Source organism: Streptomyces luteosporeus (genome assembly GCF_039532865.1).
Classification (GTDB): Bacteria; Actinomycetota; Actinomycetes; order Streptomycetales; family Streptomycetaceae; genus Streptomyces; species Streptomyces luteosporeus.
Window position 1 is genome coordinate 55,589 of the sequence record NZ_BAAASL010000028.1, and the last position, 42,649, is coordinate 98,237.

Here is a 42,649-nt window from a genome sequence, read left to right on the forward strand (position 1 = left end):
CGCCTTCTTCACCGTCTGCCTCGCCGCGGACGCGGCCATCATGGGCATGCTGCTGTACGCGGCCCGCGGCGGCCGGCGCAGCCCGCTGGGCGTGTGGGTGTGGGTCGCCGGAGTGCCGCTGCTGGGGCCCATCGTCTACGCCCGCTACGACGTGATGGTCACCGCCGTGGCGGTGGCGGCCCTGCTCGCCTCCCGCCGCCGCACCCGGCTGTCGGGGGCGCTCACCGGGTTCGGGGCGCTGCTGAAGGTCTGGCCCGTACTGCTGCTCATCGGCACCCCGCGCGGCCGCCGCACCCGCTCCACGTGGGGCGCGGCCCTGCTGACGGTCGCGGTGCTCACCATGCTGTTCACCGCCGCGATGCCCGGGGCCCTGGCGTTCCTCACCTTCCAGCGCGACCGCGGCACGGAGGTCGAGTCGCTGGGCTCGCTGGTCTTCCACCTGGCCCGGCACTTCGGCTGGCACGGCAAGGCCCGGCTGAACTACGGCTCGGTGGAGTTCCTGGGCCGCCACGTGCACGCGGTGAGCGCGCTGGCCCTGCTGCTGAGCGTGCTGGCGTTCGCCTGGCTGCTGGTGTGGCGGGTACGGGCCCGCCGCTTCACCGCGACGACGCCGTACGACGCGGCGTTCGCGGCGGTGCTGCTGTTCACGACGACAAGCCGGGTGATCAGCCCCCAGTACATGGTGTGGCTCATCGGCCTGGCCGCGGTGTGCGTGACGATGCGCACGCCGCGGCAGCAGCTGCCGGTGCTGCTGGTGCTCATTGCGGCACCGCTGACGCAACTGGAGTTCCCCATCTGGTTCTCGCACGTCGTCGCCAGCGACAAGCTGGGGGTGGCGACGCTGACCCTGCGGAACGCGCTGCTGGTGACGGCGACGGTGATCTCCTGCCGGCGTCTGTGGCGCGAAACGGTGCCGTCACGGCGGGCCTCCGCCACGGAGGAGACGGACCCGCCGCGGGAATCGGCGCTGGTACGGGGCTGACCCTGCGGGGCTTTTCCCCCACCCCGCCCCTTCCCGCAGTATCGATATGCGGCTCCGCCGCGGGCGGGGGCAAGCCCCCGGACCCCCGGCCGGGGTCCGGGGCGGAGCCCCGGTTTCGGGAAGGGGCGGGGTGGGGGAAATCAAAAGGCCTCGGCCACGTACTCGCGCCACTGCGCCGTGAAGTCGGCCTCGCTCACCCCCAGGGCATCCCAGAACCGGCCCCCGCGCCCGGCGGCGCGGTAGAGAGCCACCAGCCGCTCCTCCCCCCACCGCTCCGCGATCAGGCGGCACGCCAGCCAGCCCCCCTCGTACGCCCGCGCCAAGCGCCCCGCATCGCCGGTGAAGGCGAAGTCCGCATCCGGCGGCAGCCGGTCGGGCGGGGTGCCGGCCGTGACGGCGGCGGCGAGTTCGGGGGCCACCTGGCGTGGCGTGCGGGCCGCACCCCGGTAGGCGACCCAGTCGGCGAAGCCTTCCGACAGCCACATCGGCGTCGAGCGGGTCGTGGCGTCGCGCGTGGCCGCGTGGGTGGTCTCGTGGGTGAGGACGATCCGCCGTCCGAAGTCGCCGAGTTCGGCGTAGGCCTCGGGGTTGACGACGATGCGGTCCTCGGTGGTGACGGCGGCGATGCCGCGGTATTTGGAGGGTGGGGAGTCGAGGAGGGCGGCCATGCGGTCGAGGGTGGCGGGGAGTTCGACGACGACGCGCCGGGACCAGGGGCCGGGCCAGGCGGCGGTCACGGCGGGTACGGCCCGGTCGGCGAGGCCGGCGAGTTCCTGGAGCCGGCCGCGGTCCTGGTCGACGCCGAGGACGAGGGCGCTGGTGCCGTGCACGGCGGTGAGGGTGCCTTGTTCCCACAGCTGGTTGCCGGCGCGGGTGGCGTCCTGTCCGGTGACGTACCAGCGGTCGCCGTGCCGTGCGACGGTCAGCCGGACGGACACCGTGGCGGTGGCTGCGCCGTAGCCGGCGATGCGGTAGCGCAGCTGGGCGTCGGCGGTGGCGCCTTTCAGGCTTTTGAGCCGGTATTCCCAGGTGGCGAGGGGAAGCGCGGCGAGGTTGGCGTAGACGCGGCGGCGGTCGGCGCGGTAGCGCTCGGCGGCGGGGTCGACGGCGTCGAGGTAGGCGTTCTCGTTCTTGTCGCGGACGGCGGCGGCCCAGCGGTCGAGCAGCCGGCGGACGCCTTGGGTGCCGGTTTCGTGGGGTGTAGTCGTGCAGCCGGCGAGGAGGAGCAGAGTCGCGGCGGCGGCCCCGTACGCCGCGCGCCGTCGTTTCCCTCCGCCACCGCCTGTCACGCCCGCATCGTACGGGCAGGGGTGCCGCGGCCGGTTCAGGGGCGGGTGACGGAGGAGATCGGCATCATGTCGGCGCGGTCGTAGCGGACGCGGGCGCCGGGGTAGGGGGCGTGGACGACCTGGCCGCCTCCGACGTACATGCCGACGTGGCTGGCGTCGTCGCGGTAGATGACGAGGTCTCCGGGGCGCGCCTCGGAGAGGGAGACGTGGCGTCCGGCGTGCCGCTGGGCCTGGGAGGTGCGCGGCAGGCCGACGCCGGCGCGGCCGTAGGCCCATTGCATGAGGCCGGAGCAGTCGAAGGCGGTGGGGCCGTTGGCGCCCCAGGCGTAGGGCAGGCCGACGGCCTGGCGCACGGCCATGGCGGCCAGGGCGCCGCGGCCGGAGCCGCCGAGGGAGGGGAGGTCGGGCAGGGAGGGCAGGGTGGTGTGCAGGGGGCCGGCGGGGCGTTCCTCGGAGCGGGAGGAGCGGGCGTACTGGGCGCGCTCGGCGTCGGGGAGGGTGTTGAGAAGGCGGCGGGCGGCGGAGAGCCGGGATTCGACCTCGCGTTTGTGGGCGTCGACGGCCCGGCGGGTGTCCTCGAGTTCGGCGAGGGTGCGGGCGGCTTCCTGGCGCTGCTGGCGCAGGGCGCGCTGGGCGGCGAGGAGGGCGTGCAGTTGTTCGGCCTGGCGTCCGGTGACCCGGTCGAGGGTGCTGGCCTTGTCGAGGTAGCCGTCGGGGTCGGAGGAGAGCAGCAGTTCGAGGGCGGGGTCGACGGCGCCGCTGCGGTACTGGGCGGTGGCCATCATGCCGAGGGTGCCGCGCATGCGGTTGACCTGTTCCTGGCCGCGGGCGACGCGGTCGGTGGCCCGTTCGACCTCTTCGCGCAGGGCGTCGGCGCGCTCGCCGGCGGCGTTGAACTTCTCCGTGGCCCGCTCGGCCTGCTCGTAGAGCCGGTCGAGCTGGGCGCGCACCGTTCCCGCGGGCTTGACGTCCTCGGCGCCGTCGCCGGGGGTGGCGGTGGCCGGGGCCGCCGAGAGGGCGGCTGCGGCCGTGGCCACGGCGGCGGAGAGCACGGAGACCCGCATGCCCGGGATGAGACCGCAGGGAGCAGAACGGCGATGGGACGCCACGGGGCGGCGCACTCCTTCCTGACGTGCGGCCCCTGCCGCCCGGTGACGGGCGGACGACGGCCGGGCGCCGCGCGGCAGACAGTAGCGGCGCGCTCACCCCGTGTTCAAAGACCTTCGCCCGCGAAGGCTCGTACGAGACGCCGGCGCCCCGCCCAAGGCGCAGGTCACCGGCGGGGCGTGCGGTCAGTTGCCGTAGTCGTCATTCCCTCGAAAGGGCGGCATGGCGCGCTGGCGCGCCCGGTGGCGGTCCGTCAGCCGATGCGGACGCCGAACTGGAAGGGCATGTTGCTCATGGCCTCGTAGCGCACGCTGGCGCCCGGCTTGGGGGCGTGCAGGGTCATGCCGTTGCCGGCGTAGAGGCCGACGTGGTGCAGGTCGCCGTAGAAGAGCACCAGGTCGCCGGGCTTGAGCTGGCTCTGGTCGTAGATGCGGGTGCCGTCGTTGGCCTGTTCCTGTGAGGTGCGGCTGATGTCGACGCCGGCCTGGGCGTACGCCCATGAGGTGAGGCCGGAGCAGTCGAAGGAGCTGGGGCCGGTGGCACCCCAGACGTAGGGGGAGCCGACCTTGCCGTCGGCGGCCGCGAGGGCGGCGGCGCCGCGGCCGGATCCGGCGGGGATGTTGGGCCGGCTCGCGGAGCGGCCGGCGCGGGCGCCGTCGCCGGAGTGGCCGTCCTTGCCCTGGGCACTGCCGCCGTTGTCGCCGGTGATCTCGGCGCGCTCCTTGGCGGAGAGGGAGTTGAGCTGTTCCTGGGCGGCGGCGAGCTTGCCCTGGATGTCCTTCTTGTTCTCGCTGAGCGCCTTGCGGGTGGATTCGAGGTCGGCGAGCTTGCCGGTGGCCTCGGCGCGCTGCTGGCTCAGGCTGCGCTGCTTGGCGGCTATCTGGCGCAGCGTCTCGGCCTGCTTGGCGGTGAGCTGGCCGAGGGTGGAGGCGTCGCGCAGGTAGCTCTCGGGGTCGGAGGAGAGCAGCAGCTGCAGGGCGGGGTCGAGGGAGCCGGTGCGGTACTGGGCGGTGGCCATGGCGCCGATGCCGGCACGGAGCTTGTTGAGCTCCTCCTGGCCGCGGGCCACCTTGTCCTGGAGGTCGCCGACCTCCTTCTCCAGCTTCTCCTGCTTCTCCTTGGCCCCGTTGAACTTCTCGGTGGCCTGCTCCGCCTCTTCGTAGAGCTTGTCGACCTTGGCCTTGGCGTCCGAGGTGGAGGGCGCATCGGCGTGGGCCGCCTGCGCGGAGAGGGCGACGGCCGCTGCGGCGGTCGCGGTCAGCACGCCGGCACGGGCGCGGCTCGGCTGCTTGGGACGACGGTGGGACGCCACGGAGTCGAGCTCCTTCATCTGCCTCGGCCGCCGGCGCTGCCGCGCGGTCGCGCGCGCACGGCGGGACCTTCACCACCATCCCGAATGAATGATCGCCGAGTGAAGGTTCGAGGCCCGACCCTAGTGAGCGGAATGTGATCCTTTCAAATTCTCAAGCGAAAAAATTCCGTCAGAACCCCATCCTTTACCTGCCGGACACGTTCCGTAGCCGACGGGCGACGATCAGGGACGGGCAAGTCGCTTGAGCAGCAGGGCCGATGAGACCGGCCGCGCGCCCGCCTTGGCCACGCCGTCGGCCACCTCGCGGTCGGTGGAGACCACCACCACCGGCCGGCCGGGCGGCTCGGCCCGCACCAGCTGGCGGATCAGCTCGTCCGCCGTCACGCCGGGCTTGCTGAAGAGCACCCGCACCCCGCGCGGCGGCGCGAGCAGCACCGGGGCCGCCAGCTCCGCACCGTCGAAGACGCAGGTCACCTCGGCGCCGGTGCGGGCGGCCAGCATGGCCAGGCCGCCCAGCAGCCGCAGCCGCTGCTTGTCCAGCGGCATGGTGGGATAGCCGGTCTTGGTCACGTTGTAGCCGTCGACGACCAGATGCGTCTGAGGCAGCGCCAGCAGCTGGTCGAGGAGGGCCGGATCGGTCTCCGACAGGGCCCGGGTGGCGATGTCCTTGGGCGACATGGTGCCCGGGCGCACCGCGTCGACGGTGTCCGCGGGGCGCACGGAGACGGGGGGCAGCGCCAGTTCGCGGCGCAGTCCCTGGGCCGCGTCCAGCACGGAGTCCAGCAGCAGGCGCAGCCGCATGTCCTCCACGCTGCGGCCCTCGCGGGCCGCCCGGCGGCTGGCCTCCAGGGCCGCCTCGGCCTCGGCCAGCCGCGCCTTGACGCGGCGCGTCTCGCCCTGGGCCGCCGCCTTGTCGGCCTGGGCCTCGGCGCGCACGGCCTCCAGCTCCTCGCGGGCCTTGCGCAGGGCCGCCTCGCCGCGCCGCACGTCGCTGTCGGCGCTGCGCAGCTTGCGGCGCAGCCCCTCGGCCTCCTTGCGGGTCGCGTCCAGCTCGGCACGTACCCGCTCGGCCTCGGACCGCGCCTCGGCCCGTACGGTCGCGAGCTCCTCGCGCAGGCGCTGCAGCTCGCGCTGCGCCTCCTCGCCGGCGCGCTCGGCGCCGGCCCGGGCGGCCTCCTCGCCGGCGGCGGTGACCAGCTTGACCCAGCCGGGCGGGCGCAGCACGAAGGCCATGGCCGCCACGTCCTCGGGGTCGGCGGCGGCGGGCGGGGCGCCGGATTCCAGGGCCTCGGCAAGTTCGGAGCCGGCCTCGCGCAGCTTGGCGGCGATGCGCTGGCGGAAGGCGGCGTCGCCCTCCACGGCGGCGGCCATGGCGTTGCCGGCGAACTTCGCGCGCCGGCTCGGGGTGAACCGGGCGTACTGCCGCAGCTGCGCGGGGAGTTCCGCGACCGTCAGCCGGCCGAAGGCATCGGCGACGAGCCCGACGACGCGCCGCCTGATGCCCTCGGGCAGGGGGCGGTCGAGCACCTCCAGGACGCCGTCGTCGGCGCCACCGGCGTCACCGGCCGCCTCCGCGCCGTCCCTGTGCTCCACCACCGCTTCACCGCTCCCGTTCCTCAGGCCGTCGCACCCGGCCGCTCCACCAGCTCGATCCTGCCGACGGCGCGTTGCACCACCGGCACCGCACCGATCCGGCGGCCGGCCGGGGAACGCTCATGGTCTCGTCCGTCCTTGTCGAGTGCTCTTCGTAACCCTACGGCCTGCGGGCCGCCGGACACGGTGGTGCGGGCCCATGGCCGCCTCCCGGCGAGGCGCTTGGTGCCGGTTGCGCCCGGTACGACATGATCTGGTCATGATCGCAACGGCTGCGCCCGGGAAGGCGGGCACCCCCTGGGTGACCTGGACGCTCCTGACCGTGTGCGGGGTGGTCTTCCTCGCCGGGCCCGCCTCCGGGCTCAGCCCCTCCTACGGCAGCGGCACCGCCCTGCTGACCGCGCAGACCGAGTACTTCCAGCGCTGGGGGGTGGTGCCGGCGGAGCTGTGGCACGGCTCCCCCACGCATCTGATCACCCCGCTCACCGCGCTGTTCGTGCACGGCAACTGGCTGCATCTGCTGGGCAACATGCTCTTCCTCTACGTCTTCGGTGCCATGACCGAGGCGCACCTGGGACACGCCGCCTTCGCCCTGTGCTACCTCGTCACCGGCTATCTGGCCCTGCTCGGCTACGCGGTCGTGCACGCCGGCTCCGACCGCACGCTGGTGGGGGCGTCCGGCGCCATCTCCGGTGTGCTCGGCGCTTTCCTCTATCTCTTCCCCAGGGCCCGGGTGACCAGCCTCTTCCCGTTCCTCTTCTTCCTGCCGCTGCGCTTTCCCGCCTGGGTCGTGCTGCTGTTCTGGTTCGCCCTGCAGTGGCTGGCGGCGGGCACGGAGGCGGGGCGGCCGGGGGTGGCCTACCTCGCCCACGTGCTGGGATTCGCACTCGGATTCGGCTACGCCTGGGTGCACCCCACGCCTGCGGTTAGAGTGAGGGCCGCAGCCGGGGCCACCGAAACCGGGTCCACCGAAGGAGACAGAACGACGTGATCACTTCGATCGTGCTCATCAAGACCGACGTGGACCGCATCCCCGAGATCGCCGAGTCGATCGCCGCGCTGGACGGCGTGAGCGAGGTCTACTCGGTCACCGGCGCCTACGACCTGATCGCGATCGTGCGGGTGGCCCGGCACGACGACCTGGCGGACGTCATCCCGGGCCGGATCAGCAAGGTCACCGGCGTCACCTCGACGGAGACGCACATCGCCTTCCGCACCTACTCCCAGCACGACCTGGAAGCGGCCTTCGCCATCGGCCTGGACAACTGATTCCGCACGCCGCTGCCCCTCACGCCGCCCGCTGCGCGGGCACGCAGCGGCCGCCCTCCGTGCGGTAGAGCCACCGCGCGCCATGGGCGACCAGTTCGCGCACGGCCCGGACGAACCGCTCCACGTGCTCGTCGGGCGTACCGGCGCCGAAGCTGACGCGTACGGCGCTGTGCGCACGGCCCTCGTCGGGCGCGCCGCACTCCCCCGCCTCCTGCTGCCCGGCGCCCAGCAGCGTGCGCACCAGCGGGTGGGCGCAAAAAAGCCCGTCGCGGACCCCGATGCCGTACTCGGCGGACAGTGCGGCGGCCAGGTGCGAACTGTTCCAGCCCTCGACGACGAAGGAGAGCACGCCCACGCGCGGGGCGTCGGGGCCGAACAGCGACAGCACCCGTACGCCCGGCACCTCGGCAAGGCCCTCGCGCACCCGGGCCACCAGGTGCCTCTCGCGCGCGACGAGACCCTCGAAGCCCGCCTCGGTCAGCGCCCGGCAGGCGGAGGCGATGGCATAGGCGCCGATGACGTTGGGCGAGCCGGCCTCGTGCCGGGCGGTGGTGGTGTGCCACTCGGTCTCCAGGCGGCCGTCGGGGAGCCGCGTGACCCGGCGGCTGGCGCCGCCGCCGGCCAGGTACGGCTCGGCCTCGCGCAGCCAGTCGGGGCGGCCGGCCAGCACCCCGGCGCCGAAGGGCGCGTAGAGCTTGTGGCCGGAGAGGGCGACCCAGTCGACGTCGAGCCCCCGGATGTCCACGGGGTGGTGCGGGGCGAGTTGGGCGGCGTCCAGCACGATGCGCGCGCCGTGGGCGTGCGCCGCGGCCGCCAACTCCCGTACGGGCCACAGCTCTCCGGTGACGTTGGAGGCGCCGGTGACGCACACCAGCGCGGGCCCGTGGGGCTCGCGGTCCGCGAGGGCCCGCTCCAGGGTCGCGACCGCCTCGGCGGGCGTGCGGGGCGCGGGCAGGCAGGTGAGGCGGCCCTCGCCCCAGGGCAGCAGCGCGGCGTGGTGCTCGGTCTCGAAGACGAACACCCGGCAGCCGGCGGGCAGGACGGTCGCGAGCAGGTTGAGCGAGTCGGTGGTGGAGCGGGTGAAGACGACCTGGTCGTCCTCGCGGCAGCCGAGGAAGCGGGCGACGGTGGCCCGGCTGTTCTCGAAGAGGTCGGTGGACAGCTGCGAGAGGTAGCCGGCGCCGCGGTGCACGCTGCCGTAGTACGGCGCGTACGCGGCGACGTCGTCCCACACTCGGCGCAGGGCCGGGGCGCTGGCGGCGTAGTCGAGGGCCGCGTACGTCACCTCGCCCCCGGTGACGAGCGGTACGCGGACGTCGCCCCCCAGAACGGGTAGCGGGGGACGAACCGGGCTCTCGGTGGCGACGGCGGCGGCAGGCATGGCGAACTCCCGTACGTGAACAGGCGAGCAGAAGAAGAGAGGTACGCAAAGAAGGGGCTCTTCGAGCCCTAGCGCATTCGCTGCATCACGGAAGGATCTCCCTCGACGACCAGGATCCCTGGCGAGGGATCCGCGCTTGCCGCAGACGTCCTGCCTGCGGCCCGGTCATCACCCGGGGCACCCCGCCACGGAAGGAGGGTTGCCGGACAGCAGGCCGGGGCCGAAACGCTGTCACTCGTGACCTGGGCAGGAGTATGGCATACGTGATCGCCCCGTGGAACCGTCGTTCCACGGGGCGAGACGCACCTGGCCGGAAAGGGCTCAGGCGTTGCTGATTCAGGCGTTGCTCATTCAGGCGTTGCTGGCCGCCACCCACTTCTCCAGCGTGCGCAGGGCGGCGCCGGAGTCGATGGACTCGGCCGCCCGCGCCATGCCGGCGCGGATCTGCTCGGGCAGCGGCGCGTCGGTGGGCGCCAGGGCCACCAGCGCCGCCGCGGAGTTGAGCAGCACCGCCTCCCGTACGGGGCCGGTCTCGCCGGCGAGCAGGCGGCGGGCGACGTCGGCGTTGTACGAGGCGTCGGCGCCGCGCAGCGCCTCCACCGGCACCATCTCCAGGCCCACCTCGCGGGGGTCGAACGCCTCCTCGTGCACCCGCCCGTCGCGCACGACCCACACCCGCGAGGTGGCGGTGGTGGTCAGCTCGTCCAGCCCGTCGTCGCCGCGGAAGACCAGGGCCGTCGAGCCGCGCTCGGCCAGCACCCCGGCCAGCACCGGTGCGATGCGGGCGTCGGCGACGCCGGTGGCCTGCGCGCGCACCCGGGCGGGGTTGGTCAGCGGGCCGAGCGCGTTGAAGGTCGTCCGGATGCCCAGTTCACGGCGGGCCGGGGCGACGTGCCGCAGGGAGGGGTGGAACTTGACGGCGTTGCAGAAAGTGATGCCGGCCTCCTCGGCGACCTCCACCACCCGGCGGGGCGTCAGCTCCAGGTTGACGCCCAGCTTCTCCAGGACGTCGGAGGAGCCGCTGGCGGAGGAGGCGGCGCGGTTGCCGTGCTTGACGACCTTCGCACCGGTGCCGGCCACGACGATCGAGGACATCGTGGAGATGTTGACGGTCTTGGCGCCGTCGCCGCCGGTGCCCACGATGTCCACGCTGGGCCCGGGCACCTCGATGAGGTTGGCGTGTCGGTACATGGCGCGGACCAGGCCGGAGATCTCGGCGACGGTCTCGCCCTTGGCCCGCAGGGCCACGGCGAAGCCGGCGATCTGGGCGTCGCTGGCCGCCCCGCGCATGATCCGGTCCATGGCCCAGGCCGTGTCGTCGGCGCTGAGGTCCACTCCGCGCAGCAGGGCGTCCAGGATGCCCGGCCAGGACGGGGCCACCGAGCGCTCGCCGCCAGATGGGGTCGCAACGTTCATGGTCCACACTCCTGGAGTGGTCTGGGCGGGGGCGCTCCCACTGGCCCCCGTCTGGCGTCCAGCCTATCGACCGGCCCGGGACGGCGAAGAGCCCCGTCCATGCGCTGGACGGGGCTCCTGCCGTGGCGATCAGTCGTCAGTGATCAGCTGCGGGGATCAGTGGTGGCCGTGACCGCTGGTGATCTCCCGGTACTCCTCCGCGGTGGGCTTGGGGATCTGGGTCCCCTCGCCGTAGAAGCCCTTGGAGAGCTTCACGCGGAGCTTCTGGCCAGCACCGACCTTGCGGGCGACGCCGTTCTCGTCCACCGCCGGCTCCAGCTCCAGCGGCTTGGGCTGCTCGTGCGAGGTCAGCGTGTGCAGCTGCTCCTGCGAGAGCGGCTCGTGGACCTCGATGAACTCACCGTGCGGCAGGCGCTTGATGATGCCGGTCTCGCGACCGTGCAGCACCTTGTCCTTGTCGCGGCGCTGCAGACCCATGCAGATGCGGCGCGTGGCGATGAACGTCAGGACCGGGATCACGAAGAAGCCGACGCGGACGAACCAGGTGATGGCGTTGATCGACAGGTGGAAGTGGGTGGCCCACAGGTCGTTGCCACCACCGATCAGCATCACGAAGTACGCGGCGATCCAGGCGGCACCGAAACCGGTGCGCGTCGGGGCGTTGCGCGGGCGGTCCAGCAGGTGGTGCTCCCGCTTGTCGCCGGTGACCCAGGACTCGATGAACGGGTAGACCGCGATCGCGCCCAGCACCAGCGGGAAGATCACCAGCGGGATGAACACGCCCAGGACGAACGTGTGGCCCCAGACGTTGATCTCCCAGCCCGGCATCACACGGATGAGACCCTCGGCGAAGCCCATGTACCAGTCGGGCTGGGCGCCGGTGGAGACCTGGTCCGGCCGGTAGGGGCCCATCGCCCAGATCGGGTTGATGGTCGCGATGGCGGCGATGGCCGCGATCACACCGAAGACCAGGAAGAAGAAGCCACCGGCCTTGGCCATGTAGACCGGCAGCAGCGGCATGCCGACCACGTTCTCGTTCTTCCGGCCGGGGCCGGGGAACTGCGTGTGCTTGTGGTAGAAGACCAGGATCAGGTGCGCCACCAGCAGGCCGAGCATGATGCCCGGCAGCAGCAGGACGTGGATCGAGAAGAACCGCGGCACGAAGTCCGAGCCGGGGAACTCGCCGCCGAAGAGGAACATCGAGATGTACGTGCCGATGACCGGCACGGACAGGATGGCGCCCTCCATGAAGCGGACACCGGTGCCCGACAGCAGGTCGTCCGGCAGCGAGTAACCGGTGAAGCCGGTGAACATGCCGAGGACGAACAGCAGGAAGCCGAACAGCCAGTTGACCTCACGCGGCTTGCGGAACGCACCGGTGAAGAAGACGCGCATCATGTGCACGAACATGCCGGCGAGGAAGATCAGCGCCGCCCAGTGGTGGATCTGCCGGATGAGCAGACCACCGCGCACGTCGAAGCTGATGTCGACGGTCGACTTGAACGCCTCGGACATCTGGACGCCCTGCAGCGGCTCGTAGGAGCCGTGGTAGACGACCTCGTTCATGCTGGGGTGGAAGAAGAGCGTCAGGTAGACGCCCGTCATGATGATGATGACGAAGCTGTAGAGGCAGACTTCGCCCAGCATGAAGGACCAGTGGTCCGGGAAGATCTTCCGCATGTTGACCTTGGCCAGGCTGTAGATGCCCAGCCGGCCGTCGGCCCAGTCGGCGACCCGCTCGCCTGCGGGTGCCTTGCGGCGATTATCTGTAGCGGTTGCAGTGCTCATCCGCGCTCCCAGAAGGCAGGACCGACGGGCTCGGCGAAGTCGCCCATGGCCTCGAGGTAGCCCTTGTCGTTGACCTTGATCCGCAGCTGCGGAAGGGCGTGGCCGGCCGGGCCGAAGATCACGCGACCGCCGTCGGAGAGGTCGAAGGTGGACTGGTGGCACGGGCACAGCACGTGGTGGGTCTGCTGCTCGTAGAGGCTGATGGGGCAGCCGACGTGCGTGCAGATCTTGGAGAAGGCCACGATGCCGTCGGCCGACCAGTCGAGCTCGCGCTTGTCCTTGATGTTCTCCGGGCGCAGCCGGACGATCATCAGGGCCGCCTTGGCGATCTCCTGCTGGAAGTCGTGGTCCTCCTCCTTCATGCCCTCGGGCATGGCGAAGGTCAGGGAGCCGACCTGGATGTCCTCGGGGCGCAGCGGCTGCATCGTGTTCTGGTTGATGAGCATCTTGCCCGCGGACCAGGCGGTCTTGCGCAGCTTGGTGCCGGGCAGCGGACCGAGGTCGCGCAGCAGCACCACACCGGAGAGCGGCACCAGGGCCAGCGCGCCGAACATGGTGTTGCGCAGCAGCTTGCGCCGGCCGAAGCCGGACTCCTCGGCGCCCTGCTTGAAGTCGGCCAGCACCTTGGCCTTGACCTCCGGGGAGGCCTCGATCGGGTGCCGGTCGTCGGCGTACTCGACGTCCGACATCAGGGTGCGGGCCCAGTGGACCGCGCCCGCGCCGATGCAGAACAGCGCCACGCCCAGGGTCAGGCCCAGCGCGAAGTTCAGCGCGCTGATGTGCCCGAGCGGGAAGACGTAGATGCTCTTGTCGACCGGGAGGGTCACGTAGGAGGCGATGAAGCCCACCGTGGCCAGCATCGACAGCAGGAACAGGAAGGCGACCACGCGCTCGGAGCGCTGGGCGGCCCGCTCGTCGATGTCCTGCTTACGGGGCTCGTGCGGCGGCAGCCCCGGGTCGGCGAACGGGTCGCCCGCGGTGGCTACGGCGCCTTCGTGCGCGCCCTGCGCGCTCGGCAGGGTCTCTTCTGGAATGTCTTGGCTACTCATGACTTCTTGGCCTTGGCGGTGTGGGCGGCGACCCAGATGGCGACGGCGACCAGCGCGCCCAGACCGAAGATCCACGCGAACAGACCCTCGCTGACCGGGCCGAGACCGCCCAGTTCGAGGCCGCCCGGGCTCTTGGTCTTGTCGCTGTTGACCGTGTCGAGGTACGCGATGATGTCCTTCTTGTTCTTCTCGGACATCGTCGTGTCGGGGAAGGAAGGCATGTTCTGCGGGCCGGTCTGCATGGCCTCGTAGATGTGCTTCGGGTTGACGCCCTCGAGCGACGGGGCGTACTTGCCGTTCGAGAGCGCGCCGCCCTTGCCGGTGAAGTTGTGGCACTGGGCGCAGTTCGTACGGAAGAGCTCCCCGCCCTTGGCGATGTCGGCGCCGTCGGGGCTGTACTGGCTCTTGGTCGGGGCGACCGGGCCCGCGCCGAGGGAGGCGATGTACGCGGCGAGCTGGTCGATCTCGGCCTGCGAGTAGATCACCTTCTTGCGGGGCGCCTGGGCGCCCTGCTGCTGCAGCGGCATGCGGCCGGAGGCGACCTGGAAGTCCACGGCGGCGGAGCCCACGCCGATCAGGCTCGGCCCGTCGGAGGTGCCCTGACCGCCGGTGCCGTGGCAGCTGGCGCAGCCCACGGAGTAGAGCTTCTTGCCCTCCTCGATGGCGAGGGACTGGGCGCTGTCATCGGCCTTGGCCGACTCGGCCGGCGCGAACGCGGCGTACAGCCCCCCGGTTACCGCCAGCGCGAAGAGTAGGACGACGACCGCCGCCAGCGGATGGCGTCGTCGTGCGGAGAGCTTTTTCACGGATTACCCCGGTGTCAGGATCTTCTGCGTCGATGCTGGACTGATGGTCCGGTGCGGGACGGGACCGATTACTTGATCAAGTAGATCGTGGCGAAGAGGCCGATCCAGACCACGTCGACGAAGTGCCAGTAGTAGGACACGACGATGGCCGCAGTCGCCTGGTGGTGGGTGAACCTCTTGGCCGCGTACGTCCTGCCCAGGACCAGCAGGAAGGCGATGAGACCGCCCGTCACGTGCAGGCCGTGGAAGCCGGTCGTCAGGTAGAACACCGAGCCGTACGGGTCGGAGGACAGGGACAGGCCCTCGTCCTTGACCAGGCTCGTGTACTCGTACACCTGACCGCCGATGAAGATGGCACCCATCACGAACGTGACGATGAACCAGGTGCGCAGCTTCTTGACGTCACCGCGCTCGGCCGCGAACACGCCGAGCTGACAGGTGAGCGAGGAGAGCACCAGGATCGTCGTGTTGGTCGCCGAGAACGGAAGGTTCAGGGCCGAGGCCATTTCCTTCCAGTGGTCGGCACCCGTCACCGATCGCAGGGTGAAGTACATCGCGAAGAGGGCCGCGAAGAACATCAGCTCGGAACTCAGCCAGATGATGGTTCCGACGCTGGTGAGGTTCGGTCGGTTGACCGAGGGGTGCGCGTGCCCGGTATCTACTGCTGTTGCTGTCGCCACGACCGACATTATGTCGGTCGCTTATCTCGCGCTCACTCCGGGGGGTGCCGTTCGGTGTGTCAAGACGCTGTGCGCTGCTCGTACGGCCCATCGCGGCCCCCGCGCGGAGTAGCATCCGCGCTGAGCCGTCCGTCCATGAGCGTCACTCCCACGACCTGGAGGAACGATGCAGCCGACCGCAACGGTGCTGGTGTACAGCGATGACGCGCACACGCGCGAACAGGTGCGGCTGGCGGGCGGCAGGCGCCCGGCCACCGGTCTTCCCGAGGTGGAGTACCTGGAGTGCGCCACGTTGCCGGCGGTGCTGCGGACCCTGGAGGAGCGCCGGGTGGACGTGTGCGTGCTGGACGGCGAGACGGCCCCTGCGGGCGGCATGGGGGTGTGCCGGCAGCTGAAGGACGAGGTCTTCCGCTGCCCGCCGGTGCTGCTGCTGATCGGCCGGCCGCAGGACGCCTGGCTGGCCTCCTGGAGCAAGGCCGAGGCCGTTGTCACCCATCCGGTGGATCCGGTGGCGTTCGCCGAGGCGCTGGCGGAGCTGTTGCGCCAGCGGCTGTCCATCGAGACCTGAGGAGGCCCCGCGCTCACACCTGGGGCCGCAGCCGGGCGGTGTCGGCCGGGCCGGTGCCCTCGCGCTTGCCGGCCACCAGGGCACTGCCCTCGCGCCACTGCTTCCAGGGCATGTTCCAGTCGCCGAAGCCGTTGTCGAACGGCGTCATGGTGGCCCCGGCGCTGCCGACGACCTTGACGATGTCGCCCACGCGCACGTTGTCGAAGAACCACTTGGCGTTGGCGGTGCTCATGCCGGTGCACCCGTGGCTGACGTTGTCCCAGCCCTGGGAGCCCTCGGACCAGGGGGCGGCGTGCACGTACTCGCCGCTCCAGGTGACCCGGGTGGCCCAGTAGACCGGCAGGTCGTAGGCGTCGGAGCTGCCCTCGGAGATGCCGATGCTGGTGCCGCGCATGCGCACGAAGGACTCCTGGCCGAGGACGACCTTGATGCCGTTGCGGGTGGCGTAGCCGGGCTTGCCGGTGGTCACCGGGATGGAGCGGACCTCCTGGCCGTTCTTCAGCACCGTCATGTAGTGGGCGCTGGCGTCCGTGATGGCCTCCACCCGGTCGCCGGTGGTCAGGTGGACGCCCTGCACCGGCCCGCCGTACAGCCCGCCGCCGACCTTGATGCCCTCCAGGGCCGCCTGGACGTCGATGGTGGCGTGCGCGGGCCAGTACTCCTGGGGGCGGTAGTGCAGGGTGCGGTTGTCCACCCAGTGCCAGGAGCCCTCCACCGGAGGGTCGGACTCCACCCGCAGGGTGCGCTCGACCACGGCCCGGGCGGCCGGGTCGGAGACCGGCTCGCTCAGCTCGGCGGTGATGGGCTGTCCGACGCCGTAGGTGCCGCTCTGCGGCCCGAAGGCGAGGCGCAGCACCCGCTTGGCCCGGCTGGTCTCGTAGTCGATCGTGCGGCGCCCCTGGGCGCCGTCCTCGTCCTCCGTGCTGACGCGCACGGTGTAGTGGGCGCCGGCGGACAGGGCGCCGGTGCTGCGCCAGCGCGAGCCGTCGGGCGCGAGCTCGCCCTTGACGTAGCGTCCGGCGGCGTCGGCGACGGTGACGTCGGTGATGCGGTCGCCGCCGGTGGCCTCCACCTCCAGCGGCTTGGCCGGGTCCGCCTGCCGGGTCTCCCCCGCGCCGGCGACACCCACCTGGTCCGAGGCGTCGTAGGGCCGGTCGGCCAGCGGGTTGCCCGATCCGCAGCCGGTGAGCCCCCAGGCCGCGCAGGCCAGCAGCAGGGCGCCGGCCACCGCCGTGCGGCCGCGCGCCGGACGACGGCGAGGTGAGTGATTCATGGTCATACCGTAGGAAAAACGGCCGCGCACGGCGCTCGCTGCGCCTGCAAACGGGTGCCGCCCGTCCCGGTGCATGCGGCCGGTGCGTACGACCGGTGCATGCGAAAGGGCCCCGCACACCGTGACGGTGTGCGGGGCCCTGCGGGGTTCGCCGGGGCGAGCCCCTACTGGTTCTGGTTCTCGCCGCGGTAGAACTCGAACACCCAGCCGAAGAGGCCGACCAGGATGATCGGTGCCGAGAAGTACATGAGCCACCAGCCGAAGCAGATGCTCATGAAGGCGAGGGCGCCACCGACGGCCAGGGAGAGCGGCTGCCAGCTGTGCGGGGCGAAGAAGCCCAGCTCACCGGCGTCGTCGGCGACGTCGGCCTCCTTGTTGTCCTGCGCACCGGCGTCCACCCGGCGTGCGGTGAACGCCAGGTAGTAGCCGACCATGACGCACAGGCCGAAGGCCATGAACAGCGCGGTGGTACCGGCCACCTCCTTCGACCACACGCCGTAGACGACCGCCATGGCGAGGATGAAGAGGGACAGCCACAGGAACATCCGGCCCTGGATCTTCACTTGCCGGCCTCCTTGCCGCCCGCGAGGGCCTTCTCGCCCGCGAGGTTCTCTTCGAGCTCCAGGGCCGCGATCTCCGGGTGGTGCAGGTCGAACGCCGGGGATTCGGAGCGGATCCGCGGCAGGGTGAGGAAGTTGTGCCGCGGCGGCGGGCAGGAGGTCGCCCACTCCAGCGAACGGCCGTAGCCCCACGGGTCGTCGACCTCGACCTTCTTGCCGTACTTGGCGGTCTTCCAGACGTTGTAGAAGAACGGCAGGATCGACAGGCCCAGCAGGAAGGAGCTGATGGTCGAGATGGTGTTCAGCGTGGTGAAGCCGTCGGAGGCCAGGTAGTCGGCGTAACGGCGCGGCATGCCCTCGGCACCCAGCCAGTGCTGGACGAGGAAGGTGCCGTGGAAGCCGACGAACAGCGTCCAGAAGGTGATCTTGCCCAGGCGCTCGTCCAGCATCTTGCCCGTGAACTTCGGCCACCAGAAGTGGAAGCCGGAGAACATCGCGAAGACCACGGTGCCGAAGATGACGTAGTGGAAGTGCGCGACGACGAAGTACGAGTCGGAGACGTGGAAGTCCATCGGGGGCGAGGCCAGGATGACGCCGGTCAGACCACCGAAGGTGAAGGTGATCAGGAAGCCGACGGCCCACAGCATCGGGGTCTCGAAGGACAACGAGCCCTTCCACATGGTGCCGATCCAGTTGAAGAACTTCACACCGGTCGGGACCGCGATCAGGAAGGTCATGAAGGAGAAGAACGGCAGCAGCACACCACCGGTGACGTACATGTGGTGCGCCCACACGGTCACCGACAGACCCGCGATCGAGATCGTCGCCGCGATCAGACCCCAGTAACCGAACATCGGCTTGCGGGAGAAGACCGGGATGACCTCGGAGATGATGCCGAAGAACGGCAGGGCGATGATGTACACCTCGGGATGGCCGAAGAACCAGAAGAGGTGCTGCCACAACAGGGCACCGCCGTTGGCCGCGTCGAAGACGTGGGCCCCGAACTTGCGGTCCGCCTCCAGGGCGAACAGCGCGGCCGCGAGCACCGGGAAGGCCAGCAGGACCAGCACACCGGTCAGCAGCACGTTCCAGGTGAAGATCGGCATGCGGAACATCGTCATGCCCGGCGCGCGCATGCAGATGATCGTGGTGATGAAGTTGACCGAACCGAGGATCGTGCCGAAGCCGGAGAAGGCCAGACCCATGATCCACATGTCGGCGCCGACGCCCGGCGAGCGGACCGCGTCCGACAGCGGGGAGTAGGCGAACCAGCCGAAGTCGGCCGCACCCTGCGGGGTGAGGAAGCCGGCCACCGCGATCAGCGAGCCGAACAGGTAGAGCCAGTAGGCGAACATGTTCAGCCGCGGGAACGCCACGTCGGGCGCGCCGATCTGCAGCGGCATGATCCAGTTCGCGAAACCGGCGAACAGCGGCGTCGCGAACATCAGCAGCATGATCGTGCCGTGCATCGTGAACGCCTGGTTGAACTGCTCGTTCGACATGATCTGCGTGCCGGGACGGGCCAGCTCGGCGCGCATGAGGAGCGCCATGAGGCCGCCGATGCAGAAGAACGCGAACGACGTGACCAGGTAGAGCGTGCCGATGGTCTTGTGGTCAGTGGTGGTGAGCCACTTGATCACCTGATTGCCCGGCTGCTTCTGGCGTACGGGTGGTGCTGCCGTGGCTGTTGCGGCGGCGGCACCCTGGGGTTCGTTGAGGATGCTCACTTGTTCTTGGTCTCCGCGTTCTTCGCGTGATCCGTCTGCGCGATGCCCGCCGGCTGGTAGCCGGTCTGACCCTTTGCCGCCAGCTCCTTCAGGTGCGCCCGGTACCGCTCGGGGGAGACGACCTTGACGTTGAAGAGCATCCGGGAGTGGTCCTGGCCGCAGAGCTCGGCGCACTTGCCCAGGAAGGTGCCCTCCTTGTTGGGGGTCACCGTGAAGCTGTTGGTGTGGCCCGGGATGACGTCCTGCTTCATCAGGAACGGCACCACCCAGAAGGAGTGGATGACGTCGCGCGAGGTGAGGACGAACTGGACGGTCTCACCCTTGGGGAGCCACAGGGTCGGGCCCGGGTTGCCCGTCTGCGGGTTGCGGTCGCCGGGGATGCCGACCTCGTAGACGCCCTCCGCGCCCTGCGGTGCCTTGCTCAGGAACCGGTCCGGGATCGCGTCGAGCTCCTTGTTCTCGCGGAGCGGCTTGGCCGGGGTGGCCGTGTTGCCGTCGACGTTCTCCATGTAGTTGAACGCCCAGCTCCACTGGAAGCCCACCACGTTGATGACGTGCTGCGGCTTGTCAGGGTTCGTCAGGAGCTTGTTCTCATCGCGCGCGGTGAAGTAGAAGAGCACCGAGACGATGATGATCGGGACCACGGTGTACAGCGCCTCGATGGGCATGTTGTACCGGGTCTGCTTGGGAATCTCCACCTTCGACCTGCTGCGCCGGTGGAAGATGACGCTCCAGATGATCAGGCCCCACACCAGGACACCGATCGCCAGAGCAGCGGCCCAGGAGCCCTGCCAGAGGGAGAGGATCCGCGGCGCCTCTTCCGTGACGGGCGTTGGCATGCCGAGGCGGGGGAAGTCCTTCGATGTGCAACCGGTGGCGGTCGCCAGGACAGCGCCCGCGGCCAGCGCCTGCAGCAGCTTCCGCCGCACCGGGCGCCGCGACGAGCGGTCGGAGCCGTTGGGACTCACGTAGCGCCTTCCCGAGAGTCTCGCCCGTGCGGCCGGCTGCGGCCGTCTCGCTGGTCGGTCGCCGGCCCGCTGCGGGCAGGGGTTTGGATGTTTATGCGGACCAAACCCTACTGGACGCTATCTGGGGCCGCGCGGGGAGGGTGCCCAACGCGCCGGTCCGGTCCCCGAAGGGGTGGAATCTGCAGCTCCGGAGCCCTTCCGGCACTCCGTCAGACGCCCCGCCGGGCAGGCTCGGACTCCGCCGGAGATGGGGTTAGCGTTCCCCTCGTGCCCTACTTCGACGCCGCCTCCTCCGCTCCTCTGCACCCGGTCGCCCGCCAGGCGCTGCTGGCCGCCCTCGACGAGGGCTGGGCCGACCCCACCCGCCTGTACCGGGAGGGCCGGCGCGCCCGGCTGCTGCTGGACGCCGCCCGCGAGACCGCCGCGGAAGCCGTGGGCTGTCGACCGGACGAACTGGTTTTCACCCCATCGGGTACGCGCGCCCTGCACGACGGCATCGCCGGCGCCCTCGCCGGACGCCGCCGCATCGGCCGCCATCTGGTCGTCTCCGCCGTCGAACACTCCGCCGTGCTGCACGCCGGCGCAGCCCTCGAAGCGGCCGGCGGCACCGTGACCGAGGTCCCCGTCGGCCGCACGGGCCGCATCGCCCCCGCCGACTGGGCCGCCGCCCTGCGCCCCGACACCGCCCTCGCCGCCCTGCAGTCCGCCAACCACGAGGTGGGCACCCGCCAGCCGGTGGCCGAGGCGGCCGCGGCCTGCCGGGAGGCGGGCGTACCGCTGCTGGTCGACGCGGCCCAGTCGCTCGGCTGGGGCCCCGTCGAGGAGGGCTGGTCGCTGCTGACCGCCAGCGCCCACAAGTGGGGCGGCCCGCCCGGGGTGGGCCTGCTGGCCGTGCGCAAGGGAACGCGCTTCGCCCTGCCCGGCCCGGCCGACGAGCGGGAGAACGGACGCGCCCCCGGCTACCCCGACATCCCCGCCGTCGTCGCGGCCGCCGCCTCGCTGCGCGCCGTGCGCGCGGAGGCGGCCGCGGAGGACGCCCGGCTGCGCGTCCTGGTCGACCACGTGCGCGAGCGGGTCGCGCAGCTCGTCCCCGACGTGGAGGTGGTCGGCGACCCGGTGCACCGGCTGCCGCACCTGGTCACCTTCTCCTGCCTGTACGTCGACGGGGAGACGCTGCTGCACGCCCTGGACCGCGCGGGCTTCTCCGTCTCCTCGGGCTCCTCCTGCACGTCCAGCACGCTGGAGCCGAGCCATGTGCTGCGGGCGATGGGGGTGCTGTCGGAGGGCAACGTACGGGTGTCGCTGCCGCGCGGCACGACGGCGGCGGAGGTCGACGCCTTCCTCACCGCGCTGCCGGGGATCGTGGCCGGGGTGCGCGAGCAGTTGGGGGCGCCGACGGGGGCGTCGGCGGCCGTTTCCCCCGCCGGCGAGGAGCTGGTCGTCGACTCGCTCGGCAAGCGGTGCCCGATCCCGGTGATCGAGCTGGCGAAGGTGATCGGCGACGTGCCGGTCGGGGGGCTGGTGACGGTGCTGTCCGACGACGAGGCGGCGCGCCTCGACATCCCGGCGTGGTGCGGGATGCGGGGCCACGAGTACGTCGGGGAGCGCGCCGCGGAGCGCGGGGTGGCCTACACGGTGCGGCGCCGCGCCTGATACCCGTCCGCCCTGCCGCCCCTTGGGCGGCAGGGCGGACGAAGCAGGGACCGTTACGCCAGGTGCTTGCGCACCTCGGTGGCGGCGTCCTCGCCGTACGCCTTGGTGAAGCGCTCCATGAAGTGGCCGCGCCGCAGCTCGTACTCCTGGGTGCCCAGCGTCTCGATGACGAGCGTCGCCAGCATGCAGCCCAGCTGGGCCGAGCGCTCCAGCGACAGCTCCCACGTCAGGCCGGCCAGGAAGCCCGCGCGGAAGGCGTCGCCCACGCCGGTCGGGTCGACCTTGGCCTCCTCCTGCGGGACGCCGACCTCGATGACGGGCTCGCCGCGCCGCTCGATGCGCACGCCGCGCGAGCCGAGGGTGGTGACGCGGGTGCCGACGCGCTCGAGGATCTCCTCGCTCGTCCAGCCTGTCTTGGACTCGATGAGCGCCTTCTCGTACTCGTTGGTGAACAGGTACGTCGCCCCGTCGACCAGCACCCGGATGTCGTCGCCGTCCATGCGGGCGAGCTGCTGGGAGGGGTCGGCCGCGAAGGGGATGCCGCGGGTGCGGCACTCCTCGGTGTGGCGCAGCATCGCCTCGGGGTCGTCGGCGCCGATGAGGACGAGGTCCAGGCCGCCGACGCGGTCGGCCACCGGCTGCAGCTCGATCTGGCGGGCCTCGCTCATGGCACCGGTGTAGAAGGACGCGATCTGGTTGTGGTCGGTGTCCGTGGTGCAGACGAACCGTGCGGTGTGCAGGACCTCGGAGATGTGCACGGAGGCGGTGTCGACGCCGTGCCGGTCGAGCCAGGCGCGGTAGTCGGCGAAGTCGTTGCCGGCGGCGCCGACGAGGACGGGCCGCAGGCCCAGCAGGCCCATGCCGAAGCAGATGTTGGGACCGACGCCGCCGCGGCGCACGTCGAGTTCGTCGACGAGGAAGGAGAGGGAGACGGTGTGCAGCTGGTCCGCCACGAGCTGGTCGGCGAAGCGGCCGGGGAAGGTCATCAGGTGGTCGGTGGCGATGGAGCCGGTGACAGCGATACGCACGGAGGGTCTGCTCCCTGAGGGCGTGGGACGGGGACATGGCTGAGCATGACGAGCCATCCCACGTTACCGGTTCGCGGGAGCACGACCGGGTCCGGTTCTCGCCGCTCCGTGCATAAATCTACCTAATAGTAGGTCTTTCACGGCACGCCGTCGCATGCGTACGGTGCGGGTATGCCGAAGACTGTGAAGGACGTCACACCGCCCCGGGAGCCGGGTTCACTGGCCGAGCTGTGCCGCTGCTGCGCCCGGATGGCCCCGGAGTGGGGCGCCCCCGGGGACCCCGGTGGGCGGGGTGCCGCCGAGCGGACGCCGCTGTCGCTCATCCACGGGATATCGGTGCCCGCGCGCTCGGCCCGGCTGCTGGATGCGATGGCGGAGTACGGCTACTGACGACGCGGTCCGCACCGGGTGGAACCGACGGCTCCTGCGCCCCGTCCAAGTGGCGTCCCCTTCCCGGGGGATGCGGCAGTACTTCACTTTGAGCGGAGCGAAGGAGCGATGCGGTGAGCACCGAGGGCACCGAGCGCACCGGGGACGGCACGGCGGACGGCGGCACCGGCATCCGGCGGCGGCGCTCGCCGCTGGTGGTGGCGTCGGTGGCGGCGGCCGTCCTGCTGGCCGGTGGCGGCGCCGCGTACTGGGCGTCCACGGCCTCGGGGGGCGACGGCGCCCCGGCGCCCGCGACCGGCGGCAGCAGCAGTACCCCACCACCCCTGGCATTGGACGGCTACGGCGCCCGGACGGGTCCGAGCGGGCCCTCGCAGGGCATTGCGCCGGGCGAGCCCGACCCGCACGGCGTGCGCTACCGGGCGGCGGGCACGCTGCCGGACGGGCCGCGCACCGCCGCCGTCCGGCTGCCGGCGCGCGAGGTGGGCGCCGAGCAGGTCGCCGCGCTGGCCAAGGCGCTGGGCATCTCCGGTACGCCCCGGCTGTCCGGCGACACCTGGACGGTGGGCGGCACCCCCGACGCGGCGGGGCCCACGCTGCAGGTGGGCCGGCAGGGCCCGGGCAGCTGGGCGTACACGCGCTACGGCGTGCCCGGCGGCGCGCACTGCGAGCACCCGCCGGGTGCGGGGCCGAGGCAGGAGCCCGAGGGGCCCGGGGCGAAGTGCCCCTCCTTCAAGGACGGTTCGCCCCGCCCGCCGGACCCCGCCGCCGCGCAGCCGGTGTCCGAGGACACCGCGCGCAAGGCTGCGGCGCCCGTGCTGAAGGCCCTGGGCCAGGAGGGGGCGAAGACGGACGCCGGCAAGGTCTTCGGCGCCCTGCGCACGGTGACGGCCGATCCGGTGGTGGGCTCGCTGCCCACCTACGGCTGGCAGACGACGGTGCAGGTCGGTGCGGACGGCAAGGTGGCCTCGGGGAACGGGCAGCTGCAGCTGCCGCCGGCGGGTGCGGTGTATCCGCTGATGACTGCGCGGCAGGCGCTCGACGAGCTGAACAAGGGGGCCGGCACCGGCCGTCCGACGACGGGCGGCTGCGCGACGGCGGTCCCCTTCCGGGAGGACGGCCCGGCGCCGGACGCCGGGTGCTCGACGCCGCCCGGCAAGGGCCCGGAGGCGGCGACGGTGCGCGGGGCGACGTTCGCGCTGTCGGCGCAGTCCGTGGGGGGCAGGCCGGCGCTGGTGCCGTCGTGGCTGTTCGCGGTGGAGATGCCCGGCATGCCCAAGGGCGGCACGATCACGGTCGTCCAGCCGGCGGTCGATCCGCGGTTCATCGCCGGGCAGGGCGGGGGCAGCGCGGCGCCGTCCGGCGCCCCGTCCTCGCCGCCGGCGAAGTCGGGGCCGGTGCGCGTGGAGTCGTACACGCCGGCCGACGGCGGCAGGAAGCTCGTCCTGCACTTCTGGGGCGGGGTGTGCAGCGACTACGCGGCCTCGGCCGAGCAGTCGCAGCGGGCGGTGACGGTCAAGGTCACCGCGACCGAGAAGGAGCCGGGCCGCTACTGCGTCCTGATGCTCAAGCGCTTCGAGACCACGGTCTCGCTGGACGAGCCGCTGGGCGACCGCACGGTGGTGGACCTGGCGACGGGCGCGACGCTGAAGGAACAGCAGGCGAAGTAGCAGGAAGCAGAAGCAGCAGGAAGCAGCGGAAGGGCGGCACCCCGAGGGGTGCCGCCCTTCCTCACGTCGGACGTCCGGCCGCTTTTAGCTGAACGAGTCGCCGCAGGCGCAGGAGCCGGTGGCGTTGGGGTTGTCGATCGTGAAGCCCTGCTTCTCGATGGTGTCGACGAAGTCGATGGAGGCACCGCCCAGGTACGGGGCGCTCATGCGGTCGGTGACGACCTTGACGCCGTCGAAGTCCTTGACGACATCGCCGTCGAGCGAGCGCTCGTCGAAGAAGAGCTGGTAGCGCAGACCGGAGCAGCCACCGGGCTGGACGGCGACGCGCAGGGCCAGGTCGTCCCGGCCTTCCTGCTCCAGCAGGCTCTTGACCTTGGCCGCCGCGGCGTCGGACAGGAGGATGCCGTCGCTCACAGTGGTCTTCTCGTCCTGAACGGACATCTGCTTCACTCCCGGGTCTTTGGTACGGGTGCGGACTGCTTGCTTACGCCAGCAACCGACGTGGTCCCGGATTCATTCCGGGTTGCGGGTGTCCACACGGTGACGCCCGCCTTTCATGCTCGCACACCCGTCGCCGGATCGGGAATGCGTCACATTGACGCGAGCGGCATCGTCAAAGTGACACGAAGCGGTTATGATAGATAGCGTCAAATTGACGATTAGGCCTACCGGCCGTCCGCAGAAAGAAAGGGTGCGTGTCGTGACCACCGCCCAGCCCCTGGAGTTCCAGGACCCCTCCGCCTCGCCGCTCGCCCTGCTGCTGCTCGGCCGTGAGGCCGACCCGAAGAGCGAGCGCGGCGTGGAGTGCCCCGGCGACCTGCCGGCACCGTCCGACCCGGACCTGGTGGAGCGCGCCCGGGCGGCCAAGGCGCGGCTCGGGGAGAAGGTCTTCGTCCTGGGCCACCACTACCAGCGCGACGAGGTCATCCAGTTCGCGGACGTGACCGGCGACTCCTTCAAGCTGGCGCGCGACGCGGCCGCCCGGCCCGACGCGCAGTACATCGTCTTCTGCGGCGTGCACTTCATGGCCGAGTCGGCCGACATCCTCACGAGCGACGCCCAGCAGGTCATCCTCCCGGACCTGGCCGCCGGCTGCTCGATGGCCGACATGGCCACCGCCGAGCAGGTCGCCGAGTGCTGGGACGTGCTGACCGAGGCCGGCATCGCCGAGGTGACCGTGCCCGTCTCGTACATGAACTCCTCCGCCGACATCAAGGCCTTCACCGGCAAGCACGGCGGCACCATCTGCACCTCCTCCAACGCCGAGCGGGCCCTGAAGTGGGCGTTCGAGCAGGGCGAGAAGGTGCTCTTCCTGCCCGACCAGCACCTGGGCCGCAACACCGCGGTGCGCGACATGGGCATGTCGCTGGACGACTGCGTCGTCTACAACCCGCACAAGCCGAACGGCGGCCTGACCGCCGAGGAGCTGCGCGCGGCGAAGATGATCCTGTGGCGCGGCCACTGCTCCGTCCACGGCCGCTTCTCGCTGAACTCGGTCAATGACGTGCGCGAGCGCATCCCGGGCGTGAACGTCCTGGTGCACCCCGAGTGCCGGCACGAGGTCGTCGCGGCGGCCGACTACGTCGGCTCCACGGAGTACATCATCAAGACGCTGGAGGCCGCCCCGGCCGGCTCGAAGTGGGCCATCGGTACGGAGCTGAACCTGGTCCGGCGCCTGGCGAACCGTTTCGCCGACCAGGGCAAGGAGATCGTCTTCCTCGACAGGACCGTCTGCTTCTGCTCCACCATGAACCGCATCGACCTGCCGCACCTGGTGTGGGCCCTGGAGTCCCTGGCCGACGGCAAGGTCGTCAACCGCATCGAGGTCGACCCCGAGGTCGCGAGCTTCTCCAAGCTCGCCCTGGAGCGGATGCTGGCCCTGCCGTAGCCGGCCCCGCCGTTCGGCGTGTGCTCACCCCGTGCCCGGCTGCACCAGGCCCGACTCGTACGCGACCACCACCAGCTGGGCCCGGTCGCGCGCGCCCAGCTTGGCCATCGCGCGGTTCACATGCGTCTTGACGGTCAGCGGGCTCACCGCCAGCCGCTCGCCGATCTGGTCGTTCGACAGCCCCCGGGCCACCTGCACCAGGACCTCCCGCTCCCGCGCCGTCAGCCCCTCCAGTCCCGCGGGACCCGGGGCGCCGGGGGCCTGCCCGGTGCCCTGCGGCTGCGCGAGGAACCGCGCGATCAGGCCCTTCGTCGCCGCCGGCGACAGCAGCGCCTCCCCCGCCGCCGCGATGCGTATCGCGGCCAGCAGCTCCTCCGGCTCCGCGCCCTTGCCCAGGAAGCCCGAGGCCCCGGCCCGCAGGGCCTGCACCACGTACTCGTCGGCCTCGAACGTCGTCAGCATCACCACCCGTACCGCCCCCAGCGCCGGATCGGCGCAGATCTCGCGCGTGGCGGCGAGCCCGTCCGTCCCCGGCATCCTGATGTCCATCAGCACCACGTCCGGCACGTGCGCACGCGCCAGGCGCACCGCCGCGGCACCGTCCGCCGCCTCCCCCACGACCCGCATGCCCGGCTCGGAATCGACCAGTACCTTGAACGCGCTGCGCAGCAGCGCCTGGTCGTCCGCCAGGACCACGGTGATCGGCTCAGTCATGCGGCTCAGCCTAGGGTCCGGCCGGCCCCTGCTCCTTACGCGCGGAGCGCGACTGCAGCGGCAGGACGGTACGCACCCGGAAGCCGGCCGGTGCCGGGCCGCCGCGCGGGCCCGCCTCGCAGGTGCCGCCGAGGGCGGCGGCGCGTTCGCGCATGCCGATCAGGCCGTGCCCGCCCGGCGCGTCCTCGCTCCCGGCCGGCGCCTTTCCGCTCGCCTGTCCGCGGGCCCCGCCGTCGTCCAGCACCGTCAGGTCCAGCCGGTCCGCGCTGCGCAGCAGGGCGACCTCGGCGCGGGCGCCGGGGCCGGCGTGCTTGTGCACGTTGGTCAGGGCCTCCTGCAGCACCCGGTAGGCGGTGAGGTCCACGGCCGCCGGCAGCGGCCCGACGACCGCGGCGGCCTGCGCCGCGCCCCGGCCGGTGCCGGGGCCGCCGGGCAGCGTGGAGGCGGCGACGACGTCGACGTGCAGGCCCACCCGGCCGAAGCCGTCGACGAGCTGGTCGAGCACGCCGAGGCCGGGCGCCGGCTCGGTGGGCGCCTCCGGGTCGCCGTACTGCCGCAGCAGCCCGACGGTGGCCCGTAACTCCTCCAGGGCCGAGCGGCCGGCCTCGCGGACGTGGGCCAGGGCCTGCCGGGCCTGGTCGGGACGGCTGTCCATGACGTGCGAGGCCACCCCGGCCTGCACGTTGACCAGCGCGATGTGGTGGGCGACGACGTCGTGCAGCTCACGGGCGATGCGCAGCCGCTCCTCGGCGACGCGGCGGCGGGCCTCCTCCTCGCGGGTGCGCTCGGCGCGCAGGGCGCGTTCCTCGACGGCGGCCACGTAGGCCCGGCGGCTGCGGACGGAATCGCCGGCGGCACCGGCCAGCGCGGTCCAGGCCAGCAGGCCGAAGTTCTCCTGCGCGTACCAGGGCGGGGGCCCGAAGAACATGACGACGCCCGTCAGCACGGCGACCGTGCCGGCCACGATCCGCCAGGCGGAGGGGCGCTCGGTGCGGGCGGCGACCGTGTACAGGGCGACGGCGGCGCTCATGGCGATCTGGGTGCGGGCCGGCCCGTCGTGGTCGGCGACCGTGGCCACGACGGTCAGGACGCACGTCAGGGCGAGGACGGCGCGCGGCACCAGGCGCCGGGCGATCAGGCAGGCGGAGGCGGCCGCCGACAGCAGCACGAAGCCGGCCGCGGGGATCCTGCGGTCGGGGTGCGGGCCGAGGTAGACGCCGATGAGGACGAGCGCGAAGACGACGACGGACAGCAGCGCGTCGGCGGCGTACGGGTGGCTGCGCAGCCAGCGGTGCGGCCGGGCGAGGCCGGTGCCGGCGAGGGAGGTCATCGCGGGTCCCCTCCGGGGCCGTGGCGCGGGCGGTGAGCGCGTCGCGCCCCCGTCCCGGGCGGACGGGGGCGCGATGCGGTGGTCGTCGGTCGTGCCGGGCGGGCGGGCCGGCCGGCGGTGCGGTCACCCGGGGATGAGGCCGTCGTCGCTGAGCATGTCGCGGACCTCCGCCAGCGTGGCGTCGGGCGCGGGCAGGATCAGTTCGGACGGTGCGAGGGCGTCGTCGGGCAGCGGGCCGCCGAGGCGGCGCACGGCGTCGAGCAGGGCGCCCAGCGTGCGGCGGAAGCCGGCCTCGTCACCGCCCTCCATCTCCTCCAGCAACTCGTCGTCGAGCTTGTTGAGCTCGGCGAGGTGCGCGTCGTCGACCTTCCACTGGCCCTCCCCCATGATCCGTACGATCATGTCCGGCCTCCTCGGGTCAGCTCTTGTCGAAGCGCGGGCGGTCCTGGTGGTGGGCCTGCTGCGCCTGCTGACCGGCGCCGCCCTCGATGGCCTGGCGCTCGCCGCCACCGGCGAGCTCGGCCTTCATCCGCTGCAGTTCCAGCTCCACGTCCGAGCCGCCGGAGAGGCGGTCGAGCTCGGCGGTGAGGTCGTCCTTGGCCATGCCGGTCGGGTCGTCGAGCGCGCCGGAGGCGAGCAGCTCGTCGATGGCGCCGGCCCGGGCCTGCATCTGGGCGGTCTTGTCCTCGGCGCGCTGGATGGCCAGGCCCACGTCGCCCATCTCCTCGGAGATGCCGGAGAAGGCCTCGCCGATGCGGGTCTGGGCCTGGGCGGCGGTGTAGGTCGCCTTGATGGTCTCCTTCTTGGTGCGGAAGGCGTCCACCTTGGCCTGCAGGCGCTGGGAGGCGAGGGTGAGCTTCTCCTCCTCGCCCTGGAGGGTCTGGTGCTGCGTCTGCAGGTCGCTGACCTGCTGCTGGAGCGCCGCCCGGCGGGTGAGCGCCTCACGGGCCAGGTCCTCGCGGCCGAGCGCGAGCGCCTTGCGGCCCTGCTCCTCCAGCTTGGTCGACTGGCTCTGCAGCTGGCCCAGCTGCAGCTCCAGGCGCTTGCGGGACGTCGCGACGTCCGCGACCCCGCGGCGCACCTTCTGCAGCAGCTCCAGCTGCTTCTGGTACGAGTAGTCGAGGGTCTCGCGCGGGTCCTCGGCCCGGTCCAGGGCCTTGTTGGCCTTCGCGCGGAAGATCATCCCCATCCGCTTCATGACACCGCTCATGGGCCTCGCGCGCCCCCTTCTGACCGTCTAGCTCTCCGACCGACCGGGCGGACCGGCCAGGACTCCAGCACAACCTTGCAGAACCCACACTACGGGCCCTGCTTCCATTACCGCACTGTCCGAGCCCGGATGCGCTCCTCCTGCAGGACGATCGCGGACCGCGTCGTCTCCGGCCCGAGGAGTAGTGGGACCCCGGGGGCGGAAGGGGGCGCTCCGCGCCGGGCGTGCGCCCGTCGTTGCCGGATCGTGCCCGGGCGGGCCGGTGGGGCGCCGGGCGAAGGCCGTACCCTTGGGTTCCGTGTTCCGAAGCCGTTCGAAGGAAGCGCAGGCCACGTCGCCCCAGGTGAACGTGGACCGGCCCAAGCAGCCCCGTGACCCGCAGGCCCCCAAGGGCCGCCCCACGCCCAAGCGCAGCGAGACCGCCCGGCGGCGCAGCCTGGCCCACACGCCGGCCGACCGCAAGGAGGCCGGCAAGCGGGCCCGGGAGGCGCGCCGCGCCGACCTCGCCCGGCAGCGCGAGGCCCTGGCCAACGGCGACGAGCGCTACCTGCCCGTGCGCGACAAGGGCCCGGTGCGCGCCTACGCCCGCGACTTCGTCGACGCCCGCTACTCGGTGTCGGAGTTCTTCCTGCCGCTGGCGGTGCTGATCCTCGTCCTGAGCATGATCAACCGCGGGGCGTTCCAGGCCTACGTCCTGCTGGCCTGGCTCGTGGTCATCCTCGCGATCGTCCTCAACTCCGTGTTCCTCGGCCTCACCCTCAAGCGCGCCCTGAAGCAGCGCTTCCCCAACGAGAACCTCAAGGGCGCCGTGCCCTACGCGCTGATGCGCACCCTCCAGATGCGCCGCCTGCGGCTGCCCAAGCCGAAGGTGAAGCGCGGGGAGAAGCGCTGAGCGGTTACGCCCCTCACGCCCCCGGCTTCGGCGGCGGCGCACAGGAGTGGCCGGGCGGGCCCGGGGGGCTGCGGAACACCGTCCGTCGGGAGCTCGTCGCCCGGCAGGTCGACGAGCAGATATCCGCCCTCTTCCCGGTCGGCCGGCGGCTGCGCGTGCTCGACGTCGGCCCCGGCCGGGGCACCCAGGCGGTGCGGCTGGCCCGGGCCGGCCACGAGGTCACCGGTCTGGAGCGGGACCCGGCGATGATCACGGCCCTGCAGCGGGCCGTGGCCGCCGAACCGCCCGGCATCCAGGAGCGCATGCGCGTCGTCCGGGGTGACGGCCGGGAGGCCGGGGCGCACTTCCCGCCCGGCGCCTTCGACGTGGTGCTCTGCCACGGCGTGCTGACGTACGTTCCCGATCCCGACCCCATGATCGCCGCGCTGGCCCGGGTGCTGGCGCCCGGCGGACTGCTGTCCCTGCTCGTGCGCAACGCCGACGCCCTGGCCCTGCGGCCGGGCCTGGCCGGCGACTGGGACACCGCGCTCGCGGCCTTCGACTCCCCCCACTACACCGACCGCCTGGGCCTGGCCGCCCGCGCGGACCGGCGCGAGGCGCTCACCGCGACCCTCACCGGCATCGGCACCCCGCTGCGCGCCTGGTACGGCGTGCGGGTCTTCACCGACCTCGCCCCCGACGACGGCCCGGCCCCGGCCGCGGACGGGCTCGACCGGCTGCTCGCCGCCGAGGAACGGGCCGGCCGCACCGACCCCTACCGGGCGGTCGCGGCCCTGCTGCACCTGTGCGGGGTGCGCGGCGGCTGACCCCGCCGCCGCGCACCGGCGCGGCTCACTCCTCGGCGGCCGCGTGCAGGCTCATGGGACCCTCGTAGACCTCGGTGTCGTCCTCGAAGAGCCGCACCTGGTCCGCGCCGCCCTCCAGCAGCGCCCGCCAGTGCTCGCCGAGCCAGGACTCCGCGTCCCCCTGCGTGGTGAACTCCTCCGGCTCCACCCCCGGAGCCGTCTTCGTCCCGTCGGTCTTCTCGAACCGCCACGTCCACGCCATGTGCGCCTCCTGGGCATCGGGGATCCCAGCGTATCGGCCGGACGAGAAAGGGTGAGCCCCGCGCGACCACCGGATCCGGACGCGAGACGATCAGTGGTGTGGAACTGACTCTCCTCGGCACCGGCGCCCCCGACGGCCTGCCCCGCCCCGGCTGCCCGTGCGCCGCCTGCGCCTGCGCCACCGGCGAGGCCGCGCGGGCCGCGACAGCCCTGCTCGTCGACGACGCCCTGCTGCTCGACCTCACCCCGGGCCCGGTCTTCGCCGCCGCACGGGCGGGACGTTCCATCGCCGGCGTACGGCAGGTGCTGCTCTCCCACCCCCACGACGGCCCCGCCGTCGAACTCCCCGCCGGCCTGCCGGCGCCCGTCCGGGTGCCCGACGGGCGCGAGCTGTCGGTCATCAGCGGACACCGCGTGCGGGCCCTGGCCCTCGACGCGCCCGGTACGGGGTACGAGGTCACCGGCCCCGACGGGGAACGGCTGCTGTACCTGCCCCCCGGCGCGGCACCGGCCGGACTGACCGGGGCGCCCCCCGCCCCGTACGCCATGGTCCTGCTGGACGTCGCCGGCCGCCCCGACGCGCTGGCCCGGCTCCGGGAGACCGGCGCGGTGGGGGCGACCACCGACGTCATCGCCGTCCACCTCGACCACGACGTGCCCCCCGGGCGCGAACTCCACCGGCGCCTCGCCGCGGCCGGCGCCCGCGCCGTGCCCGACGGCACCACCCTCGTCGTCGGCGACTACCACGCCGTACCCGACGTGCCCCGCCGCACCCTCGTCACCGGCGGGGCCCGCTCCGGCAAGTCCGTCGAGGCCGAGCGGCGCCTGGAGTCCTTCCCCGACGTCCTCTACGTCGCCACCGGCGGCACCCGCGACGGCGACCGCGACTGGGCCGCCCGCGTGGCCCGCCACCGCGAACGCCGCCCCGGCTCCTGGCGCACCGTCGAGACCTGCGACCTGGTGCCGCTCCTCGCGGACGACGGCCCGCCCCTGCTGATCGACTGCCTGTCGCTGTGGCTGACGGACGCGATGGACACGGTCGGCGCATGGGACGACGAGACCTGGGCCGGCGGCGGGGCGGCGGCCCTGGCCGAGCGGGTGGGGGAACTGGTGGCGGCGATACGGGGGACGCGGCGGTCGGTGGTGCTGGTGACCAACGAGACCGGCTCCGGCGTCGTCCCCGCCACGGCGGCGGGGCGCCGCTTCCGCGACGAGCTGGGGCGCCTGAACGCTGCGCTGGCCGACGAGTGCGAGCACGTCGTGCTCGTGGTCGCCGGCCAGGCCCTGCCCCTGCGGGGCTAGGCCTGTCCGGCGGACCTTCGTCACGCGCCACCACGGCGCCCCGTCAGGGGCGCGGGGAACTGCGCGATCAGCCACCGACGGCCCGCAGCCGACGCGCCACCTCGGGGCCCGGGTGCGGGTGCGTCGTGGCTTGTCGCGCAGTTCCCCGCGCCCCTGACGGGGCGCTGCCCCCCAGGGCCAGGGGAACCGCCCGCCGCAGGCGTACCGCACCGGCTTCAGCTCGCGCCCGCGCGGGTACTGTTGGCCGGATGAGCGGTCTGAATCTGGATGACTTCGCCACGCTGATCGAGCGCCCGGACGCCGCCGTGCGGCGTGCGGCCGAGGAGCGCGGCACCCACCGCACGCACCCGCGCCCCGGTGCCCTCGGCCGCCTGGACGAGCTGGGCGAGTGGCTCGCCGCCGCCCAGGGCTCCGTGCCGGTCAGGCCGGTCGAGCGGCCGAAGGTGCTGCTGTTCGCGGGTGATCACGGCGTCGCCTCCCTCGGCGTGTCGGCCGGCCCGAAGGCCGGTGCGGCGGAGCTGGTCCGCGCGACGCTCGACGGCACGAGCTGCGCCGCGGTGCTGGCGCGCCGTGCCGGCGTGGAGGTGCGCATCGTGGACATGGCCGTGGACTGCGACCCGGCGGAGCTGCCGGCGGAGGTGACGCGGCACCGGGTGCGCCGTGGTGCGGGCCGGATCGACGCCGAGGACGCCCTGACGCTCGCGGAGGCGGAGGAGGCGTTCCGTACGGGTATGGCGATCGCCGACGAGGAGGCCGACTCGGGCACGGACCTGGTCGTGCTGGGTGATCTGAGCGTGGGTGGTACGACGGCCGCCGGTGTGCTGATCGGCGCGTTGTGCGGCACGGACGCCTCGGTGGTGACCGGCCGCGGCGCGTTCGGGATCGACGATCTGGCGTGGATGCGCAAGTGCGCGGCGATCCGGGACGCGCTGCGCCGGGCGCGGCCGGTGCTGGGTGACCAGGTGCAGCTGCTGGCGACGGTGGGGGGTGCGGATCTGGCGGCGATGACGGGTTTCCTGCTGCAGAGCGCGGTGCGCCGGACGCCGGTGATCCTGGACGGCGTGGTGACGGCGGCGTGCGCGCTGGTGGGTCAGCGGGTGGCGTTCCGGGCTCCGGACTGGTGGCTGGCGGGGCAGCGCAGTGGTGATCCGGCGCAGGGGAAGGCGCTGGATCGGATGGCACTCAACCCTCTCCTGGATCAGGGCGTCACAGTGGGCGAGGGGACAGGGGCGCTGCTGGCTCTGCCGTTGGTGCAGGCGGCCGCGGCCCTGGCGGCGGAGTTGCCCGTGGGCTCCTAGGGGTAGGAGCAGGGGCGGGACCGCCGCAGACCGCGCCCCATATGCTCACTTTTCATGGGAGAAGTCCGCTTGACTCCGGATGAGGGCGTCCGCGGCTCCGCCTGGCGCCGGCGGGCCGCCGGCTTTGCCGTGTGGTACTTGCGCGCCGTTACCTTCGTCAACCTCCTGGGTGCGGTGTGGGTGTCCTTCGGTTCGGACATCCGCCGCCACAACGTCGACGAGTTCTTCACGCCCTACCTGCTGACGGCGGGCTTCTCCCCCGCCGTGGTGTCGCTGTTCATGGCGATCACCATGCGGCGCCGGAAGCGGGCGGCGTGGATCCTCAACCTCGTGCTGGCGGGGCTGCTCCTGCTGCTGCTCGTCTTCGTGATGTTCTTCCCGGAGTTCCGCCGGCACCCGCTGAACTGGTTCTCGCTGATCGCCACCGCCCTGTTCGTGGCGGCGCTGGTGGGGGGCCGGAAGGAGTTCTACGCCAAGGGCGACCGCTCCAACCCCAAGCTGGCCTCGGCCGTGGCGGCGGTGGGCCTGCTGGTCACCTCGCTGCTGGCGGCCGGGCTGGTGACGATCACCAACCAGGCCACCGACGAGCAGCGTTCGACGTTCCTGGACCGCTGGCACTACGGCGTGATGCGGCTGGTCTCGATCGCCGCCGACGACCAGCGCTACGCCGGCATCGCCCCGCCCGGCTGGGTGGACGTCACCATCAATGTGATGAGCACGATCCTGCTGGTCGTGGTGGTCTGGGCGGCCTTCCGGGCGCGCCGCGCCACCGATCCGCTCACGGCGAGCGACGAGGAGCAGCTGCGGGCGCTGCTGGACCGCTGGGGCGAGCGCGACTCGCTCGGCTACTTCGCGCTGCGCCGCGAGAAGAGCGTCATCTGGTCGCCCTCGCGCAAGGCGGCCGTCACCTACCGCGTCGTCGGCGGGGTCTCGCTGGCCTCGGGCGACCCCATCGGCGACCCGGAGGCGTGGCCCGGCGCCATCGAGCCGTGGCTGGCCGAGGCGCGCGAGCACGGCTGGATCCCGGCGGTGATGGGCGCGAGCGAGGAGGGCGGCACGATCTACGCCCGGCACGGCATGGACGCGCTCGAACTGGGCGACGAAGCCATCGTCGACACGGCCGAGTTCACCCTGGAGGGCCGGGCCATGCGCACGGTGCGCCAGGCGTACAACCGGGTGCGCCGCGCCGGCTACACCGTCACCGTCCGGCGGCACGAGGACATCCCCGAGGAGGAGATGGCCGAGCTGCTGCGCCGGGCCGACGACTGGCGCGACGGCGCGACCGAGCGCGGTTTCTCGATGGCGCTGGGCCGGCTGGGCGACCCGGCCGACGGGCGCTGCGTGATGCTGGAGTGCTTCGACGCCGAGGGCCGGCTGCGGGCCCTGCTCAGCTTCGTGCCGTGGGGGCCGAAGGGGCTGTCGCTGGACCTGATGCGCCGTGACCGGGACTCCGACAACGGTCTGATGGAGTTCATGGTCATCGAGCTGCTGCAGCGGGCCGGCAAACTCGGCATCGAGCAGGTGTCGCTGAACTTCGCCATGTTCCGCTCGGTCTTCGAGCGCGGCTCGCGCCTGGGCGCGGGCCCGGTGCTGCGGATGTGGCGCTCACTGCTGAGCTTCTTCTCCCGCTGGTGGCAGATCGAATCTCTTTATCGAGCAAATGCGAAGTACCGTCCCATCTGGGAGCCTCGTTTCATGCTGTTCGAGAAGAGCGCTGACCTGCTGCGCATCGGCATCGCCAGCGCCCGTGCGGAAGGCTTCCTGGAGGCGCCCGGCCTGCCCAAGTGGCTCAACCGCAAACACCTGGAGAGCCGGCGATGACGCGCGCGGCGCTGCTTCGCGCCGCGCGCACCGAGTGGGGCCCGCTCTACGCGGCCGTGTGGGGGACGTTCGCCCGCAAGCGGCTCCGCTCCATTCCGATGACGCTGACGGCGGTCGCGCTCACCGCGGCCTTCCAGCTCGTGCAGAACCAGTCCTGGGGCTACCACCCCGTCCAGCACCTGGGCTCGGTGCGCGCCGAGTTGCCCTGGTGGCTGGCCCTGCTGCGCACCCCCCTGTCGCTGTTCGTGCCCGCCCTGGACCTGCCGGTGTGGGGCGCGCTGGCACAGATCCTCATCGTCTTCGGCATCGCCGAGGCGTCCCTGGGGGTGCGGCGCACCCTGGCCGTCGCGTACCTGGCCACCCTGGCGGGCACGACGTACGCGCGGCTGGCCGTCGCCCTCGGGCCGGACTCGCCGCTGGGACTGCCCCCGCACACCGCCCGGGTCATCGACACGGGCCCCTCGGCGGCGGTCGTGGGGCTCGCGGTGTACGTCGCCTGGCGCTACCGCGCCTGGGCCACCTGCACCGTGGTGGTGGCCGCCATGGTGGGCGAGGTCGCCGTCAAGCCCAACCTCGCGGGCAGGGAGCACATCGCGGCCCTCGTGGCCGTCCTGGTGCTCAGCGGCGCCGAGGAGCTCGTGCGGCGGCGCAAGCCGCGCGGGGACGCCCACCGGCAGCGCCATCACCGGTCGGGAGCGCCCGCCAGCAGATCGTGAAGGCGGTTGCGGACCGCCGCCCAGCGGGCGTCGTGCCGGTAGGCGCGCACCCGGGCCCGGCGCCGGGCCCGCGGCCGGTGGCGGTAGAAGCGGCGGGCCCACGGCGAGCCCGGCCGGGCCAGCCGCACGGCGGCGATCAGGGCCACGAAGGGCACGACCGCGCCGATCAGGGCGAGCCGGGGCTTGCCCTTGGCCAGGGCGAACAGCGCTATCAGGAAGTTGGCCAGCGTATTGGTCACCACGAGCGTGCGGTTCTGCAGCTCGTCGGCGGTCAGCTCGTTGACGCCGAACGGGGCGAAGCCGGCCAGCACCAGGGCGACCAGCGCCGCGGTGAGGACGACGATCTCGACGCTCTTGCGCCCCTGCTCGGTCCAGTACACGTCGTCCATGTGCAGCACGAGGGCGAACTCGTCCAGCACCAGCCCGGCACCCGAACCGAACAGCACCGCCGACAACGCCGCCCCGAAACCGTGCCGGCCCTGCGCGACCGCCCCGAAACCGCCCACCACCATCAGCACCACACCCGGCACGACATGGTGCACGTGCAGCCCGCCGGGGCGGATGTTGCGGAACGGGCCACGGCCCGCCCGGATCAGCCGGGTGATCACCCGGGTCACGAGGAAGGTGAGGACGAAGGAGCCCAGCGCCAGCAGCAACGGCAGCTTCCCCGGCTCGACGATGTTGCGGGTCAGCCAGTGTCCCATCGCCACTCACCCCGTTCTCGGCCGCGCTACCGGCCAAAATAACCCCCGCGAGCGGCGGGATACCCTGCCCGCCGTGACCGACACGACCGCCGACCGGCCCACCCCCGCCGACGCCCTGCGCTTCGCCTTCGGCACCCTGACCGTGCTCCCCGTACGGCTCACCCGCTGGGACCGGGCCGCCGCCCGCGGCGGCATGCTCGCGGCCCCCCTGGCCGGCCTGGTCGTCGGCGCCTGCGCGGCCGGCGCGGGTGCGCTGCTCGCGCTGCTGGGGTCGGGTCCCCTGCTGGCCGCGGTGGTCACCGTCGCCGTACCGGCCGTCCTCACCCGGGGACTGCACCTGGACGGGCTCGCCGACGTCGCCGACGGACTCGGCAGCGGCAAACCGGCCGCGGACGCGCTGCGCATCATGAAGCAGTCCGACATCGGGCCGTTCGGGGTCATCACCCTCGTCCTGACCCTCTTCGGCCAGGTCGCCGCGCTGGACCGGCTGTACGCGGCGGGCGCGCTGCGCGGCGCGCTCGCGGCGGTGGTCGCGGCGGGCGCGGCCCGCTGCGCCCTGACCCTCGCCTGCCGGACCGGGGTGCCGGCGGCACGGCCCGACGGCCTGGGCGCGGCGGTGGCCGGGGCCGTCCCCGTCCCGGCCGCGGCGGCCGGCGCGGCACTGACGGCGCTCGCGGCCGTCGCGGCGGGGGGCGTGCACGCGGGTGCGGCGGTGCTGGGCGGCCTGGTGGCCGCGGAACTGTTGCTGCGCCACTGCCGCCGCCGGCTGGGCGGCGTGACGGGCGACGTCTTCGGCGCCCTGGCCGAAACGGCAGCGACGACGGCGCTGCTGGCCCTGACCGTGGGCTGAGCAATCGGCTCGACTGCGGCGCCATCGTGGCCGTTCGCGCAGTTCCCCGCGCCCCTGACGGGGCGCCCCGTAGGGGCGCGGGGAACTGCGCGCTCAGCCACCGGCGAGCCGCACCCGGGCGCACCGCGCAACCGCGACGGCGCACAAGGGGCGCGGGGAACTGCGCGGTCGGGCACCACGGAGCCGCACCTGGACTGAGCATCGAGCGAACCGGCGCATACGATGCGCAAAGGCCCCGCGGGACGCGCCCGGCCGAGGAACTCAACCGGAAGAGAGACTTCACCACCGTGACTGCTCTGACTCTCAGCACCTCCAGCGCGGCAACGCTGCGCGCGGACGCCGTCGTCGTCGGTGTGGCGAAGGGCCCGAAGGGCCCCGTCGTCGCGTACGGCGCCGAAGCCGTGGACCAGGCGTTCGACGGCAAGCTGGCCTCCGTCCTGGAGACCCTCGGCGCCGGTGGCGGCGAGGGCGAGGTGACCAAGCTGCCCGCTCCGGCCGGTCTGAAGGCCCCGGTCGTGCTGGCGGTCGGTCTGGGCGAGCTGCCGGCCGACGGCGAGGGGTACACCGACGAGGCGCTGCGCCGGGCCGCCGGTGTGGCCGCCCGTGCGCTGGCCGGTACGAAGAAGGCCGCGTTCGCGCTGCCCGTGGAGGACGCGGGCGCGGTCGCCGCCATCGGCGAGGGCGCGATCCTGGGTGCGTACACCTTCACCGCCTACCGTGGCGGCGACGCCAAGGCGAAGAAGGACGCCGCGAAGGACCGCAACGCCCCGCTGGGCGAGGCCGCGATCCTGGGCGCCAAGCCGCGGGACAAGGCGTTCAAGGCGGCCGTCGAGCGCGCCGCCACCGTGGCGGCCGAGGTCAACCGCGCCCGCGATCTGATCAACATGCCCTCGAACGACCTCTTCCCGAAGAGCTTCGCCGCGCAGGCCCAGGCCGCGGCCAAGGAGTTCGGCCTGAAGGTCGAGGTGCTGGACGAGAAGGCGCTGGTCAAGGGCGGTTACGGCGGCATCATGGGCGTCGGTCAGGGTTCGGTGAACCCGCCGCGTCTGGTGCGCATCGGCTACACGCACCCCAAGGCGGCCAAGACGCTGGCGCTGGTGGGCAAGGGCATCACCTACGACTCGGGCGGCATCTCGCTGAAGCCGGCCGGCCACAACGAGACCATGAAGTGCGACATGAGCGGCGCCGCCGCGGTGTTCGCCGCGGTCGTGGCGGTCGCCAAGCTGGGTCTGGCCGTCAACGTTACGGGCTGGCTGGCCCTGGCGGAGAACATGCCCTCCGGCTCGGCCACCCGTCCGGGCGATGTGCTGCGCATGTACAGCGGCAAGACCGTGGAGGTGCTGAACACGGACGCCGAGGGCCGCCTGGTGCTGGCCGACGCGCTGACCCGCGCCTCGGAGGAGAAGCCGGACGCGATCGTGGACGTGGCCACCCTCACCGGTGCCATGGTCCTGGCGCTCGGCGACCGTACCTTCGGCGTGATGGCCAACGACGACGCCTTCCGCACCGAGCTGCACGAGATCGCGGAGGAGGTCGGCGAGCAGTCCTGGCCGATGCCGCTGCCGGCCGACCTGCGCAAGTCGATGGACTCCCCGGTGGCCGACATGGCGAACATGGGCGAGCGCATGGGCGGCGGCCTGGTGGCCGGTCTGTTCCTGCAGGAGTTCGTGGGCGAGGGCATCACCTGGGCCCACCTGGACATCGCGGGTCCGGCCTTCCACGAGAAGGCGCCGTACGGCTACACCCCCAAGGGCGGCACCGGCTCCGCGGTGCGCACCCTGGTGCGTCTGGCGGAGCGCACCGCCGACGGCGAGCTCGGCTGATCCGGAACGCTCCGGCGGCCCGGCGACCCGGCGCCACGACACGGCCACGGCTCCTCGTACGGGGGCCGTGGCCGTCGGCGTTGGGGCCCGGGCGTCAAGGCGGGCGGGGCGGGGATGCGCCCGGCGGGCGTTCGTGTTCGCTACGGACGAAACCCGCACGAATACACCGACTCGTACCAACGAGTAACCCCGTCAAGGTGACGCATCAGCCATCCCTCACCCCGGCCCGGCGTCCCGCCGTCCGTCAACAAGTGCGAAGATGTTGTCCCGGCAGGACAGGGCCCCAGTAATCACGGGCCGACGCAAAAAGCGGCCGAACGACAGCCGCCGCCCGGTCACCGACGACCGGCTCCGGCGTACATGCATGGAGGACGTGACGTGGCGAACGACGCCAGCACCGTTTTCGACCTAGTGATCCTCGGAGGCGGTAGCGGCGGTTACGCCGCCGCCCTGCGGGGTGCCCAGCTGGGTCTGGACGTCGCCCTGATCGAGAAGGACAAGCTGGGCGGCACCTGCCTGCACCGCGGCTGCATCCCCACCAAGGCGCTGCTGCACGCCGGCGAGATCGCCGACCAGGCGCGCGAGGCCGAGCAGTTCGGTGTCAAGGCCTCCCTGGAGGGCATCGACATCGCGGGCGTCCACAAGTACAAGGACGAGGTGATCTCGGGCCTGTACAAGGGTCTGCAGGGCCTGGTCGCCTCCCGCAAGGTCACCTACATCACCGGTGAGGGCCGTCTGTCCTCCCCCACGTCCGTCGACGTGAACGGCCAGCGCATCAACGGCCGCCACATCCTGCTGGCCACCGGCTCCGTGCCGAAGTCGCTGCCGGGCCTGACCATCGACGGCGACCGCGTCATCTCCTCGGACCACGCGCTGGTCCTGGACCGCGTCCCGAAGTCCGCGATCGTGCTGGGCGGCGGCGTCATCGGCGTCGAGTTCGCCTCCGCGTGGAAGTCCTTCGGCGTCGACGTCACCATCGTCGAGGCGCTGCCGCACCTCGTCCCGGTCGAGGACGAGAACAGCTCCAAGCTGCTGGAGCGCGCCTTCCGCAAGCGCGGCATCGCGTTCTCCCTGGGCTCCCGCTTCTCCGGCGTGGAGTACACCGCCGACGGCGTGAAGGTCTCGCTGGAGAACGGCAAGACCTTCGAGGCCGAGCTGCTGCTCGTCGCCGTCGGCCGCGGCCCGGTCTCCCAGGGCCTGGGCTACGAGGAGGCCGGGGTCGCGATGGACCGCGGCTACGTCCTCGTCGACGAGTACATGCAGACCAACGTGCCCACCATCTCGGCCGTCGGCGACCTGGTGCCCACGCTCCAGCTCGCGCACGTCGGCTTCGCGGAGGGCATCCTGGTGGCGGAGCGCCTGGCCGGGCTCAAGCCCGTGCCGGTCGACTACGACGGCGTGCCGCGCGTCACGTACTGCCACCCCGAGGTCGCCTCGGTCGGTCTCACCGAGGCCAAGGCCAAGGAGCTGTACGGCGCCGACAAGGTCGTCGCCCTGAAGTACAACCTGGCCGGCAACGGCAAGAGCAAGATCCTCAAGACCGCGGGCGAGATCAAGCTCGTCCAGGTCAAGGACGGTGCCGTGGTCGGCGTCCACATGGTCGGCGACCGCATGGGTGAGCAGGTCGGCGAGGCCCAGCTGATCTACAACTGGGAGGCCCTCCCGGCCGAGGTCGCGCAGCTCATCCACGCGCACCCGACGCAGAACGAGGCCCTCGGCGAGGCCCACCTGGCCCTGGCCGGCAAGCCCCTGCACTCGCACGACTGAGTCCCGAGCGCACCACCATCCGCACTACTCGTAAGGAGCAACCGCACCATGGCGGTTTCCGTAACCCTGCCGGCGCTCGGCGAGAGCGTGTCCGAGGGCACCGTCACCCGCTGGCTCAAGGCCGAGGGTGACCGAGTGGAGGTCGACGAGCCGCTGCTCGAGGTCTCCACCGACAAGGTCGACACCGAGATCCCCTCCCCGGCGTCCGGCATCCTCGCCAAGATCAACGTGGCCGAGGACGAGACCGTCGAGGTCGGCGCCGAGCTCGCGGTGATCGACGACGGCTCCGGCGCGCCCGCCGCGGCCCCCGCCCCGGCCGCCGCCGCTGCCGAGGCCCCCGTGGCCGAGGCTCCGGCCCCGGTCGCCGAGGCCCCGGCCGCCCCGGCCCCGGCCGCCGAGGCTCCGGCCCCGGCTGCCGCCGGTGGCGCCTCCGGCGTCGACGTCGTCCTGCCCGCGCTGGGCGAGTCGGTCACCGAGGGCACCGTCACCCGCTGGCTGAAGGAGGTCGGCGAGGAGGTCTCCGAGGACGAGCCGCTGCTCGAGGTCTCGACCGACAAGGTCGACACCGAGATCCCGGCCCCGGCCTCCGGTGTCCTGCTCGAGATCGTCGTCGGCGAGGACGAGGTCGCCGAGGTCGGCGCCAAGCTGGCCGTCATCGGTGCCCCGGGTGCCGCCCCGGCCGCCGCTGCGGCTCCGGCCGCCCCGGCCCCCGCGCCCGACGCCGAGGCCCCGGCCGCCCCGGCCCCGGCCGCCCCAGCCGCACCAGCCGCTCGGCCCACCAC

General features: G+C 72.5%; 40 protein-coding genes and 1 riboswitch (1 of these 41 only partly in view). Of the genes, 18 read left to right on the forward strand and 22 right to left on the reverse strand.

The genetic code is table 11. The annotated features are described in order from the left end of the window. Window positions 1-982, forward strand: partial view of a glycosyltransferase 87 family protein gene (locus ABD361_RS28025; protein WP_344439363.1) — the 3' portion only. The gene continues 257 nt to the left of window position 1, outside the view; 982 of the gene's 1,239 nt are visible here — the last part of the coding sequence; its start codon lies off the left edge, out of view; the stop codon is at window positions 980-982. 140 nt (window positions 983-1,122) lie between these two features. Here the strand turns inward: ABD361_RS28025 and ABD361_RS28030 are convergent, their stop codons facing one another. The 4 genes from ABD361_RS28030 to ABD361_RS28045 form a co-directional block, all read right to left on the reverse strand. Beyond that, complete coding sequence (locus ABD361_RS28030) at window positions 1,123-2,271, reverse strand: hypothetical protein (protein WP_344439365.1); 1,149 nt, start codon at window positions 2,269-2,271, stop codon at window positions 1,123-1,125. Window positions 2,272-2,306: 35 nt separating this feature from the next. Then, the gene (locus ABD361_RS28035) at window positions 2,307-3,380 is read right to left on the reverse strand and encodes a C40 family peptidase (RefSeq protein ID WP_344439367.1); all 1,074 of its coding nucleotides are present in this window, start codon (window positions 3,378-3,380) and stop codon (window positions 2,307-2,309) included. A 251-nt stretch (window positions 3,381-3,631) separates the two neighbouring features. Further along, a complete protein-coding gene (locus ABD361_RS28040; RefSeq protein ID WP_344439369.1) occupies window positions 3,632-4,690 on the reverse strand; it encodes a C40 family peptidase in 1,059 nt (352 codons plus the stop codon). A gap of 222 nt (window positions 4,691-4,912) precedes the next feature. Further along, window positions 4,913-6,283 carry an NYN domain-containing protein gene (locus ABD361_RS28045; RefSeq protein WP_425583348.1) on the reverse strand — a complete coding sequence of 457 codons (1,371 nt, stop codon included), beginning with the start codon at window positions 6,281-6,283 and terminating at the stop codon, window positions 4,913-4,915. Between the two features lie 259 nt (window positions 6,284-6,542). On the opposite strand from ABD361_RS28045, the gene ABD361_RS28050 reads away from it, so the two are divergent. Both ABD361_RS28050 and ABD361_RS28055 read left to right on the forward strand, forming a co-directional pair. Further along, window positions 6,543-7,274, forward strand: coding sequence for a rhomboid family intramembrane serine protease (locus ABD361_RS28050; RefSeq protein WP_344439372.1), 732 nt, complete (start codon window positions 6,543-6,545; stop codon window positions 7,272-7,274). Beyond that, window positions 7,271-7,552 carry an Lrp/AsnC family transcriptional regulator gene (locus tag ABD361_RS28055; RefSeq protein WP_344439374.1) on the forward strand — a complete coding sequence of 94 codons (282 nt, stop codon included), beginning with the start codon at window positions 7,271-7,273 and terminating at the stop codon, window positions 7,550-7,552. Before ABD361_RS28050 ends, ABD361_RS28055 begins: the two co-directional genes overlap by 4 nt. 19 nt (window positions 7,553-7,571) lie before the next feature. On the opposite strand, the gene ABD361_RS28060 is transcribed toward ABD361_RS28055, so the two are convergent. The 6 genes from ABD361_RS28060 to ctaE form a co-directional block, all read right to left on the reverse strand. Next, a complete protein-coding gene (locus ABD361_RS28060) occupies window positions 7,572-8,933 on the reverse strand; it encodes an aminotransferase class V-fold PLP-dependent enzyme (protein WP_344439376.1) in 1,362 nt (453 codons plus the stop codon). A 127-nt stretch (window positions 8,934-9,060) separates the two neighbouring features. Continuing rightward, window positions 9,061-9,176, reverse strand: a riboswitch (SAM riboswitch). A 108-nt stretch (window positions 9,177-9,284) separates the two neighbouring features. Next, entirely contained in the window at window positions 9,285-10,349 is a 1,065-nt protein-coding gene (gene trpD, locus ABD361_RS28065; RefSeq protein WP_344439378.1) for an anthranilate phosphoribosyltransferase, read from the reverse strand. Window positions 10,350-10,505: 156 nt separating this feature from the next. Next, window positions 10,506-12,137, reverse strand: a complete 1,632-nt coding sequence (gene qcrB, locus ABD361_RS28070; protein ID WP_344439380.1) for a cytochrome bc1 complex cytochrome b subunit — start codon at window positions 12,135-12,137, stop codon at window positions 10,506-10,508. Then, window positions 12,134-13,186, reverse strand: a complete 1,053-nt coding sequence (gene qcrA / locus ABD361_RS28075) for a cytochrome bc1 complex Rieske iron-sulfur subunit (RefSeq protein WP_344439382.1) — start codon at window positions 13,184-13,186, stop codon at window positions 12,134-12,136. Before qcrA ends, qcrB begins: the two co-directional genes overlap by 4 nt. Beyond that, window positions 13,183-13,992 (reverse strand): cytochrome bc1 complex diheme cytochrome c subunit, encoded by an 810-nt coding sequence (gene qcrC, locus ABD361_RS28080; protein WP_344439383.1) that lies wholly within the window; start codon window positions 13,990-13,992, stop codon window positions 13,183-13,185. The genes qcrA and qcrC overlap by 4 nt, the downstream gene beginning before the upstream one ends. A gap of 68 nt (window positions 13,993-14,060) precedes the next feature. Next, window positions 14,061-14,681, reverse strand: a complete 621-nt coding sequence (gene ctaE / locus ABD361_RS28085; protein ID WP_344439385.1) for an aa3-type cytochrome oxidase subunit III — start codon at window positions 14,679-14,681, stop codon at window positions 14,061-14,063. Window positions 14,682-14,838: 157 nt separating this feature from the next. On the opposite strand from ctaE, the gene ABD361_RS28090 reads away from it, so the two are divergent. Next, window positions 14,839-15,240 carry a DNA-binding transcriptional response regulator gene (locus ABD361_RS28090; RefSeq protein WP_344439387.1) on the forward strand — a complete coding sequence of 134 codons (402 nt, stop codon included), beginning with the start codon at window positions 14,839-14,841 and terminating at the stop codon, window positions 15,238-15,240. Between the two features lie 13 nt (window positions 15,241-15,253). Here ABD361_RS28090 and ABD361_RS28095 read toward each other — a convergent pair whose 3' ends face one another. The 4 genes from ABD361_RS28095 to ctaC all read right to left on the reverse strand — a co-directional run bounded on the left by ABD361_RS28095 (window position 15,254) and on the right by ctaC (window position 19,768). Beyond that, window positions 15,254-16,513: a L,D-transpeptidase gene (locus ABD361_RS28095; protein WP_344439389.1), complete on the reverse strand. Its 1,260-nt coding sequence runs from the start codon at window positions 16,511-16,513 to the stop codon at window positions 15,254-15,256. Between the two features lie 164 nt (window positions 16,514-16,677). Further along, the gene (locus tag ABD361_RS28100; protein WP_344439391.1) at window positions 16,678-17,076 is read right to left on the reverse strand and encodes a cytochrome c oxidase subunit 4; all 399 of its coding nucleotides are present in this window, start codon (window positions 17,074-17,076) and stop codon (window positions 16,678-16,680) included. Then, complete coding sequence (gene ctaD, locus ABD361_RS28105) at window positions 17,073-18,800, reverse strand: aa3-type cytochrome oxidase subunit I (RefSeq protein WP_344439393.1); 1,728 nt, start codon at window positions 18,798-18,800, stop codon at window positions 17,073-17,075. Before ctaD ends, ABD361_RS28100 begins: the two co-directional genes overlap by 4 nt. Further along, window positions 18,797-19,768 carry an aa3-type cytochrome oxidase subunit II gene (gene ctaC / locus ABD361_RS28110; protein ID WP_344439395.1) on the reverse strand — a complete coding sequence of 324 codons (972 nt, stop codon included), beginning with the start codon at window positions 19,766-19,768 and terminating at the stop codon, window positions 18,797-18,799. Before ctaC ends, ctaD begins: the two co-directional genes overlap by 4 nt. A 267-nt stretch (window positions 19,769-20,035) precedes the next feature. On the opposite strand from ctaC, the gene ABD361_RS28115 reads away from it, so the two are divergent. Then, window positions 20,036-21,421, forward strand: a complete 1,386-nt coding sequence (locus ABD361_RS28115) for a cysteine desulfurase/sulfurtransferase TusA family protein (protein ID WP_344439397.1) — start codon at window positions 20,036-20,038, stop codon at window positions 21,419-21,421. A 53-nt stretch (window positions 21,422-21,474) separates the two neighbouring features. Here the strand turns inward: ABD361_RS28115 and ABD361_RS28120 are convergent, their stop codons facing one another. Next, on the reverse strand, window positions 21,475-22,449 hold the full coding sequence (locus ABD361_RS28120) for a carbohydrate kinase family protein (RefSeq protein ID WP_344439399.1): 975 nt from the start codon (window positions 22,447-22,449) through the stop codon (window positions 21,475-21,477). Window positions 22,450-22,620: 171 nt separating this feature from the next. On the opposite strand from ABD361_RS28120, the gene ABD361_RS28125 reads away from it, so the two are divergent. Both ABD361_RS28125 and ABD361_RS28130 read left to right on the forward strand, forming a co-directional pair. Next, window positions 22,621-22,839, forward strand: a complete 219-nt coding sequence (locus tag ABD361_RS28125; RefSeq protein ID WP_344439401.1) for a hypothetical protein — start codon at window positions 22,621-22,623, stop codon at window positions 22,837-22,839. A 113-nt stretch (window positions 22,840-22,952) separates the two neighbouring features. Beyond that, window positions 22,953-24,506, forward strand: coding sequence for a hypothetical protein (locus ABD361_RS28130; RefSeq protein WP_344439403.1), 1,554 nt, complete (start codon window positions 22,953-22,955; stop codon window positions 24,504-24,506). An 84-nt stretch (window positions 24,507-24,590) separates the two neighbouring features. Here ABD361_RS28130 and erpA read toward each other — a convergent pair whose 3' ends face one another. Continuing rightward, window positions 24,591-24,947 (reverse strand): iron-sulfur cluster insertion protein ErpA, encoded by a 357-nt coding sequence (erpA, locus tag ABD361_RS28135; RefSeq protein WP_004946545.1) that lies wholly within the window; start codon window positions 24,945-24,947, stop codon window positions 24,591-24,593. A gap of 259 nt (window positions 24,948-25,206) precedes the next feature. On the opposite strand from erpA, the gene nadA reads away from it, so the two are divergent. After that, a complete protein-coding gene (gene nadA, locus ABD361_RS28140; RefSeq protein WP_344439406.1) occupies window positions 25,207-26,394 on the forward strand; it encodes a quinolinate synthase NadA in 1,188 nt (395 codons plus the stop codon). Between the two features lie 24 nt (window positions 26,395-26,418). Here the strand turns inward: nadA and ABD361_RS28145 are convergent, their stop codons facing one another. The 4 genes from ABD361_RS28145 to ABD361_RS28160 form a co-directional block, all read right to left on the reverse strand. Continuing rightward, window positions 26,419-27,108 carry a response regulator gene (locus ABD361_RS28145; RefSeq protein ID WP_344439408.1) on the reverse strand — a complete coding sequence of 230 codons (690 nt, stop codon included), beginning with the start codon at window positions 27,106-27,108 and terminating at the stop codon, window positions 26,419-26,421. A 10-nt stretch (window positions 27,109-27,118) separates the two neighbouring features. Then, window positions 27,119-28,438 (reverse strand): sensor histidine kinase, encoded by a 1,320-nt coding sequence (locus tag ABD361_RS28150; protein WP_344439410.1) that lies wholly within the window; start codon window positions 28,436-28,438, stop codon window positions 27,119-27,121. Between the two features lie 123 nt (window positions 28,439-28,561). Further along, window positions 28,562-28,840, reverse strand: coding sequence for a PspA-associated protein PspAA (gene pspAA / locus ABD361_RS28155; RefSeq protein WP_344439412.1), 279 nt, complete (start codon window positions 28,838-28,840; stop codon window positions 28,562-28,564). A 16-nt stretch (window positions 28,841-28,856) separates the two neighbouring features. Next, entirely contained in the window at window positions 28,857-29,648 is a 792-nt protein-coding gene (locus ABD361_RS28160) for a PspA/IM30 family protein (RefSeq protein ID WP_344439414.1), read from the reverse strand. 298 nt (window positions 29,649-29,946) lie between these two features. Between ABD361_RS28160 and ABD361_RS28165 the strand changes: the two genes are divergently transcribed. Together ABD361_RS28165 and ABD361_RS28170 are read left to right on the forward strand one after the other, a co-directional pair. Beyond that, the gene (locus ABD361_RS28165) at window positions 29,947-30,540 is read left to right on the forward strand and encodes a DUF3043 domain-containing protein (protein ID WP_425583347.1); all 594 of its coding nucleotides are present in this window, start codon (window positions 29,947-29,949) and stop codon (window positions 30,538-30,540) included. Window positions 30,541-30,608: 68 nt separating this feature from the next. Then, window positions 30,609-31,346, forward strand: a complete 738-nt coding sequence (locus ABD361_RS28170; RefSeq protein ID WP_344439446.1) for a class I SAM-dependent methyltransferase — start codon at window positions 30,609-30,611, stop codon at window positions 31,344-31,346. A gap of 25 nt (window positions 31,347-31,371) precedes the next feature. On the opposite strand, the gene ABD361_RS28175 is transcribed toward ABD361_RS28170, so the two are convergent. After that, window positions 31,372-31,587, reverse strand: coding sequence for a hypothetical protein (locus ABD361_RS28175; RefSeq protein WP_344439418.1), 216 nt, complete (start codon window positions 31,585-31,587; stop codon window positions 31,372-31,374). Window positions 31,588-31,685: 98 nt separating this feature from the next. Between ABD361_RS28175 and ABD361_RS28180 the strand changes: the two genes are divergently transcribed. The 4 genes from ABD361_RS28180 (at window position 31,686) to ABD361_RS28195 (ending at window position 36,723) form a co-directional block, all read left to right on the forward strand. Continuing rightward, window positions 31,686-32,888, forward strand: a complete 1,203-nt coding sequence (locus ABD361_RS28180; RefSeq protein ID WP_344439420.1) for a bifunctional adenosylcobinamide kinase/adenosylcobinamide-phosphate guanylyltransferase — start codon at window positions 31,686-31,688, stop codon at window positions 32,886-32,888. Window positions 32,889-33,136: 248 nt separating this feature from the next. Next, on the forward strand, window positions 33,137-34,186 hold the full coding sequence (cobT, locus tag ABD361_RS28185) for a nicotinate-nucleotide--dimethylbenzimidazole phosphoribosyltransferase (protein ID WP_344439422.1): 1,050 nt from the start codon (window positions 33,137-33,139) through the stop codon (window positions 34,184-34,186). Between the two features lie 54 nt (window positions 34,187-34,240). Continuing rightward, window positions 34,241-36,007, forward strand: a complete 1,767-nt coding sequence (locus tag ABD361_RS28190) for a phosphatidylglycerol lysyltransferase domain-containing protein (RefSeq protein WP_344439424.1) — start codon at window positions 34,241-34,243, stop codon at window positions 36,005-36,007. Then, window positions 36,004-36,723 (forward strand): hypothetical protein, encoded by a 720-nt coding sequence (locus ABD361_RS28195; RefSeq protein WP_344439426.1) that lies wholly within the window; start codon window positions 36,004-36,006, stop codon window positions 36,721-36,723. The genes ABD361_RS28190 and ABD361_RS28195 overlap by 4 nt, the downstream gene beginning before the upstream one ends. Here the strand turns inward: ABD361_RS28195 and ABD361_RS28200 are convergent. Continuing rightward, window positions 36,690-37,427 carry a hypothetical protein gene (locus ABD361_RS28200; protein WP_344439428.1) on the reverse strand — a complete coding sequence of 246 codons (738 nt, stop codon included), beginning with the start codon at window positions 37,425-37,427 and terminating at the stop codon, window positions 36,690-36,692. The two genes, ABD361_RS28195 and ABD361_RS28200, sit on opposite strands and share 34 nt — an antisense overlap. A gap of 73 nt (window positions 37,428-37,500) precedes the next feature. On the opposite strand from ABD361_RS28200, the gene ABD361_RS28205 reads away from it, so the two are divergent. The 4 genes from ABD361_RS28205 to ABD361_RS28220 all read left to right on the forward strand — a co-directional run. Then, complete coding sequence (locus ABD361_RS28205) at window positions 37,501-38,277, forward strand: adenosylcobinamide-GDP ribazoletransferase (protein ID WP_344439430.1); 777 nt, start codon at window positions 37,501-37,503, stop codon at window positions 38,275-38,277. Window positions 38,278-38,564: 287 nt separating this feature from the next. Then, window positions 38,565-40,100 (forward strand): leucyl aminopeptidase, encoded by a 1,536-nt coding sequence (locus ABD361_RS28210; protein ID WP_344439432.1) that lies wholly within the window; start codon window positions 38,565-38,567, stop codon window positions 40,098-40,100. A gap of 378 nt (window positions 40,101-40,478) precedes the next feature. Further along, entirely contained in the window at window positions 40,479-41,867 is a 1,389-nt protein-coding gene (lpdA, locus tag ABD361_RS28215) for a dihydrolipoyl dehydrogenase (protein WP_344439434.1), read from the forward strand. Window positions 41,868-41,915: 48 nt separating this feature from the next. Next, on the forward strand, window positions 41,916-42,649 hold a 734-nt coding region (locus ABD361_RS28220; RefSeq protein ID WP_344439436.1), incomplete at its 3' end, for a biotin/lipoyl-containing protein.

Bases quoted from the DNA above. Each gene is read 5' to 3' on its own strand.
- ABD361_RS28060 (WP_344439376.1), bottom strand. From the start codon at position 8,933: ATGCCTGCCGCCGCCGTCGCCACCGAGAGCCCGGTTCGTCCCCCGCTA.
- ABD361_RS28175 (WP_344439418.1), bottom strand. From the start codon at position 31,587: ATGGCGTGGACGTGGCGGTTCGAGAAGACCGACGGGACGAAGACGGCT.
- qcrB (WP_344439380.1), bottom strand. From the start codon at position 12,137: ATGAGCACTGCAACCGCTACAGATAATCGCCGCAAGGCACCCGCAGGC.
- trpD (WP_344439378.1), bottom strand. From the start codon at position 10,349: ATGAACGTTGCGACCCCATCTGGCGGCGAGCGCTCGGTGGCCCCGTCC.
- qcrA (WP_344439382.1), bottom strand. From the start codon at position 13,186: ATGAGTAGCCAAGACATTCCAGAAGAGACCCTGCCGAGCGCGCAGGGC.
- ABD361_RS28090 (WP_344439387.1), top strand. From the start codon at position 14,839: ATGCAGCCGACCGCAACGGTGCTGGTGTACAGCGATGACGCGCACACG.
- ABD361_RS28095 (WP_344439389.1), bottom strand. From the start codon at position 16,513: ATGAATCACTCACCTCGCCGTCGTCCGGCGCGCGGCCGCACGGCGGTG.
- ABD361_RS28125 (WP_344439401.1), top strand. From the start codon at position 22,621: ATGCCGAAGACTGTGAAGGACGTCACACCGCCCCGGGAGCCGGGTTCA.
- cobT (WP_344439422.1), top strand. From the start codon at position 33,137: ATGAGCGGTCTGAATCTGGATGACTTCGCCACGCTGATCGAGCGCCCG.
- pspAA (WP_344439412.1), bottom strand. From the start codon at position 28,840: ATGATCGTACGGATCATGGGGGAGGGCCAGTGGAAGGTCGACGACGCG.
- erpA (WP_004946545.1), bottom strand. From the start codon at position 24,947: ATGTCCGTTCAGGACGAGAAGACCACTGTGAGCGACGGCATCCTCCTG.
- ABD361_RS28200 (WP_344439428.1), bottom strand. From the start codon at position 37,427: ATGGGACACTGGCTGACCCGCAACATCGTCGAGCCGGGGAAGCTGCCG.
- ABD361_RS28145 (WP_344439408.1), bottom strand. From the start codon at position 27,108: ATGACTGAGCCGATCACCGTGGTCCTGGCGGACGACCAGGCGCTGCTG.
- ABD361_RS28190 (WP_344439424.1), top strand. From the start codon at position 34,241: ATGGGAGAAGTCCGCTTGACTCCGGATGAGGGCGTCCGCGGCTCCGCC.
- ABD361_RS28150 (WP_344439410.1), bottom strand. From the start codon at position 28,438: ATGACCTCCCTCGCCGGCACCGGCCTCGCCCGGCCGCACCGCTGGCTG.
- ctaE (WP_344439385.1), bottom strand. From the start codon at position 14,681: ATGTCGGTCGTGGCGACAGCAACAGCAGTAGATACCGGGCACGCGCAC.
- ABD361_RS28160 (WP_344439414.1), bottom strand. From the start codon at position 29,648: ATGAGCGGTGTCATGAAGCGGATGGGGATGATCTTCCGCGCGAAGGCC.
- ABD361_RS28195 (WP_344439426.1), top strand. From the start codon at position 36,004: ATGACGCGCGCGGCGCTGCTTCGCGCCGCGCGCACCGAGTGGGGCCCG.
- ABD361_RS28050 (WP_344439372.1), top strand. From the start codon at position 6,543: ATGATCGCAACGGCTGCGCCCGGGAAGGCGGGCACCCCCTGGGTGACC.